General features: G+C 68.2%; 61 protein-coding genes and 5 pseudogenes (1 of these 66 only partly in view). 37 read left to right on the forward strand and 29 right to left on the reverse strand.

Annotated features, from left to right (window positions below):
* The 3 genes and pseudogenes from ACIA8E_RS32435 to ACIA8E_RS32445 form a co-directional block, all read right to left on the reverse strand.
* Positions 1-161: pseudogene (locus ACIA8E_RS32435) on the reverse strand (IS5/IS1182 family transposase); the annotation flags it as partial.
* Positions 134-418 carry an arylsulfotransferase family protein gene (locus ACIA8E_RS32440; RefSeq protein ID WP_399303453.1) on the reverse strand — a complete coding sequence of 95 codons (285 nt, stop codon included), beginning with the start codon at positions 416-418 and terminating at the stop codon, positions 134-136. The pseudogene ACIA8E_RS32435 and the gene ACIA8E_RS32440, both read right to left, overlap by 28 nt.
* Positions 384-869, reverse strand: a complete 486-nt coding sequence (locus ACIA8E_RS32445; RefSeq protein WP_399303455.1) for an arylsulfotransferase family protein — start codon at positions 867-869, stop codon at positions 384-386. Before ACIA8E_RS32445 ends, ACIA8E_RS32440 begins: the two co-directional genes overlap by 35 nt.
* Positions 870-1,343: 474 nt before the next feature.
* Here ACIA8E_RS32445 and ACIA8E_RS32450 point away from each other — a divergent pair, with 474 nt between their 5' ends.
* Together ACIA8E_RS32450 and ACIA8E_RS32455 are read left to right on the forward strand one after the other, a co-directional pair.
* Complete coding sequence (locus ACIA8E_RS32450; RefSeq protein WP_399303457.1) at positions 1,344-1,589, forward strand: hypothetical protein; 246 nt, start codon at positions 1,344-1,346, stop codon at positions 1,587-1,589.
* Positions 1,559-2,689, forward strand: a complete 1,131-nt coding sequence (locus tag ACIA8E_RS32455) for a PP2C family protein-serine/threonine phosphatase (protein WP_399303459.1) — start codon at positions 1,559-1,561, stop codon at positions 2,687-2,689. The genes ACIA8E_RS32450 and ACIA8E_RS32455 overlap by 31 nt, the downstream gene beginning before the upstream one ends.
* Before the next feature lie 734 nt (positions 2,690-3,423).
* On the opposite strand, the gene ACIA8E_RS32460 is transcribed toward ACIA8E_RS32455, so the two are convergent.
* From ACIA8E_RS32460 to ACIA8E_RS32470, 3 genes are all read right to left on the reverse strand, one after another.
* On the reverse strand, positions 3,424-4,029 hold the full coding sequence (locus ACIA8E_RS32460) for a hypothetical protein (protein ID WP_399303461.1): 606 nt from the start codon (positions 4,027-4,029) through the stop codon (positions 3,424-3,426).
* A 512-nt stretch (positions 4,030-4,541) separates the two neighbouring features.
* A complete protein-coding gene (locus tag ACIA8E_RS32465; RefSeq protein ID WP_399303462.1) occupies positions 4,542-4,778 on the reverse strand; it encodes a hypothetical protein in 237 nt (78 codons plus the stop codon).
* Between the two features lie 312 nt (positions 4,779-5,090).
* Positions 5,091-5,579, reverse strand: a complete 489-nt coding sequence (locus ACIA8E_RS32470; protein WP_399303630.1) for a hypothetical protein — start codon at positions 5,577-5,579, stop codon at positions 5,091-5,093.
* 70 nt (positions 5,580-5,649) lie between these two features.
* Between ACIA8E_RS32470 and ACIA8E_RS32475 the strand changes: the two genes are divergently transcribed.
* Together ACIA8E_RS32475 and ACIA8E_RS32480 are read left to right on the forward strand one after the other, a co-directional pair.
* On the forward strand, positions 5,650-6,012 hold the full coding sequence (locus ACIA8E_RS32475; protein WP_399303464.1) for a hypothetical protein: 363 nt from the start codon (positions 5,650-5,652) through the stop codon (positions 6,010-6,012).
* A 71-nt stretch (positions 6,013-6,083) separates the two neighbouring features.
* Complete coding sequence (locus ACIA8E_RS32480) at positions 6,084-6,536, forward strand: hypothetical protein (RefSeq protein ID WP_399303466.1); 453 nt, start codon at positions 6,084-6,086, stop codon at positions 6,534-6,536.
* A 139-nt stretch (positions 6,537-6,675) separates the two neighbouring features.
* Here the strand turns inward: ACIA8E_RS32480 and ACIA8E_RS32485 are convergent, their stop codons facing one another.
* Entirely contained in the window at positions 6,676-8,757 is a 2,082-nt protein-coding gene (locus ACIA8E_RS32485; protein WP_399303468.1) for an NPCBM/NEW2 domain-containing protein, read from the reverse strand.
* Between the two features lie 841 nt (positions 8,758-9,598).
* On the opposite strand from ACIA8E_RS32485, the gene ACIA8E_RS32490 reads away from it, so the two are divergent.
* Positions 9,599-10,366, forward strand: coding sequence for a tetratricopeptide repeat protein (locus ACIA8E_RS32490; protein WP_399303470.1), 768 nt, complete (start codon positions 9,599-9,601; stop codon positions 10,364-10,366).
* 91 nt (positions 10,367-10,457) lie between these two features.
* On the opposite strand, the gene ACIA8E_RS32495 is transcribed toward ACIA8E_RS32490, so the two are convergent.
* Positions 10,458-11,447 (reverse strand): hypothetical protein, encoded by a 990-nt coding sequence (locus tag ACIA8E_RS32495; protein WP_399303472.1) that lies wholly within the window; start codon positions 11,445-11,447, stop codon positions 10,458-10,460.
* Between the two features lie 3 nt (positions 11,448-11,450).
* Between ACIA8E_RS32495 and ACIA8E_RS32500 the strand changes: the two genes are divergently transcribed.
* The 5 genes from ACIA8E_RS32500 (at position 11,451) to ACIA8E_RS32520 (ending at position 15,172) form a co-directional block, all read left to right on the forward strand.
* Positions 11,451-11,816: a hypothetical protein gene (locus ACIA8E_RS32500; protein WP_399303474.1), complete on the forward strand. Its 366-nt coding sequence runs from the start codon at positions 11,451-11,453 to the stop codon at positions 11,814-11,816.
* A gap of 44 nt (positions 11,817-11,860) precedes the next feature.
* Positions 11,861-12,001: a hypothetical protein gene (locus ACIA8E_RS32505; RefSeq protein WP_399303476.1), complete on the forward strand. Its 141-nt coding sequence runs from the start codon at positions 11,861-11,863 to the stop codon at positions 11,999-12,001.
* Between the two features lie 87 nt (positions 12,002-12,088).
* Positions 12,089-12,817, forward strand: a complete 729-nt coding sequence (locus ACIA8E_RS32510; RefSeq protein ID WP_399303478.1) for a type 1 glutamine amidotransferase — start codon at positions 12,089-12,091, stop codon at positions 12,815-12,817.
* A 181-nt stretch (positions 12,818-12,998) separates the two neighbouring features.
* Positions 12,999-13,388 (forward strand): hypothetical protein, encoded by a 390-nt coding sequence (locus tag ACIA8E_RS32515; protein ID WP_399303480.1) that lies wholly within the window; start codon positions 12,999-13,001, stop codon positions 13,386-13,388.
* A gap of 878 nt (positions 13,389-14,266) precedes the next feature.
* The gene (locus ACIA8E_RS32520; protein WP_399303482.1) at positions 14,267-15,172 is read left to right on the forward strand and encodes a carbon-nitrogen hydrolase family protein; all 906 of its coding nucleotides are present in this window, start codon (positions 14,267-14,269) and stop codon (positions 15,170-15,172) included.
* 403 nt (positions 15,173-15,575) lie between these two features.
* On the opposite strand, the gene ACIA8E_RS32525 is transcribed toward ACIA8E_RS32520, so the two are convergent.
* The gene (locus tag ACIA8E_RS32525; protein WP_399303484.1) at positions 15,576-15,821 is read right to left on the reverse strand and encodes a hypothetical protein; all 246 of its coding nucleotides are present in this window, start codon (positions 15,819-15,821) and stop codon (positions 15,576-15,578) included.
* Positions 15,822-15,900: 79 nt separating this feature from the next.
* Between ACIA8E_RS32525 and ACIA8E_RS32530 the strand changes: the two are divergent.
* Positions 15,901-16,215, forward strand: a pseudogene (locus ACIA8E_RS32530) (hypothetical protein); the annotation flags it as partial.
* Between the two features lie 43 nt (positions 16,216-16,258).
* On the opposite strand, the gene ACIA8E_RS32535 reads toward ACIA8E_RS32530, so the two are convergent.
* The 5 genes from ACIA8E_RS32535 to ACIA8E_RS32555 form a co-directional block, all read right to left on the reverse strand.
* On the reverse strand, positions 16,259-16,930 hold the full coding sequence (locus ACIA8E_RS32535) for a DUF1963 domain-containing protein (protein ID WP_399303486.1): 672 nt from the start codon (positions 16,928-16,930) through the stop codon (positions 16,259-16,261).
* A gap of 52 nt (positions 16,931-16,982) precedes the next feature.
* On the reverse strand, positions 16,983-17,201 hold the full coding sequence (locus ACIA8E_RS32540; protein ID WP_399303488.1) for a hypothetical protein: 219 nt from the start codon (positions 17,199-17,201) through the stop codon (positions 16,983-16,985).
* Positions 17,137-17,457, reverse strand: a complete 321-nt coding sequence (locus ACIA8E_RS32545) for a hypothetical protein (protein ID WP_399303646.1) — start codon at positions 17,455-17,457, stop codon at positions 17,137-17,139. The genes ACIA8E_RS32540 and ACIA8E_RS32545 overlap by 65 nt, the downstream gene beginning before the upstream one ends.
* Before the next feature lie 3 nt (positions 17,458-17,460).
* The gene (locus ACIA8E_RS32550; protein WP_399303490.1) at positions 17,461-18,000 is read right to left on the reverse strand and encodes a hypothetical protein; all 540 of its coding nucleotides are present in this window, start codon (positions 17,998-18,000) and stop codon (positions 17,461-17,463) included.
* A gap of 134 nt (positions 18,001-18,134) precedes the next feature.
* Positions 18,135-19,079: an Ig-like domain-containing protein gene (locus ACIA8E_RS32555; RefSeq protein WP_399303632.1), complete on the reverse strand. Its 945-nt coding sequence runs from the start codon at positions 19,077-19,079 to the stop codon at positions 18,135-18,137.
* Positions 19,080-19,963: 884 nt separating this feature from the next.
* Between ACIA8E_RS32555 and ACIA8E_RS32560 the strand changes: the two genes are divergently transcribed.
* A complete protein-coding gene (locus ACIA8E_RS32560) occupies positions 19,964-20,374 on the forward strand; it encodes a hypothetical protein (RefSeq protein WP_399303492.1) in 411 nt (136 codons plus the stop codon).
* Positions 20,375-20,704: 330 nt separating this feature from the next.
* Here the strand turns inward: ACIA8E_RS32560 and ACIA8E_RS32565 are convergent, their stop codons facing one another.
* Entirely contained in the window at positions 20,705-21,640 is a 936-nt protein-coding gene (locus ACIA8E_RS32565) for a LysR family transcriptional regulator (RefSeq protein WP_399303494.1), read from the reverse strand.
* 134 nt (positions 21,641-21,774) lie between these two features.
* Here ACIA8E_RS32565 and ACIA8E_RS32570 point away from each other — a divergent pair, with 134 nt between their 5' ends.
* The 5 genes from ACIA8E_RS32570 to ACIA8E_RS32590 all read left to right on the forward strand — a co-directional run bounded on the left by ACIA8E_RS32570 (position 21,775) and on the right by ACIA8E_RS32590 (position 26,954).
* Positions 21,775-23,037, forward strand: a complete 1,263-nt coding sequence (locus tag ACIA8E_RS32570) for an MFS transporter (RefSeq protein ID WP_399303496.1) — start codon at positions 21,775-21,777, stop codon at positions 23,035-23,037.
* A gap of 467 nt (positions 23,038-23,504) precedes the next feature.
* Positions 23,505-24,125 (forward strand): hypothetical protein, encoded by a 621-nt coding sequence (locus ACIA8E_RS32575; protein ID WP_399303498.1) that lies wholly within the window; start codon positions 23,505-23,507, stop codon positions 24,123-24,125.
* 189 nt (positions 24,126-24,314) lie between these two features.
* Positions 24,315-25,799 (forward strand): PepSY-associated TM helix domain-containing protein, encoded by a 1,485-nt coding sequence (locus ACIA8E_RS32580; protein WP_399303500.1) that lies wholly within the window; start codon positions 24,315-24,317, stop codon positions 25,797-25,799.
* Between the two features lie 264 nt (positions 25,800-26,063).
* Positions 26,064-26,480, forward strand: coding sequence for a hypothetical protein (locus tag ACIA8E_RS32585; protein ID WP_399303634.1), 417 nt, complete (start codon positions 26,064-26,066; stop codon positions 26,478-26,480).
* Between the two features lie 45 nt (positions 26,481-26,525).
* A complete protein-coding gene (locus ACIA8E_RS32590; protein WP_399303502.1) occupies positions 26,526-26,954 on the forward strand; it encodes an SMI1/KNR4 family protein in 429 nt (142 codons plus the stop codon).
* A gap of 980 nt (positions 26,955-27,934) precedes the next feature.
* Here the strand turns inward: ACIA8E_RS32590 and ACIA8E_RS32595 are convergent.
* Positions 27,935-28,540, reverse strand: a complete 606-nt coding sequence (locus ACIA8E_RS32595) for a C40 family peptidase (RefSeq protein ID WP_399303504.1) — start codon at positions 28,538-28,540, stop codon at positions 27,935-27,937.
* Complete coding sequence (locus ACIA8E_RS32600; protein ID WP_399303506.1) at positions 28,479-29,405, reverse strand: LysR family transcriptional regulator; 927 nt, start codon at positions 29,403-29,405, stop codon at positions 28,479-28,481. The genes ACIA8E_RS32595 and ACIA8E_RS32600 overlap by 62 nt, the downstream gene beginning before the upstream one ends.
* Positions 29,406-29,543: 138 nt before the next feature.
* On the opposite strand from ACIA8E_RS32600, the gene ACIA8E_RS32605 reads away from it, so the two are divergent.
* The 3 genes and pseudogenes from ACIA8E_RS32605 to ACIA8E_RS32615 form a co-directional block, all read left to right on the forward strand.
* Positions 29,544-30,554 carry an aldo/keto reductase gene (locus ACIA8E_RS32605; RefSeq protein WP_399303508.1) on the forward strand — a complete coding sequence of 337 codons (1,011 nt, stop codon included), beginning with the start codon at positions 29,544-29,546 and terminating at the stop codon, positions 30,552-30,554.
* A 49-nt stretch (positions 30,555-30,603) separates the two neighbouring features.
* Positions 30,604-31,020, forward strand: coding sequence for an SRPBCC family protein (locus ACIA8E_RS32610; RefSeq protein ID WP_399303510.1), 417 nt, complete (start codon positions 30,604-30,606; stop codon positions 31,018-31,020).
* A 320-nt stretch (positions 31,021-31,340) separates the two neighbouring features.
* Positions 31,341-31,586: pseudogene (locus tag ACIA8E_RS32615) on the forward strand (oxidoreductase); the annotation flags it as partial.
* Between the two features lie 172 nt (positions 31,587-31,758).
* On the opposite strand, the gene ACIA8E_RS32620 reads toward ACIA8E_RS32615, so the two are convergent.
* From ACIA8E_RS32620 to ACIA8E_RS32630, 3 genes are all read right to left on the reverse strand, one after another.
* Entirely contained in the window at positions 31,759-32,403 is a 645-nt protein-coding gene (locus ACIA8E_RS32620) for a dihydrofolate reductase family protein (protein ID WP_399303512.1), read from the reverse strand.
* 484 nt (positions 32,404-32,887) lie between these two features.
* On the reverse strand, positions 32,888-33,022 hold the full coding sequence (locus ACIA8E_RS32625; RefSeq protein WP_399303514.1) for a hypothetical protein: 135 nt from the start codon (positions 33,020-33,022) through the stop codon (positions 32,888-32,890).
* 278 nt (positions 33,023-33,300) lie between these two features.
* Positions 33,301-33,489, reverse strand: coding sequence for a hypothetical protein (locus ACIA8E_RS32630; protein ID WP_399303515.1), 189 nt, complete (start codon positions 33,487-33,489; stop codon positions 33,301-33,303).
* A gap of 210 nt (positions 33,490-33,699) precedes the next feature.
* Between ACIA8E_RS32630 and ACIA8E_RS32635 the strand changes: the two are divergent.
* From ACIA8E_RS32635 to ACIA8E_RS32650, 4 genes and pseudogenes are all read left to right on the forward strand, one after another.
* Positions 33,700-33,813 (forward strand): annotated as a pseudogene (locus tag ACIA8E_RS32635) (IS5/IS1182 family transposase); the annotation flags it as partial.
* Positions 33,814-34,500: 687 nt separating this feature from the next.
* Positions 34,501-34,755, forward strand: coding sequence for a WhiB family transcriptional regulator (locus tag ACIA8E_RS32640; protein WP_399303517.1), 255 nt, complete (start codon positions 34,501-34,503; stop codon positions 34,753-34,755).
* Positions 34,756-34,772: 17 nt separating this feature from the next.
* Complete coding sequence (locus ACIA8E_RS32645; RefSeq protein WP_399303519.1) at positions 34,773-35,060, forward strand: YkvA family protein; 288 nt, start codon at positions 34,773-34,775, stop codon at positions 35,058-35,060.
* A 222-nt stretch (positions 35,061-35,282) separates the two neighbouring features.
* Positions 35,283-35,429 (forward strand): hypothetical protein, encoded by a 147-nt coding sequence (locus ACIA8E_RS32650; protein WP_399303521.1) that lies wholly within the window; start codon positions 35,283-35,285, stop codon positions 35,427-35,429.
* Between the two features lie 403 nt (positions 35,430-35,832).
* On the opposite strand, the gene ACIA8E_RS32655 is transcribed toward ACIA8E_RS32650, so the two are convergent.
* The gene (locus tag ACIA8E_RS32655) at positions 35,833-36,531 is read right to left on the reverse strand and encodes an aldo/keto reductase (RefSeq protein WP_399303523.1); all 699 of its coding nucleotides are present in this window, start codon (positions 36,529-36,531) and stop codon (positions 35,833-35,835) included.
* Positions 36,532-36,879: 348 nt separating this feature from the next.
* Here ACIA8E_RS32655 and ACIA8E_RS32660 point away from each other — a divergent pair, with 348 nt between their 5' ends.
* The 5 genes from ACIA8E_RS32660 (at position 36,880) to ACIA8E_RS32680 (ending at position 40,937) form a co-directional block, all read left to right on the forward strand.
* The gene (locus ACIA8E_RS32660) at positions 36,880-37,692 is read left to right on the forward strand and encodes a class I SAM-dependent methyltransferase (RefSeq protein WP_399303636.1); all 813 of its coding nucleotides are present in this window, start codon (positions 36,880-36,882) and stop codon (positions 37,690-37,692) included.
* 1,048 nt (positions 37,693-38,740) lie between these two features.
* A complete protein-coding gene (locus tag ACIA8E_RS32665) occupies positions 38,741-39,205 on the forward strand; it encodes an orotate phosphoribosyltransferase (protein WP_399303525.1) in 465 nt (154 codons plus the stop codon).
* Between the two features lie 417 nt (positions 39,206-39,622).
* Entirely contained in the window at positions 39,623-39,856 is a 234-nt protein-coding gene (locus tag ACIA8E_RS32670) for a winged helix-turn-helix domain-containing protein (protein WP_399303527.1), read from the forward strand.
* A 600-nt stretch (positions 39,857-40,456) separates the two neighbouring features.
* Positions 40,457-40,708, forward strand: coding sequence for a DUF6400 family protein (locus ACIA8E_RS32675; protein ID WP_399303529.1), 252 nt, complete (start codon positions 40,457-40,459; stop codon positions 40,706-40,708).
* Positions 40,692-40,937, forward strand: a complete 246-nt coding sequence (locus ACIA8E_RS32680) for a hypothetical protein (RefSeq protein ID WP_399303531.1) — start codon at positions 40,692-40,694, stop codon at positions 40,935-40,937. The genes ACIA8E_RS32675 and ACIA8E_RS32680 overlap by 17 nt, the downstream gene beginning before the upstream one ends.
* Before the next feature lie 258 nt (positions 40,938-41,195).
* On the opposite strand, the gene ACIA8E_RS32685 is transcribed toward ACIA8E_RS32680, so the two are convergent.
* A complete protein-coding gene (locus tag ACIA8E_RS32685; RefSeq protein WP_399303533.1) occupies positions 41,196-41,297 on the reverse strand; it encodes a molybdopterin-dependent oxidoreductase in 102 nt (33 codons plus the stop codon).
* A gap of 242 nt (positions 41,298-41,539) precedes the next feature.
* Here ACIA8E_RS32685 and ACIA8E_RS32690 point away from each other — a divergent pair, with 242 nt between their 5' ends.
* Complete coding sequence (locus ACIA8E_RS32690) at positions 41,540-42,157, forward strand: TOPRIM nucleotidyl transferase/hydrolase domain-containing protein (protein ID WP_399303535.1); 618 nt, start codon at positions 41,540-41,542, stop codon at positions 42,155-42,157.
* A gap of 297 nt (positions 42,158-42,454) precedes the next feature.
* The gene (locus ACIA8E_RS32695; RefSeq protein ID WP_399303537.1) at positions 42,455-42,673 is read left to right on the forward strand and encodes a hypothetical protein; all 219 of its coding nucleotides are present in this window, start codon (positions 42,455-42,457) and stop codon (positions 42,671-42,673) included.
* A gap of 66 nt (positions 42,674-42,739) precedes the next feature.
* On the opposite strand, the gene ACIA8E_RS32700 is transcribed toward ACIA8E_RS32695, so the two are convergent.
* Complete coding sequence (locus ACIA8E_RS32700) at positions 42,740-43,174, reverse strand: VOC family protein (protein ID WP_399303539.1); 435 nt, start codon at positions 43,172-43,174, stop codon at positions 42,740-42,742.
* A 744-nt stretch (positions 43,175-43,918) separates the two neighbouring features.
* Between ACIA8E_RS32700 and ACIA8E_RS32705 the strand changes: the two genes are divergently transcribed.
* The 5 genes and pseudogenes from ACIA8E_RS32705 to ACIA8E_RS32725 all read left to right on the forward strand — a co-directional run.
* Complete coding sequence (locus ACIA8E_RS32705; RefSeq protein ID WP_399303541.1) at positions 43,919-44,293, forward strand: VOC family protein; 375 nt, start codon at positions 43,919-43,921, stop codon at positions 44,291-44,293.
* 232 nt (positions 44,294-44,525) lie between these two features.
* The gene (locus ACIA8E_RS32710; protein ID WP_399303543.1) at positions 44,526-45,320 is read left to right on the forward strand and encodes an oxidoreductase; all 795 of its coding nucleotides are present in this window, start codon (positions 44,526-44,528) and stop codon (positions 45,318-45,320) included.
* 681 nt (positions 45,321-46,001) lie between these two features.
* A complete protein-coding gene (locus ACIA8E_RS32715) occupies positions 46,002-46,349 on the forward strand; it encodes a PRC-barrel domain containing protein (protein ID WP_313941119.1) in 348 nt (115 codons plus the stop codon).
* Between the two features lie 372 nt (positions 46,350-46,721).
* Positions 46,722-47,681 (forward strand): amidohydrolase family protein, encoded by a 960-nt coding sequence (locus ACIA8E_RS32720; RefSeq protein ID WP_399303545.1) that lies wholly within the window; start codon positions 46,722-46,724, stop codon positions 47,679-47,681.
* Between the two features lie 225 nt (positions 47,682-47,906).
* Positions 47,907-48,110 (forward strand): annotated as a pseudogene (locus ACIA8E_RS32725) (IS701 family transposase); the annotation flags it as partial.
* A gap of 29 nt (positions 48,111-48,139) precedes the next feature.
* On the opposite strand, the gene ACIA8E_RS32730 reads toward ACIA8E_RS32725, so the two are convergent.
* The 4 genes from ACIA8E_RS32730 to ACIA8E_RS32745 all read right to left on the reverse strand — a co-directional run bounded on the left by ACIA8E_RS32730 (position 48,140) and on the right by ACIA8E_RS32745 (position 52,444).
* Entirely contained in the window at positions 48,140-48,607 is a 468-nt protein-coding gene (locus ACIA8E_RS32730) for a Rieske (2Fe-2S) protein (protein ID WP_399303547.1), read from the reverse strand.
* 322 nt (positions 48,608-48,929) lie between these two features.
* Positions 48,930-49,385 carry an ALF repeat-containing protein gene (locus ACIA8E_RS32735; RefSeq protein WP_399303549.1) on the reverse strand — a complete coding sequence of 152 codons (456 nt, stop codon included), beginning with the start codon at positions 49,383-49,385 and terminating at the stop codon, positions 48,930-48,932.
* 870 nt (positions 49,386-50,255) lie between these two features.
* A complete protein-coding gene (locus ACIA8E_RS32740) occupies positions 50,256-51,422 on the reverse strand; it encodes an alanine--tRNA ligase-related protein (RefSeq protein WP_399303551.1) in 1,167 nt (388 codons plus the stop codon).
* 641 nt (positions 51,423-52,063) lie between these two features.
* A complete protein-coding gene (locus ACIA8E_RS32745) occupies positions 52,064-52,444 on the reverse strand; it encodes a VOC family protein (protein ID WP_385492771.1) in 381 nt (126 codons plus the stop codon).
* A 178-nt stretch (positions 52,445-52,622) separates the two neighbouring features.
* On the opposite strand from ACIA8E_RS32745, the gene ACIA8E_RS32750 reads away from it, so the two are divergent.
* Entirely contained in the window at positions 52,623-52,943 is a 321-nt protein-coding gene (locus ACIA8E_RS32750; protein WP_399303554.1) for a transposase, read from the forward strand.
* A gap of 102 nt (positions 52,944-53,045) precedes the next feature.
* On the opposite strand, the gene ACIA8E_RS32755 is transcribed toward ACIA8E_RS32750, so the two are convergent.
* The gene (locus tag ACIA8E_RS32755) at positions 53,046-53,657 is read right to left on the reverse strand and encodes a DinB family protein (RefSeq protein WP_399303556.1); all 612 of its coding nucleotides are present in this window, start codon (positions 53,655-53,657) and stop codon (positions 53,046-53,048) included.
* 163 nt (positions 53,658-53,820) lie between these two features.
* On the reverse strand, positions 53,821-54,183 hold the final stretch of the coding sequence (locus tag ACIA8E_RS32760; RefSeq protein ID WP_399303558.1) for a hypothetical protein. It continues 462 nt past the right edge of the window; only the last 363 of its 825 coding nucleotides appear in the window; its start codon lies off the right edge, out of view; its stop codon occupies positions 53,821-53,823.

Below are 54,183 nucleotides of genomic sequence, written 5' to 3' on the forward strand. Positions count from 1 at the left end.
ATGGTGTGCGCGATCCCGCGTTTGCGCAGGTAGGAGCGAATCTGACGGGAGGAGTACGCCCGGTCGGCAAGCACATGTCCGGGCCGGGTGCGGGGCCTTCGCGCCGAATAGAGCTTCACGTTGACCGCCGTCTTCACCCATGTGCGGCACGGGCTTTGACCCCATCCAATGAATTCGTTGCCAAGGGATGGGGCCTGAATGTTTCCCTGGGTGGGCGACTCCAGCGGTGGCGGTGGTAGTAGGTCCTGTCCACGGTCGCCTTCCGGCTGCGGAAGTCGAGGTCGATGATCAGGCCGTGCGACACCTGTTCAGGGGCGCCGTCGGGCAGGTCGCAGCAGCCGTCGTCGAACATGCTGATCCGGTTTCCCGGCCGGAATCGGGCATCATGCTGCCAGAAGAAGTCCACGTTCGGGCCCAAGGGGAAGTCGCTTTGCCATCCGCCGACTTGCCAGCGGATCCTCCCCCCTCTTGGTGACGTGGTAGATCGCCCACATGTTCCGGGCCGAGATCAGGGGCCGCCCGTCAGGACCCTCGTCGACCGAGTTGATGTGCAAGGCATCCCACACCCCGTCGGACGACGACGCGCTGGAGACCGGCTCTGCGGTGGCTGCCAGACTCTCCTTGAAGAAGCTGGCCATCTTGGTGACCACGGTCGGCACGCACGCGTCCTTGTCATAGAGGTCGATGTGCGTGGCTCCCTCGATCCAGAACAGTTCCTTGGGCTCGTTCGCCTTCTCGATCGCCTGGCGGCTGAAGTAGGCGGTATCCGCCTCCGTGCCCGCGATCATCAGCAGCGGGCGGGGCGAGATGAGGTGGATGAGGTCAAAGAGGAGTACTGGGCGATCTGGTCGACGCTGCGGGAGACCCACGCTGCTGGAGCAGCACGGCGAGGAGGTGGTGCTTGCCCGACGTGGCCGGCGGCTGCCGTCAGCTTGCCGCTGCCCTCCACTCAGCCCTGTACGGCGACCTGGAACCCCTGGAAGCGACCCTGCCCACGCAGACGTGAACGGGCACGCGCCATCGTCGCGGGCCGCCGCCCTGGTTTCCTCGGTCGCCCAGCTGCCGCCGCCATGGACCAGGTTCGCCCGCGCAGTCCCCGACGCTGCCCCGTCGCCCAGGGGCGCAGACGCAGTGGGGCCGTCGCCCCGGCGAGGACCCCGTCATCGGCAGCCCAATATTCCGCGTGAAGGAGTAGCGCCTCCAGGGGCAGGCGAAGCATGCACATGGACTCGAGTGATGACATATCGACTGAAGACGTGTCTTCACAGCAGGGCCAGATCCGTCCGTCAAAGCGGAGCTATCTCAGCGGGAACCCTCGGCCGGTTGCCGGACACGTATAGAGCATGGAACTGAACGACCGGCCGACCGCGTTCTTCGTCATCACCGCAGGCTGCAGTGAGCCGATCCAGGCCTGCACAGCAGGCCTGGAAACCTTGCCCGATCAGGGCAGCCTGCTCCTCCGCGTAGCCGGGGCTGTCAGCCTTACCGGACAGAGCCGCCAGAGCCGACCATCTGGCCGAGTCGTCATCCGCGCGCGAGTGGGTGCACTGTGGAAGACGTGGGCCTCACGCAACGCGTTACGGATCTGAGGGAGTCATGGCGGCCGGGCCATGCGCTGCTGGTGATTCCCGTCGTGCTCATTGCCGTGATCACGACGCTGGACATCTTGCTGCCCGAAGACATCTATCTGGGACCGCTTCTGATCATGGCGCCCGCGATCACTGCCTCATTCGAGGGCCCTGTGCTGACCGGGGTGATCGGGCTCCTGGCCGTTACGGCCCAGACAGACATCAGCCTGAACTCCGGCGTACTGACCACCCGGAACGCTCTGGTGCAGATCGGCGCCCTCGCGATGCTCTCGGCGCTGACCGTGTTCTTCTGCCTGATACGCGAGCAGCGCAGTCGGCAGCTCGCCCGGGTGCGGTCGGTGGCCGAAGCCACACAGAACGTACTGCTGCGCCCGCTCCCGGACCGGATCGGCCCGCTGCGGATCGCCTCCTTGTACCTGGCCGCCGAGGACGAGGCCCTGATCGGAGGCGACCTGTACGCGGCCGCCCGCATCGAAGGCGGAACCCGGGTGATGATCGGTGACGTGAGGGGCCAGGGTATGCCCGCCATCGGAGAAGCGGCCCTCTTGCTCGGCGCCTTCCGCGAGGCCGCCTACCAGCACGCCGACCTGCCCACACTGGCCGCGGCCCTCGACCAGAGCATCTCCCGCTACCACGCCGACGTCGAGCCGAACGATGAAAATGAAGCCAGGGAACGCTTCGTCACGGCCTTGCTGCTGGAGATTCCCGACGAGCACCACATCAGCCGAATGACCAGCTGCGGGCATCCCGCGCCCCTGCTGCTCAGCCGAGGACATGCGGTCACCGTCCCGAGTCTGCACCCCGCGCCCCCGCTGGGGATAGGCGACATGGGACCAGCGGGCTACACCAGCGATGTGTTCGCCTTCGAGGCCGAAGACGCCCTCCTCCTCTTCACCGACGGCGTCATCGAAGCACGCAACCGAGGCGGCGACTTCTACCCGCTCGCGGAACGCGCCGCCCAATGGACCGAGAGTCCTCCGGAGACACTCCTGCACCACCTGCGACGCGACCTCCTCGCCCACGTCGGCGGGCGCCTGGGCGACGACGCCGCCATCATCGCGATCCACCGCAAACCCATCCCCCAACCGGGACTCCCGTGAAGGTCAGCTGCCCTCACTGCTGGTCGTCCGCTGCGGCATCACCAGGGGCATGCGGTATCGGGGTCGACGACGGCCCAAAAGTGGACCAGGATCGACGCCTGAAAGTTGAGCCCCTCCAAGGGGCTGGCTCGTTGAGTCAGACCGGGAGAGATGAGTGATCAGTGTGGAGGACTGCGCGGAGATCCGCCGACTTCACCGGACTGAACAGATGACGGTGAGAGCGAGCGCGAGGAAGCTGCGGCAGAGCACCTGCGCCCGATCCTCTGGCGCCGGAAAGACGGATACTTGTTCAGAGATTCTCTGACTCAGGTCACTAGCGGGTCAGCGTCTCGAAGCCGACATCTCCGCAGTACTGCACGACGCGCCCCTCCGCCTCGGAGTCACTGTTGTTCATCGCCGCCACCGTCGCCTCCGCCAAGGTGCGCCCTCCGCCGACGGTCTCATCCCGGAGCGGTCGCATCGCGAGGAAGACGTCCTGAGCGACCGCCCCGACCTCCTCGTACCCTGACGACTTCGGCGTGTCCGTGCCCCGATCAATCGTCAGCTCCCCGCTCCGCCGCAGCCGTCCGCGTACTCAAATCGCGGATGCGTGACGTACTCAGAGCCGTGCCACCAGCGCCTCTTCAGACGCAGCGCCCATTTCGTCACCGTGGGGGACGATCACCGTTGCCCACGGGCGAGCTTGCCCTCGGAAGGGGGACGGCTCGGCCCGGGTCCCGCCCGCTGCTCACCCGTCAGGCGCGTAGACCCGCTTGCCGCAGGCCGATCGCCGCCAGGTCGGCGATGACCTGTTTGTCGCCGCGCCGCCAAGCCTCTGCGAGGCCGCCGGGTGGCGTGGGCAGCGCTGCGAGTTCGCGCTGCGAGCCGGTGAGGACGCGCAGCGCGAGGATGTCGGCGCCGCCCGGACCGGCGGCGAGGCGCCGGGTGACGGCGCTGCGGCGGATCCAGCGCAGGCGCGGGGGCAGCCACAGCAACAGCACGAACACCACCGGGATGACGATCAGGGCGACCATGGTCAGCGTCGCCACGTGGCCCACCGTGTCCTGGAGGGAACGACCTGCGTCGGCCAGCCCGGTGCCGGCCTCGGCGGCGGACCTGAGCGGCTTCTTCAACTGGCCTCCGACGAACGGCACCTTCGAGGCGGCGTCGCCCGCGTCGACGAGTCCGTCGGAGAGGCTGTTGCCGGCGCTTTCCGCCTTGCGGCCCGGATCGGCCAGTCGCCCGATCGCGTCGTGCACGGCCAAGGCCAGCTTCACCGCGGCGTAGATCAGGGCCGCCGCGATCAGGTCTGCGAGGACCTGTCGGCTCCGACGTGCCGGGGTCTGGGCGTAGAGGCGCATGGGCGTGCTCCTTTTCCGGTGGGGCATCGGCGGTCGTCGGCTGCCCGCACGGCTACCCCGTTCGGGAGGGCGGGACACCGGCCCACCGTCGGCCCATGGGCCTTCAGAGATAGACCAGGCCCCCGCTGCATTTTCGCGCGAAGGCGGTCGGCACCGCCAACCACACCCGTTCGCGAGCCTCATCTGATCCATGTGGGCCTCTCGGTGAGCCAGACCGCTCGACACCGCCACGGCCTCGGCGCCGCCCTGCGCCCCGGTGCCCGTCACCGCGACCACCCGGTTCGCGCACCCGAGCGGGACGATAGGAGAAAGCCACAGATCAGCGGCGTACTTGCGGCGCACTGTCGCGTACGGACTCCACGAAGAAATCCATGTCTGCTTCCCGGCCTGCTTCACCAACTTTCAGCCCCAAGAACAGCGGCACCATGCGCTCGGCGCAGGCGGCCACGTACAGACGGACCGGCTCGCCGCCCGCATCGCGCAGTGTCTCCGCAACAGCCTCCTCTACCAGGTCAGAGCACCTCGAAGCTCGGCGCGGCAGGCCCAATGTTGCCCGCTTCATCCATGAACTGCAGATTCTTGACGAAGTCCAGGACGAAGACGAAGTTGATGAATGGCCCGTCGAAGGTCACGCGGCCGGATCCGTGAACAGCGGTGACGATCTTCCACTGGTCGGGATCAAGGTTGCACGGCAGGAAGAAATGATCACCTCCTCCGTAGTCGCGGCCCCAGAGGATGAGACCGCCCACCTCGGGGTGGAAGGGGTGGGGCAAGTCCGTGGAAGTGCGGCGGGGGTGCCCCGCAGGCGAATGTGCTGGTGACATGGCTTCCGACCTCGACCAAGCCCGTCCTGGTGCGGGACCGGTGTGCCTGTCCGAAGGCCTCTTCTCTCACCCCGAGAGCCTGCGATCCGAAGCCATCACGGTACGTGTTGCATCCGCGAGCCTGCGGCCGACTTCAGCGCGAACACCGGCCGAGTAGGCCGCTAACCGGCCAACTGAACCGCTGAGTCACATGTGTGACTGAGCGTCATAGTTGGCCCGTCTGGCCGACTACGACGCTCAGTCGTCAGCGATTTGCAGGGCCAGCGCGAAGTGCTCACCCTGCATGCCCGCGAGCAGGCTGTCGAAGAGCGGGGTGAGCCCGTTGACGGCGCCGCATTCGGCATCGTGGTTAGTCCACCAGCTGGCTTCCGGTCCCAGTAGGGCCACCACCCGCTCTGCCATGCGCTCGGCGGCCTCGGCGGGCAGGTGCCGGTGACTCGGCCAGACGAGGTCGACGCCCGCGACCTGGGCAAGGAACGAGGCAGCCTCGTGTGTTTCCACCGGCTCCAGCGAGGCGCAGATCGCAGGAACGGACGGCGGGGTGTACCCGGGCAGGAAGCGCCGCCAGGCCTCGTCTGCCGCAACTACGGTCAGCAGCGCGCAGATCCGGGCTGCCAGCTCTGGCAGGTCGGGTTCCGGCTCGGTGAACCGCCCGGCCGCCACGTACACCCGCATCGGCGTGGCCAGCACTGACATGCCCGCTTGCAGCTCGGCCAGAACCTCCATCGACGTCACAGTGGGATTCTGCCGTACGCCCCGCACACTCCGTGTCGCACACCCGGGCCGACTACAGCGCATGACCCATCGGACCCGCCCGGGTCGCCGCGAATCCTGCATGTTCGATTCTTGTTTGAGTACGGTGAGGGTGGAGGCGTCCGCCATGGATGAGGAGTACGGCCAGGCCGTGGGGCCTGATTCGTCGATCCTGCATCTGCGCTGCCTGATGGACGTGGATCCGGGCCTGTACCGGATGCTGCTCGGCCTGACCGGCGACGTGACGCCGGTGGTGCAGGTCCTGCCGCCGGCCGCTCTGGTGGCGGACGTCTCCGGCAGCGTCCGGTTTTTCGACCGGGATCCTGCAGACGTTGCCCCCATGATCCGGACCCGGGCGCCGGCCCTGTACGGGCTGCCGGTGACGATCGGCGTAGGGCCGAACTGAACGATCGCCGCCATGGCGTCACGGGAGCCGGGACCGGGCGGGGTACGCGCGGTCGGCTCCAGTCCTCGGCCGTGGCGGCGTTCCTTCACCCGCGGCCGGTCGGCGAGTTGCACGGCATCGGCCGCGCCCAGGAACGGACGCTGATCACGTTCGGGGTGCACACGGTCGGGCTGCTGGCGAGTCTGCCGGAGGCAACGGTGCAGCGGGTACTGGGCGGGAAGTCCGGCCCGCTGCTGCGCGAGCGGGCCCGCGGTATCGATCGGCGGAAGGTCGTGCCGGCCGAGTTGCCGCACAATGCGGCCGCGCCGCGCCGCTTCCCGACCGACACCCTGGCCGCGGAGCTGGTGAGATCCGCGCTGGTGTCGCTGGCGGTCGAGCTCGGGGAGCGGCTGCGAAATCGCCGGCAGGCGGCAAGGGTCGTGACGCCCACCGTGACCTTCGCCGACCGCACCCAGATCCATCGAAGCCGCCAGCTGCCCGGTGGCCCGTCCGCGCACACCGACGATCTGCGGGACGCGGCGTGAGCCAGAACCCGATCTCGTGAACAAAGCCAGCCGGCCCAACATCACGACCCCGTGGCGCGTAGCCGCGCCACGGCGTCTCAAAGTCTTGGCGAATCGGCCGCACCCAGGTGACGTGTCACCTGGGTGCGGCAGAGCCGAATCAGCAGGTGGCGTTCAGACCGGCCCAGTTGGCGCGGTCGTTGTAGCCGCCGTCGCCGCCGTCGCCGACCACCAGGTCGAGCACGCGGACGCCGGTCAGGTCGATGTCGGCCTGGCGGGTGTCGTCGCGGGTCAGCACACCGCTGTCGAACAGCACCCGGCCGTCACCGATCACCTGGAAGATCGACGTGCCGCCGTCCGGGCCGACGTTGCGCACCGCATCGTCGATGCCGACGGTCGCGGTCAGCCGGCTGCACTTGTCGCCGAGGTAGTAGCGGACCGCGGAGGGTGAGGCGACCCCGATACCGGTCGGGTGGACCTGGCCGAGCATGCTGATCGGCGACGAGCCACCGACGCTCAGGTCGACCGCCGGGCTCATCCACCCGCTGGTGGCGCTGATCCACTTGTGGTGCGACAGTACGACGTCGCCGTCCGGCGCTGCCGGTGCGACAACTACCGCCGTGGCCGTCTCCTGCCGCAGGCGTCCCTTGCCGATCACCTTGTACGACGTCTTGCCGGTCAGCGCGGTGCTGCCCGGCGCGGCGGTGGCCGGCAGGGTCACCGTGAAGGCGAAGGTCGCGGAATGGTTGGAGCGGAGCAGCTTCGGCGCTTTGCCGAGCGGACGGGCCGTCCAGCCGGCGGGCACCGTCAGCTCAACCTGCGGCGCGAAGACCGGCTGCGCACCGTCGTTACGGACGGTGACCTCGACCCGGGCCTGGTCGCCGCCGGCGACCAGCGGGGCGGCCCCGTCCGGCACCGCGTCACCACCGACCTGCGTCACCTGCGGCAGGCCGGCGACGACGTGCGGAACACCGGGCTTGCCCGTGGCCGGGCCGACGCGGAACAGAGCCGCGCCGTGGGCCGGGACGGCGGCACTGATGGTGCCGGCGCTCTCGGTGACCTGGTTGGTCCAGGCGTTCTTCAGGGTGAACCGATCCCCGGACATCCCGACCGACGACGCCTTCGTGGTCAGGGTCGTTGGGCTGTCGCCCCGGTTCAGCAGCATCACGGCACGGTCACCGTTGGCCAGCCGCTTCACCCAGGTCTCCGTCGTACCGGCGGGGCCGACGCGGACGGCCTGGATGCCGGCGGTGTCCTGGTTGATCGCGAGTACATCGGGGTCCGCGAGAATGCCGAGCGAGGTCTGGCTGAGCTTACGGACGTCGCTGCCGATCAGCAGCGGCGCGGCCGCCACCGACCAGAGCGTCATCTGGGTACGGAACTCCTCGTCGGTCATCCCCAGCTCAGGTCCCAGGTAGTCCGGGTCGTTGAAGTGCCCCGGCCCAGCGGCCTCGGGGTGCCGCGCGTTCGCGTCGTAGTTCCGCAGCACGTCCTTGAACTTGATCTCGCCGACGAAACCCACATCCGTGTACGTCCGCCAGGACTGCGCGATCCCCGGCGCGTAGGTCCAGGAGTACGTCGACTGCTGCTCCTCCGGGTAGTTGCCCCAGTCCGGCGAGGTCACCGGGTTGCAGAGGTTGAAGATCATGGGGCGCCCGCTGGCATTGTTCCGCAACGCCTGCGCGAACTCGGTGTAGACGGTCTTCGGTTCGAGGTCCGCGGCGATCCCGCAGAGGTAGTCCACCTTGACCGCGTCGAACTCCCAGGCGGCGAACTGGTCCGCGTCGCGCTGATAGTAGCCGTGGCTGCCGAGTCCGCACTTGCCCGGGATGTACGGGCCCGCGTCGGTGTAGATGCCGGCCTTCAGGCCCTTGGCGTGGATGTAGTCGACCAGCGGCTTCAGCCCGTTCGGAAATTGGTCGGGGTTGGCCACCAGGTCGCCGGCCGAGCTGCGTGGGGTCGGCGCCGCCCAATTGCCGTCGATCCAGACGTACTGGTAGCCGGCGTCGCGCAGACCGCTGCTGACCAGGAAGTCGGCTATTGACTTGACCTCGGCCTCGGTCGGATCGCCACCCAGCGCGTAGTAGGTGTTCCAGCCCATATACGGCGTCGGGCTCAGCACCTGCTGAGGTGCTCGCGCCGTGACGGCGACAGTGCCGGCCGCCGGCCCGGCGTGGGCGGGTGCTGCCACGACCAGCAAGCCGGTCAGGAGGGCGAGGAGGACGGTGAGATGTCGTTTCACATCGGATCCTTCGATCAGGCGTGCCGACCCGTCCTGGTCGTGAGTCCGAGGTAACGCTCCCTCGTGGAGGGTGCGGCGGTCGGCCTTCGGACCAGTCAATGCCCGCGCGCCTGCGGTCGGTTTCCAGGATCTTGCAGCGGTTACCGGTGCGTGTCAATAATAATTCCTAAATTACGAGTTACTAGTAGAGCTTCGTCAGGAACCCCAACTGCCGTCTGCCGTCTGCCGTCTGCCGTCTGCCGGATAGCGTGTGATCTTGTATCAGGTGTGACACCTGAGGAGATGCGCGAGGTTTGTCCTCTCTTGAGCAAAAGCGACCGGTCCGAACAGAAAGAACCGCAGCTGACAGCAAGCAGCACCGACACATGCTGCTGCCCTGAGTGCGCCCCGTCCGGCTCGCACGCAGCACAGGCGAGCCGGTAACGGGCCTTCCGCCGCCCCCTCGGCCAGGCGCAGGACGCGCGGACCAACACGGCCTGCCTTCCCGGGTTCAGCTTGCGCCAGCGCGAGTCGATCGCCTTGCGGCGGACCCGGATCAGGCCCGCGACGTGGGTCACCACGGTGCTGGACAGGCGGAGTTCGACTCGGTAAATCAGTGTGGGTGCGCCCTCGGCCGGGCTGTTGTTGATCGTCACACAACGCCGACGCCCGCCAGGGGCCGCCCTGTTACGGCCAGATCCGGCAGCGGCCGGACCGAGGCGGGATCAGCCCGGCAGCGTGAACAGTCCCGGTGCCGTTTCGCACAGCCAGCCCCAATCGACCGGGCGTTTCATCCGCGCCCGCATCGCCTCGACCTTGCGCGGCGCCCGCCGATCCGGCCACCTTGCGAGGCTGCGGCACAATGACCCGCAAGGTGGCCGCCGAGGCAGGCCAAGACGAGATAGGCAGCGACGTGATGCAGTGGCAGGGGACCGACTTCACCGTCGACGGACACGAGCCAACCAGCGCCGAGGAGTACTACCGGATCGGTCTGCACTGCTGGAACAGCGCGCAGTACCGCGGTGCGGCCGCCTTCTTTCTGGAAGCCGCCGCGGCCACAGGTCACAGCGCCGCCGTCGAGCTCTTGGGGCACGTCGAGTACGTGCAGGGGCAATATGCGAGCGCGGTGCCGCGGCTGCGACAGAGCACTGGTTCGCCGCGAGCGGCCTACTACCTTGCTTCGCTTTACCACCGAGGCTGCCCCGAGGCAGGCATCGTGCAGTCGTTCGACGAAGCAGCCAGCTGGTACCACGCTGCGGCCGAACTGGGCGAGCCCGAAGCGATGCTCGCCCTGGGTGACCTGTACCTGGAGAGGCTGCTGCCCCTGACCCGCGCCCCTGCGGAGCACGCCCTGGAGCACTTCCTGGCGGCTTCCGCACGCGACCATCCCTACGCCCAGTACCGTGCCGCCGAGCTCTACCGCACCCTCTACCAGGATGTCGAACGCGCCGCCGCGCTGTACCAGTCCTGCGTGGACAATCCGATGACCGCGCGTCACAGTCTGGGGTCGATGATGATCCTGCAGAGTCAAGCGCAGCTGCGGGAGATATCAGCGATCAGGACAGCCCGGCTACAGCAGCACCGACGTGACGCCGTCAACCCTGAGCGCCGTCGAGGCGACTTTTACTGAGCCCCACGGCCCCGGGGAGAAGTTGCGGACCGCATCCTTGGTCCTGGGGGCGGCCGCACCCGACCAGTCCGTCGCGGCGTGCTGCTGCTGGTCAGCTGTACGCCAGGACCCACAGGAAGACGGCGGCCGCCCGTACCAGGTGTCCCGTCTCCTCGGTCTGGGTGCGCAGCGCGGCGGGTACGTAGGACAGTTCCCAGGAGGTGGGGTCCTCAGGCTCGTGCGGCTCGGCCGCCCACATACGCTCGACCTCCTCGGCGCTGGTCCGCAGCGCGGCGCACGCACGGGCCGTGGTGCCGAGGGCCTGCGCCAACGGGCCGGGGTTCCCCCGGCCGTCGCACGGCAGCGTGTCGGCGGCGGTGGACAGGGTGGCAGCGAGGTCGACCATGCGCGATGCCCGCACCAGCCAGCTCCGTACCAAGCCCCCTGACGCGGCGGGCTCGTCAACCGCTTCCCAGTCCAGGCCGATCCGCGCGCCGGCGGACCGTTCCTGGGCGGTCGGCTGCCATGTCCCCTGCTCCCGTAGGTCGTCCGCCCGCTGCATGGCCTCGCGAGCCAGGGCAATGGCCGTCGGCCAGTCGCCGCGCCCCCAATCGGGCGTCGCCCGCAGCTCCCGGACGCGGTAGCCGAGCGTCGGCTGCACCCCGGCGGGGGGAGGCTGCGGGAGATCGGCCGCAACGTGGGCCTGCAGGACGTGCCTGATCCTGGCCACCGATTCGGCGCTGCCGATTCCGATCCCACCGTTGCGGGCAGCGTCAGGCAAGGGACCGGCCACCAGGGAGTCGGTCTCGGGGTCGCAGTAGCGCATGGTGTCGGCCAGGGGGACCTGGTCGACCAGGATTCCGGCCTCGTAGGCGGCCCGCCACAGCAGCAGGCCCACGGTGTGCCGGCCGCTCGCCCACGGCCACTTGACACGCGGGCCGGGAAGTCCGCGTAGAGCCGCCGGAGCGCCGAAGCCGAGGACCTGCTCCTCGTACCAGGCGACCAGGATGCCTGCCTGATGACAGGCCCGCTCCCATGCCCCGCAGCCGTAGGCGGCCCAGTGCTCCGACTCCCACCCGTCCACGTCCACGTCCACGTCCACGGGATGAACCGTACCGGCCACCACCAGCCCCAGGCACCGATCGCGGATCCGCAGCATGACCAGGTTGAGAAGGCGCAGAATGATGTCGCGCTGATCGCGGCCAAGGACCCGAAGCCCTGGCTCATCAGGAGCCGGGAAGCCACGACCGCGCAGTACAAACTGGTCAGCGACAATTTCCAGTGCTTCGACAAGGGCAGGGTGCGGTATGCCCGTGACTGGCTGGACGTAATTGAGGGCAACGACGACGCTCAGCTGACTTGCTCCTACGATGGCGTCGCTCTCAGGGCTCAACGCCTTCCGGTCGCAGCTGGGTCAGACCGCCAATGCACGTGGGAGCAGCTCTGGCAGGCAGGTGCGTACTCCGGGTGATGTCGACGGGCAGTCAGTGCTGGTTGCCCGTACGGTCGGTATGGGTGCCTGACAGGACGGTACTCGTGGGCCCCCGCGGGTTCGCCGAGGTGGTCACGGTCAAAGCCCTCGGACTCGTCCTCGGCGGGCAGGCCGCTGCGAGGTGGGACATGACCCTCAAAGAAGGGCGGCCGTCGGACCGTTGACGTCGCGTGTCGCACCCTGATCTGCTGCCTTGATCAACGTAGAGATCAACGCAGCGAACGCAGATACCGAGCAGGGGAGCTGAGGCGATGACGCCCTCGCACGCACCGGGCCCGCTGACCGCCGTGGTCGTACAGAACACCAGGAGTGGCGGTCCCGGCCGGGTCGGGGCCTGGCTGCGCGAGGCGGGAATCGGCCTCGAGGTGCTGCGTCCCTACGAGGGGGAGGCCCTGCCCCAGGTGCTCGACGGCAGGCCGCTCCTCGTGCTCGGCGGCGGCTTCCTGCCGGACGACGACAAGCGCGCACCCTGGCTCCCGGCCACCCGCAGCCTCGTCGCGCAGGCGCTGGACGACGGCACGCCCGTCCTCGGCATCTGCCTCGGTGGCCAGTTGCTCGCACAGATCGCGGGCGGCAGCGTACGGGCGCGTCACGGGCAGCCCGAGTTCGGCAGCACACAGATCCGGCTGCGCCCCGAAGCCGCCGACGATCCGCTGCTGTACGGGCTCGGCACGACGGTTCCCGCGATCGAGCGGCACATCGACGCGATCACCGAACTCCCGTCGGGTGCCTCCTGGTTGGCGTCCAGCGCGGCCTGCCCCCACCAGGCGTTCCGGGTCGGGTCGCGGGCCTGGGGTGTGCAGTTCCACCCGGAGGCCGAGGCCGAGCGGATCGCCGGTTGGGACCGGGAGCGGCTGGCCCGGCAGGGCTTCGACAGGGACCAGCTGCACACCGAGGCCATGGCCGACGAGAGCGCGGCGGTCTCGGCGTGGTCGGTGTTCACACGGAGGTTCGCTCAGGTGTGCGCGAGGCTGCCGTGACCGACTGCGGGGCGGGCGCGGGCGCGGTTTGGATCTACGATCAGCGGCTCGTCATTGTTGAGACGATCAACACCGAGATGTGACTCGACGACGAGGAGAACACCGCCTTGTACCGCCGGTCGTGGGACTGCCGGCGCAATCGCCAAGCGATGCCGCAACCGTCGCTCCTACGGTGCTGGTCTTGGCCTCACGAACACGCAATCCGGGCACGGACTGGCTGGCTACCTGCGCCCTGAACCCTGTGCTGGTACAACGAAAATGGGCAGCCGGCGAGCTCGTTGACATCCCGAGCGGTCGACTGTGGCTCGCTGTGGAGGCCAACATCCTGCCGTCGGTCGCCGCGATACAACGCATCGGCCCCGAACGGCTCGGCCCGGTCCTGGAGCTTCTCGCCTACCTGTCGCGGCTGACGGTCCACCCTGAGGCACGCTCGCTGCTCCGCCCGCCGGCCGACCGGTTACTAGACGGACTCGGATGGTTGGAGAAGCCGGACCGTACTGCGACCACGCTCGGCGCGGCGTTCGACCCCGACGGCAGTGGCCTGAGACCTCCCGCAGGGGCGTTCTGTTGACCGCCGCGCATGGTCCTCGGAAGCCGCCCCCGCTCGCGCCACTGTCTGACGCGCAGCAGCGCGGCGTGTGCTGCGTGTGGTACGGCGTCACGTCATCCGCCGGAACAGCGGTCGACCTCGGGTCACACCTGGTCGACGTGTTCGGCCTCTCCGTTCGCTGCTTCCCCCGCTCCTGCCGGAACACCCCGTGATCGCACTGACCAAGCCACGCACCGCGCGGAGGCCGCGTGCCGTTCACTCCTCGGCCACACCGTGACGTGCACCTCCGAAGTCGTTCAACGTGTCGAAGCGGCGCCTGAGAGCCACACCAGGTAGCCCAGGAAAAGGTGATTGCCCCGACCATGCGTGGCCAGCGGTCCATACAAGTTCCTGCACCGGGCGGGGCTCGAAGTCCGCCAACAACTCGTACGGCTCCTCCGGCACGTAGCACGCTCGCCGGCACATGCCCGCCTCGCAGGTCCTCTCACTCGATGCTCTGCGCGGTGCAGTCAGTGACAATTTCTCTGTCAAGTTCAGCGTGTTGAACTGACCTGTTCTCTCCAGCGGCCGGCCATTCGACGGGCGCCGGCCAGGTTGAAGGATGTTGACGGAGCCAGCGGGCGACGGCATGATGAGCGACTGCGTGGCCTACGCCGAACCTCCCGCGACCGTCCCCAGCACGGTCTCCCTTCGGAGGCAAAGGGACCAGCGTCTCAGGTCGTTGTTGCAGCCCGATCGCCTCGGGCGAGGTTGCTGGGGAACCGTCGCTCAAGGCGTGGAAGGCCGCGATGACAGCCCGTAGGAACTTCAAGCGCCAGGTGCGTGCCCGCGCCGCCAAGACCGGCGAGTCCTACACGTCCGCCCTCCGGCACTTCCGTCCGACTCCATCAGGAGACGTCATGTCGGAAGCAAGGAATCCCAAGAGCGTGCGGCTCGCCGTAGCGCAGACCTCCGTACGCGATGACCCCCGAGACGCTGAAGCGCTGCGCGAAAGTGGCCGTGAGGTCCGTGCTCTGATGCGCAAGGCCAGTACTCAGGGAGCGAGGATCGTGCACTTTCCGGAAGGCGCGATCTGCTTTCCCAACAAGCTTGTCATGTCCGTCGACGGCCCGGACGCGGTCGGCCCGGCGGACTGGGACCGGTGCCAGTGGCCGGTGCTCCATTCGGAGTTGGCTGCGGTCGCCGAGTTGGCCCGCGATTTGCGGCTGTGGACGGTGATCGCCTCGGTGCACCGCTTGACCGGGCCGAACCGCCCGCACAACAGCCTCTACGTAATTTCCGATCGCGGTGAGGTCGTCACGCGCTACGACGAGCGCCTGCTGTCGAAGACGAAAGTCTCGTACATGTACTCGCCGGGCATCCAACCGGTGACCTTCGACGTTGACGGTGTGCGCTTCGGCTGCCTGCTCGGCATGGAGATCCACTACCCGGAGTTGTTCACCGAATACGAGAAGCTGAATGTCGACTGCGTCCTGTTCTCCACGACCGGCGTCTCCCCGGGTGCCGTCGCCGCGCAAGCCCAAGGCCACGCCGCGGTCAACAGCTACTGGGTCAGCTTCTCGGTGCCCACACAGCACAGCGCCACCGCACCGTCCGGAGTCATCGCGCCCAATGGCGACTGGCTTGAGCGGTGCGCCGCGGACGGCTCGCCATCCGTAGCCGTCGTGAACCTTGACGACAGTTCCGAGGCCGCCGCCGAATCAGTGACCTACGCGCGTCCCTGGCGCCGTGAGTCGCGCGCGGGCGTCTACGCCGAGCACCAGGTGACCGACCCGCGCAGCGAAGACCGAACTGCGCCCTTCTAACGCAGAAGCAGAATCCGAGGGTTCGCGGGTACGGGATGGCTCCCGCGCCGCGAACCCTCGGATTCTGACTTGTTGGGGTAGCCGGATCATTGTCGGCGGCCGGGCCCCGCATCAGTCACGGGTTCTCGCGGGGCGCACCCGCCGAACTGCCCCGGCGGCTGCCGCGGATCCGGACAAGTCATCGAGCCGGTCATCTGGCGGAACGACGGCGTCCCCCGTCGACGCCGAACCCGTCGCCTGTCTGCACGGTGAGGACGACGACCCGCACGCCGCCGACTGCACCCGCTGCCCCGGCACCGGCACCGGCACCGGCACCGGCACCGGCACCGGCACCGGCAGAATAACGGGCGACTCGACCTGACGCACCAGAAGCACCCGCGCGACCAGCACGCCGCCGCTCTCATCACACACCGACCGCATCGCCGACGGCCCCACCGCGGCGGCCGTCCTTCACTCCCTGCCGCAAACCACTGCCGGCCCGGACCGTCCCGAAGTCGTCTGCCTGTGTGCGGTGCAGACGCGGGTGGTGCGAAAATGCGGGCGTCATCTCGGCTTCCTTCGGGGTTGTTTGATCGGCATGGGGCGAGGAGTTGCTAGGAAGCTGGTACGGGTGCTGGTCGGTGGGGTCGCGGTCACGCTGCTTGTGCATTTCGGCAGGGGTGACTCGTGGCTCGACACGCTCGTGGTGTTGATCGGGTGGTTGGTGATCATGCCGTTGTGGTTGTTCGGTGCGGAGTGGTGCAAGCGGCGGATCGAAGCCCGGTAGAGGGCGCGCCCTGCCCGGCGAGCTCGCCGAGGCCAACCTGCGCGAGACCGTAGCTGGCCGCATCGTCCTCGCTCCCGGATGCGACATGAAGTAACCGCATCCGTTGTGGGCCGCCCAGCAGCGTGCCGAAGCAGCGGCTCGAGAGCTGCACTGATGGAAGATCCGCACCAGTGACGAGGCCCTGGTCGTCAATCCCGGCGGATACATCGGCGACTCCACCCGCGCTGAGATCGCCTACGCGCACAGCCTCGGCCGTCCCGTTCGCCACACCGTCCCGCTCGGCCACGCCGTCGTCCTGACGCGCCCCGTCTCTCCCCGATTCAGCACTGCCACAGGAACTTCCCCCGGCCACACGGTTCGCAGGCGAACGCATAGGCGCCGCCGCCGCCGCCGAAATTCATGGCGGTGCTGTGGTCCGGACCTTCCTCAAGCTGGACGATCAGTGGCATAGGAGTGGCGCATGACGTGCAGGACGGGGTCTCGTCGCCCTGAATCCAGGCGGGGCTACCCCCTAGCTGGCCGAGCACCGATGACGCGGGGCGGTCGTTTCCCGCTGCCCACTCTTCGCCGGCCTGGTCGTAGTCGGGCTCGTCCACATGCACCAAACTGACCGCCCGAACGGAACCGAGCAGAAGCAGTGCCTCATCGACACCGCCTTCGGGTTGGGGCAGTGGCTCAAGGCCATCCGTGGGGAAGAGCAAGGCCTGGTTCCCGCCGGAGTCCGGCTCCCAGTCACCGCACATACCCGGGTCGTTCTGGCATGCGAACAAGACGAGGACTCCCCGGTCCTCAATCCCATCCCCGAGGTCATCCAAGGCCACCTGGGCGAGGAACTGCATCGGGCCATTGCACGAAGTGCAGCAAGGCCACGAAGTGCCGGCCGGCCCCAGAGGCACTCCACCGGTCCGGGTCCCCTGAGCAGCCGGCGCAACTGGACCTGCATCGATCATGAGAGTCGTCACGGTCAGGACTCTAGGACAGTCCGGTGACATCGCCCGGAAAAGTCGAGCCCGGCCCCCCCGCCATCACCGTGACCAACGCGCCTCACGACCACGCAAGCGCTTGACCAGCCAGAACAGTGCTCTCACCCGAGATGACGACGGAGAACACAGCGTCACTGGAGACATGTACCAGATGGCTGCCGGACCTCGCCGCAGCCGTCGCCAGACGGACAGGACCCTCGGCCGTGACCGCCCAGTCAGCCCCGCCGCTCGATGCGTTGACGACGACACGAGGGCTGACCTCGGCCAAGGCCGCGTCCACACCTCCGGGATCCCGCAGGTCGAGGGTTGTGCCCGGGCGCGCTGAGCAGCACCTCCGTGGCCTCGGCGGTGAAGACGGCATCGAAGTCGTCGGTGTACTTGCTGTCGCGGTCGCGTAGCAGGAACCGTGGCCCGGCGCCCCACTCGCCGAGGTCGGCAGCGATGTTCCGGGCCTGCTGTACCGCCCACTGCGCGGTGGGGTGTGCGGTCACCCCGGTGATGGGCAGTCTCCGGGTGCCGTGCTCGATGAACGCCATCGCTCACAGACGCTTGCCCCAGGCCGTGTCGACAGGACAGAAGTCCGCGGCAAGGATCCCCTGAGCCTGTGCCGTGAGGAAGCCGCGCCAGGTGGGGCCGGAGCAGCGCGGGGCCGGGTCGACGCCTGCTGCGTGCAGGATCTCCCAGAGCGCGGAGGCCGCGATGGGATGCCCGAGTCGGGCCAGTTCGCCCTGGACGCGGCGGTGGCCCCAGCGCGGATTTTCATCAGCCAGGCGCAGCACGAGACTCTTGAGCGCGACCGCCGTCGGCGGCCGTCCGGTGCGGGAGCTGCGGGCGGAGTAGTCCCACTTCCTGACGATCAGTTTGCGGTACCAGGCCAGCAAAGTGCCGGGGGGCTGGGAAGGCGGCGGCCCAGCGGCCACGCGGTAACTGCTGAGGGCGGCGAGCCAGAATCGGCCCGCCGGCTCATGACGCACCCCGCCCTTCACATGCCTACGCAGGATGGCGTTCTCGTGCCGCAGCACCAGGAGTTCGGCATCCTTGGCGGTCTCTCGGCGCAGTAGGACGGCGGGGACGGACAACAGCGCGCGGGCAGGGTCACGATCATCGGGGCAGCACCACAAGTCCCCACCGACGAGCCTGGAGGCGGGTGCTGACCAGCAGCGATGGCTTGACGAGCCCCACAGGGGTGCCGGAGCGCCGCCACAGCAGCGTGTCACAGCGTCGCGGTCGTCTCCTCCCCGGAGGCGCTGCCCGCAATCCACTGGTCCCATCCCAGGTTGAAGTCGGCGTAGCCGTTGTCGGCCGGCGCCTTGGCACGGGGCGAGCCGGTGATGGTGACGGGGTCGCCCTGCTTCACCTGGCCGTAGAACCACTTGGCGTCCGACAAGGACAGGTGGACGCAGCCGTGCGAGCCGCGAGCACTGCCGCTGCCCGGATTCGGGTCGCCGGTCGAGTAGTGCACGTATGTGCCGGACTGGGTGAGGTGGACGTCCCAGGGCAGCGTCAGGTCGTAGTAGTTGGGGCTGCCCTTGTCGCAGCTGATACCGACGCTGCAGGAGGTCATGTGGACCTTCTCCTGCTTGTCGATGACGGCCATCGTGCCGTTCCACGTCGGATACTGGGCGCTGCCCGCATTGATCGACAGGGTGCGCACCTTCTTGCCTTTCCGGGTCACCTTCATGGTGTGGCCCGTCACCGAGACATCCGCGCGCACGTCGTCACCGATCTTGAACGTGTGCGTGTAACTGTGCACGCCGTAGCGTCCGTTGCCATTGCTGACGCCCTTCATGTCGGCGTCGATCTTCACCGTCGTACCGGAGGGCCAGTACGTCTTCGGCCGCCAGTCGGCGCGCTTGTCGCCGAACCAGTGCCAGGCCCCGGACACCGGCTGCGAGGCGCTCACCTTCATGTGCTTCTCCACCGTGGCCCGCGCCTTGGCCGCCACCGGGTTCGTGAAGATCACCGAGATCGGCATGACCACACCGACCGTGGTTCCCGTCTGTGGCGTGATCGTCTCCAGCAGCATCGGCGGACCCGCGGGCTGCGTCGGTGACGGTGACGGCGAGACACTCGCGCTCGGCTTACCAGACGGCTTTGCGTCGTCCCCGCTCGCCTTGTCGCTGCCGCCCCCGCCGCAGGCACTCGCGCCCACCACCATCACACCCGTGATGAGCGCGATCCCTATGCCACCCTTGCGCCGTCCCACGACCAGCCCCGCTCTCTCGCTCCACAGCCCTGGCGGGCCCGACTCACTGTCAGACGGCAACCGCGCGGCCTGCGGTTGCGTGCGTCGCATAAAACGTGTCTCAAGACTCGTTGCGCACCACCGTATCGGAGACGGTGAGGGGCGGGCGTCACCGGCTGCTGCACCGCAGCCGAGACCTCCGTCGACTCCGTCCTGACCGTCACCGAGACCAAGACCAGAACTGACACGACGCGCTCGGGGCCTTCCACGCGGAGGACCCCAAGTGCGTTCAGCCCTGGACAACGGACAGCCTCGAACCCTGTCCAAAACTTCGGCTCGTACCACCAGCCCGGCCCGGACGGCAGCTTCGGCACGGCCTGGGCCAGAGCCACCCGCCCCGGAAACTCCACACCCACGAGCCTGCGCCGGCGCGCCGGACTACTTCGTACATCCAGCACTCGGGGTCGGTCATTACCCGGGCCGCCATCACACTCATGACCAGGCGCATCCCGAGCTGAGGCCGCGCTCCCCGGCGCAGGCGGTGGAGGTGGTCCGGGCCCCCGAAGGCCTGCCCGCCGCACCGGTCACGGCCTCCCGCCAGAACGACCAAGACTGACGATCGGTCCGATCGCAACGATCTCTACGGCAGGCCGGCCTCGGTCGCCCGGCCGATCCGGGATGCAGACCGTGTGCCGGTCATCTCTGGTGCTCCCCCCGGTTGGCCAACTACGAATCGGCACTGACCCACGGTCTGGAACGACGAACCGCCCGGTGGCCAACTATCGGACGGAGTCACAGTATGCGGAGCGGCCGAAGCCACAGCCCGCGTAGCATCGGCGCCACGTACCCTCGGCTCCGTGCCCCGCAAACCGAAGAAGCCTCGCCGGCTGGTCGTCGACGGGCGCGTGTACCTATGGACGTTGCGCCACAGTCACCGAGTGCGGGACGACGGCCGGTCCGCGGACTGCCGCGAGACCCTCACGCTGTATCCGCAGCCGACGGGCACCGGCGGCCCGCTGCGTATCGTCTTCGCCGAGGGACCGGGCCGGTACGTCCCAGGCGGGTTCCCCATGGGCTCCGGGGACGTGGGGTACGTCCGGGGCGGCTCCCTGAACCTGCACGAACCGGGCGCCGTCCGGGCTCTGTTCGACGCGGCGTCGGCCCGCGGGTGGCAGCCGCGGGAGCGGCGGGCGGTGTCGGTCGACGGCTGGCTCCTGCTGCAGGCGGCCGCCGCGCGAGCTGGGAACGCCGACCCCACGGGCCCGTAGAAGATCGCTCCGACCTCCACTCGGAACCTGGCCGCGATCAAACTTCGGTGAGACTGGTCGAACGCCGTTGAATCGGGACACCCACAACAGCCCCCGCGGCGAGTGCGATCACCGTAGGCCTGCAGTCAGGCTGGATACCCTTGCCGTACCCGCCTGCCGCATCGTCGCTCGGCGGCTCAGTGGACAGGCGGACCGACCTCTGCTGACGATCGAGAGCGAGGGTCATCCGGGTGAGGCGTACGCGGGGTGATAGGCGGAGTGTGCTGGTGGCTACGCCTGCCCCGACACCGTCCGTCGATCCGACCACGATGCTCGAAGATGCGGCGGCGTTCAGCGCGGAATCACCCAGCTCGGCGCCCAGGTTCCGGCGTCGTCGTGGCCGGCTGCAGTGGCGGCGAGATGGGCGCGGAGGGTGGCCAGCGCTGGGTGGGGGTTGTCGCGGTGCCAGAGAAGCGAGTGCGGGTAGACGGGCGTCGGGTCGGTCACCGGGATGCGGCGCAGGCCGTGGTCGGCGGGCCAGACGAGGCGGGTGTGCTCGCCCATGAAGGTGGCCAGAGCCGGGGTGTCGGCGATGGTGTCGAGGAGCGCGTCGGAGCCGAAGTTGGGGCCGGTCGCCTCGATGGTGAGGCCGAACTCGGCGACGAGGTCGTCGTAGTAGGCGGCCCACTCGGTACCGGGGACGATGCCGGGCATCCAGATCCGGTGCCCGGCGAGCTGAGCGAGGGGCACCGACCGGGCGCCCGCCAGCGCGTGGGCGGGGCCGGTGAGGAGCTGGAGCGGCTCGTCGAGCACCCGGACGGACTCGATGTCCTCGGGAAGGGGCCGCCCGGGCACGGCTACGGCGCGGAAGGACGCGTCGATCGCACCGGACCGGATGGCGGCGACGGCCGTCTCGACGTCGAACAGCATCACCACGTCGAGGTCGATCTCGGGGTGTGCGCGGTGGAAGCCGCGCAGCAGGCCCGCCGCCGCGCCGCGCGAGGCGATCACGTCGACGCGCAGCGGACGGCGGCCGGTGCGCACGGACGCGACCGCGCGCTCGGCGACGCGCAGCAGCGCGCGCGCGTGGGGCAGGAACGCCTGCCCGTCGATGGTCAGCTCGGCGCCACGCGGGGTGCGGGTGAACAGTCGCACGCCGAGGGTGCGCTCCAGCGCGGCGATGCGCTTGGAGACGGCCTGCTGGGTGATCGCCAGCTCGGCGGCGGCCTCCTGGAACTGCCCCGCGTCGGCGGCGGCGACGAACGTCCGGACGGTGTCGAGGTCCATGTAGATACCCTATGGACACAACCGTTGGTTGTGGCCGATGGCTCTGTGGTTGTTTGATTCCTGGTTGTGGTGCTCGCTTTGATGCTTCCGAACGCGGATCGGTTGTGCAGGGTGAGTGGCGAGGGGCGTCGGGCATGAGGAGCGGGCACCGGCTGGGAGATCTGCTCGGACATCGGCTGGGGCGACGGTTCGGGTGGCTCTGGGGAGCGTACGGGACCAGCGCCCTCGGCACGTGGCTCGCCTTCGGCGCGTTCCCGCTGATCGCCATCCAGGTACTGCACGCCGGACCGGCCGAGGTCGCCGCGCTCTCGTCCGTGGGGGCTGCGGTGGGCGCGGCCGTGGCGGTGCCGCTCGGCCCGTGGGTGGAGTTCCGCCGCAAGCGGCCGGTGCTGATCTCGATGGACCTGGTGCGGTTCGCGTCGCTGCTGACGATCCCCGCCGCATTCGCGCTCGGCGTCCTCTCGTTCCTTCAGCTCCTGCTGGTCTCGGTCGTCGTCGCGGCGGCCGACATCACCTTCCGCGCCGCCTCCGGCGCGTACCTGAAGACAATGCTGCCGGCCGAGGACCTGCTCGTCGCCAACGCCCGGTTCGAGTCCACGGCCTGGACGACCACGATCATCGGACCGCCGCTGGGCGGCGCGGCGATCGGGCTCCTCGGTCCGGTGGCGACGGTGGTGGCCGACGCGGTCAGCTACCTCTTCTCGGCCCTGGGTATCCGCGCAATGGGCGGGCACGAGCCGCCGACCGTGCGCCGGGAGGCCGCGCGCATGCGGGCCGGGGACCTGCTCGACGGTTGGCGGTACATCCTCGCCGACTCGACGCTGCGTCCGCTGTTCTTCAACACCGCCTTGTTCAACGGCTTGGTGATGGCCGCCGAGCCGCTGCTGGCCGTCCTGATGCTCGGCCGACTCGGGTTCACACCGTGGCAGTACGGCCTCGCCTTCGCCGCGCCCTCGATCGGCGGGCTGCTCGGTTCGCGCCTGGCCCGGCCCCTCGTCACCCGGTTCGGGCAGCACCAGGTCCTGGTCGTGGCCGGGGCGCTGCGCGCGCTCTGGCCCGTCGGCCTGACCTTCCTGGGGCCGGGCACCGGCGGGCTGCTGCTGGTGATGGGCGTCGAGCTCGGGCTCATCTTCTGCTGCGGGGTCTTCAACCCCGTCTACACCACTTACCGCCTCGAACGCACCGCGACCGACCGGGTCACCCGCACACTGTCAGCCTGGGCGGTGACGACCAAAGCCACGACCGCACTCCTGACGGCCACCTGGGGTGTGCTGGGCGTACTGCTCGGCCCGCGCACAGCCATCGGCCTGGCCGGCGTGCTCCTGCTGGCAACCCCGCTGCTACTCCCCCACCACACGGCAGCACCTCTCTCCGAACCGACACCGAACCACACCTGACAGGCCGACACGGCCGTCACACCGCGATGGGGCTGCGCCGCCCTTCTTCGGATCGGTCTGTCCCTCGACGTACAACTCGGACATCAACACGACGGCCTCCACCGTGGCCGGTGCGGCCCGGCAAATCCCACACCCCACAACCACCATCACCAACGCCGCTAGTTCGTAGGCTCCATGCACCGCGACGTGGCCCACCTCAGCTCCGACCCCCAAGCGACCGATGAACTCGCTCAGGACACATTGAAGATGCGTGACTTTCCGGCGGCCAGGGAGCCCGCTTGCAGGCGCAGTTGGGCGCGGGCTGTGGCCCCGGATGCGGGAACAGCATCCGGCACCGTGCAGGCGCTTGAGCCCGTCGAGGGGTGACGACCACGTCGGTGACTGTGTGCGGGACCCTTGTCGGTCACGGTGAGGGGCGCTTCGGCGCACTGTCGCCATTCAGGTGATGAATGGCACCATTGCTGCTCATGACGTCCGGGCCCGCCTTCCGCCTCGCGCGTGCCGCGGTGTTCGCGGCCGTGTGTGTGGCAGCGACGGGCCTTGGTCACGCCCTGATGTTACGGACGGTGCCGGGTTGGGCAGTGGGCTATGCGTTCGCCGCCACGACCGCCGGAGCCTGGTGGGTGGCCGGACGCGGTGAGCGCAGTGCCCTACCGGTGACAGGCGCCACGGTAGTGGCGCAGTTCGCCCTGCACGGCTGGTTCAACCTTGCCCAGGCCTTCGCCACCGCCCCCACCAGTACCGGCGACATGACTTTCGGCGATCAGGCCATGGATGCGATGCCCATGAACTCCGCAGCCATGGGTGGCTGGTCCACCGGCATGGTCTTCGCCCACGCCCTCGCCGCAGTTCTGAGCGGGCTATGGCTCTGGCGCGGCGAGGCCGCGGCTTTCCAACTCGCCCGCTCCCTGGCCCTGTTCGTCTTCGCTCCCCTCCACAGGGCCTGGCGCGTCCACGTAGCCGTCAGTACACCCCCCGCCCCCGCAAGCCCCACGTCCTTCCACACCCCCTCGCGTCTGCCCCATCAGCCGGCCCTGGGCCACAGCGTCACGCGGCGGGGCCCACCGAAGTTGGCGATCTGCTCCTGACCGTCCGTCCCGCTCTGTCGCGGTGACGGGCGCAGTCCGGCGTGCCCGCACGCACCGCCTGCCCGGCGCCCTTCGGGCGCTTCGGCTGCGGCAGCCGTGTCACGCCGTACCGCCTTTGTGGCGGACCGAATCGTTGACTTCGCGGGCGCCCGCCCCCCTGCGGGCCGGGTGCCGATTGGGGATGCACGCATGTCTTCAACACAGGAACAAGCACCGAGAGACGACCGCGATGAGGCCGTGATGGCGGTGGCGGAAGACGCCGGCCCAACCGAGCCGTCACCCGCCGCGGGAGCCGACCCTTCGCAGCCAGGTCCTTCGTGGAGGGGCGTACGAGCGCTGCTCGTCCGACTGCACTTCTACGCCGGGGTATTCGTCGCCCCCTTCCTGCTCGTGGCCGCGCTGACCGGGCTGGCCTACACCTTCACGCCCCAGCTCGACCAGCTCGTCTACGGCGACCAGCTCCGGGTGGAGCAGGTCGGCACCAGGCCGCTCCCGCTCACGGAACAAATCAAAGCGGTCCGGGACGCCCACCCGGAAGGCACGCTGGCTTCGGTGATCACCCCTCCCGGCCCGCAGGACACCACACGGGTGGTGCTGTCGCTGCCGGAGCTGGGCGACAATCAGCGCACCGTCTTCGTCGACCCCTACACCGCCAAGGTCCAAGGCGAACTGACGACCTGGTACGGCTCGACGCCTCTCACCACATGGCTGGACGACCTGCACCGCAATCTGCACCTCGGCGAGACCGGCCGCCTGTACTCGGAGGTCGCCGCGAGCTGGCTCTGGGTGATCGTCGCAGGAGGGCTTGCCCTGTGGCTGGGACGCGCCCGGGGACAGCGCGCCAAGTCGGCGCGCGGAGTTCTGCTGCCCGATCACTCCGCCCGGGGCGTACGGCGTACTCGCAGCTGGCACGCGGCCACCGGCGTGTGGCTCGCTATCGGCCTGTTCTTCCTCAGCGCCACCGGACTGACCTGGTCCCACTACGCCGGCGACCACTTCGGGAAGTTGCTGGACGCAGCCAAGGGCCACGCGCCCGAGCTGGTCACCACGCTGCCTGGCGGGGCCGAAAAGAACGAGGGCAAGCACGCCGGACACGGCACGGGCCACGTCTCGGCGTCGACGGACCCCGCCGATTTCGACGCAGTCCTCGCTGTGGCCCGCGACGCCGGTCTGGGCGGCCGGGTGGAACTGACGCCGCCTGCGGACGCGGTGAGCGCCTGGAGCGTGGCTCAGGCCGATAACCGCTGGCCGGTGCACTACGACCAGGTCGCCGTCGACCCCGCCAAGGGCGAGGTCACCGCCGAGAGCCGGTGGACCGACTATCCCGCCCTGGCCAAGCTCAGCAAGCTCGGAGTCCAAGGCCACATGGGCCTCCTCTTCGGCCTCGCCAACCAGATCCTGCTGGCACTGATCGCGCTCGGCCTGATCTTCGTCATCGTGTGGGGTTACCGCATGTGGTGGCAGCGCCGCCCCATGCGTGACGACCGCACGGCGGTCTTCGGCAAGGCCCCGGCACGGGGTACGTGGCGGCAGCTGCCCCTGCCGGTGCTGACCATCGGCATCCCGGCCGTCGCCGCCCTCGGCTGGGCACTGCCCGTTCTGGGGATCACGCTGATCGGCTTCCTCGTCCTGGACGCGGCAGCCGGACTCGTCCGGCGAGGCCGCCCCGCGTAACGCCGAAGCCGGGAAGGCACCATCTGTCTCCGGCCCGGCACACACCATGCCGGGCCGGAGACAGATGCCGACCAACCGCTGGAGTACCTGGACCTGCGCGGCACCCCGGAGGTGACCGTCGCGCACCGGCGGCGGGCCGGGGTAGTGCAGCGCGGTGTCATTGGAGGCGGAGCCGGAGGAGGTGTTCCCTCTGGCCCACGCGGCGGTTGCCCGAGGCCCTCCAGTGGGACGCTGATTTGGATCGTTGGCGAGTTGCGGGGCGGGATGCGGTCATCTTCGATACGGCTCCCGCGCAGGCAGGGACTGACCGGTCGACGCCGGATCACGGCCGGAGCAGCGGCCCGCCACGACGTCAGCCCACGGGGCGCCGGTGCCTCACAGATAGACCATCCGCAGGTGCGGCGGCTGGAGCTGCGTTACAAACGACTCCTGCTCGCCGGTACCGACGGCCAACTCCTCGTCTTACCACGCCGATCGCGGCAGCCCATCCGCCGAGAAACTGGCCTAACTCGCCTGCTGGTCAAACATGAGCCGGGGTCGGCGGCCGTCATCCAGTATCCGCTGCTGCCCGAAGGCACCTCCCAGCCCGGCTACGCCATGACGACTGGGTCGATGCCCATCGTGGAGACTCGACCAGGTCCACAAGGCACGGCCGCTCGGAGCGCGCTGAGGGCTGCCTGATCATCTGGCAGCCAGCAGGGATCGAGGCCGGTCTAAGCTGCGCCTATGTGGAAAGAAGCCGCCGCTGGAGCCTCACCCGACGTCGAGTTCCGGGCACCCGTCGCCGCGACGGCGCCGGCCGAGGCGGAGCGGCGTCTGGGCCGAAGCTTGCCGGCGCAGCTGACTGCTCTGCTGATGGAGACCGACGGAATAGTCGGTGAGTACGGGACTGGCGTCGTGTGGTCCCTGGATCGGATTGTGGAGCAGAACCTGCTGTTCTGGGCCCCCGATACGTTCCCGGGCCTGTACATGCCCTTTGATCCGCTGCTGTTCTTCGGTGACAACTGCGGGGGCGACCAGTTCGCCTTCGTGTTGACGCCCGAGCGTCCGGATATCTTCGTCTGGGACCACGAGACCGACAGTCGACTGTGGGCTGCACGAGAGCTGGAGGACTACCTGCACCGCTCCCTCGCCGGTGATGGCGACTGGTGGTAGCCGAGGTGTCCGGCCAACAAGCTTGACCAGGCGGCCTCATCCCTATCAGGTCGATCACGAGGACTCCTGGACCTCGTCCAACGCACTACGTGCCCCTGTTGGCCTGCTACTGACGTTCAGTGTCGATCGGCGGGATTCACGCTCGTTGGTGTGAGCTGCTGATGTCAGGAATCCGGGCGCTCCTGACGAGTCGGCTCACCGGACTCTCGCGCCCAGGCGTAGGGCATCGGCTCGTTCACGTCCAGCACCCACGGGTCGGGGTACCTGGCGTGACATCCGGTGCACCGGGCGACGAATGTCCCGATCTCAGGGTTCGTCATGATGCTGTAGTTCGATGACGGCACCGCACGGATCACATAGTCATTGGCCGTGGTCTCCAGCGCCGGCCACCTCGGTGAGCACTCACAAGGTGCGTTCGCTGCAAATGTTTCGTCGTCGGGTGCGTGGTGGGTGCTCCCGAGCGTCTTGAAGAGCTTCCTCAGCGCCCGCACGGCGCTCCCCCTTCTGTGATCACCCGCCGTGTTGATCACGCAGGCCCCATGAGGTGAACAGGCTATCCCGAGGTCGGAGAAGCGGTTGGGCTGGAGCCGTTACGGGTCACTGGCCCACCTGGCCTTGACGGCAGCGACGACGCGCAACTGAAGTACTGGAACTGCTCGTACGACGGCGTCGCTCTCAGGGCTGAGCGCCTTCCGGTCGCAGCTGGGTCGGACCGCCAATGCACGTGGGAGCAGCTCTGGCAGGTGTGTACTCCGGGTGTTTGTCGACGGGCAGTCAGTGCTGGTTGCCCGTACGGTCGGTATGGGTGCCCTGACAGGACGGTACTGGTGGGCCCCGCGGGTCCGTCGCACGTACCGCGGGGCCCCTTCGCGTGGTTCTAGGGTGCATCAAGCAGACGGCCGGCCTGCCCAGGTGGCCTGACTGGCGCGAAACCAAGTGTTTCCCACCGCCCGCAGACCGCGACCGCGACCGCCTGAGATTCAGGGTGCGACACGTCGGGCAACCAGGATCATTCCGTGGGTCGCGAGCTCAGCGACTTCTACGACGCGTCCTGGTCGGGGGGCGTGCACGACGAGGCCGTCGCCGATGAACATGGCGACGTGTTCGGGCCGGGATGCGGTCCCGTTGGTGAAGACCAGGTCGCCCGGTTGCAGCGCTTTGACGGGTACCGCCCACCCGTCATGGAGCTGGGTGCAGGTGGTGCGGGTGATTTCGATGCCGGCCACTCCGTACGCGTGCTGCATCAGGGAAGAGCAGTCGCACCGGTCACGGGCGTTGTTGCCGTGGGGGTTGGTGCAGGTGCCGCCCCACTGGTACGGGTGCCGAGCCGGCCGAGCCGAACGGATCGCGTTGCCGGCCTGAATGGGGGCGGTGATCTGCCCTCGGGCAGTGTGCCTGAGGGGATGTCGCCGTAGTCGGTGCCGGCCCGGGTGACACAGCCGGCCCCGAATCCGGCCACCGCACCCGTCCCATCGACAGGACGGGCACGGGGCGCAGAAACCCGCCGTGCACAGGTCGCCGTCCTCACGTTGCCGAGATGGCCACCGGTTCCTCGCTCCTCGTCTCGTGCGACAGCACCGTCTCACGGAACGAGGAGACGACCGGGCGCAGGTCGATGTGGTGCCAGACGGCCCACAGATGAACGGACGCCTCTTGCCAAGGCAGTTCACGTACCACCACGGCATCCGTCACACCTCGCACCATGCTCTTCTGCACCAGAGCCAGACCGAGGCCGGAGGCGACAAGGCCCAGTGCTGTCAGGGGCTCCGGAGCGTCGAGCCGGATGTCGGGGGCAAAGCCCGAGGCAACACATGAAGCGACGAACGCGTCCCGCCATCCGGGATCGCCCTCTTCCTCGATGGCGATCCATGGCAGGCCGTCCAGGTCCTGAGCCGTGACCACGTCCTGTGCGGCCAGCGGATGGCCGGCCGGAAGGACGAGCAGCAGGGGGTCCTCCAGCAAGGGCGCTGCACGCAGCACAGGATCGTCGCGGTCCGGTGGTTCCCGTACCAGGGCGATGTCAAGGCTGCGCTGGCGCAGCCCTTCGAACTGCTCCGAGGCGGACATGTTGTACAGAGCGACGTGAATACCGGGACGCTCCTCCTGCAGGCGGCGCAGCGCACCGGGAAGCACACCCGTGTGCATGGCGTCGGGCGCGTAGCCGATGCACAGTCCTCCCTCTTCCCCGCGGCCCAGTCGGCGGCCGAGGTTCTCCAGGCGGTCGGCGTGGCGCAGGAGCGCTCTGGCCTCGCTCAGGAACACTGCGCCGTCACGGGTCAGGCGGATGCGCTGCTGGGTGCGCTCGAACAGGGTGAGGCCGAGCTTCTTCTCGAGCTGGGCGATCTGTCGGCTGAGCGGGGACTGTGAGATGTGGAGCTGTTCTGCGGCGCGGCCGACGTGTTCGGTCTCGGCCACGGCGATGAAATAGCGAAGTTGCCGCAGGTCAAGCATGTAAGACCTCAGGGGACTCAAGTGTGCCCAAGGAAGTCTTGGACAGTCTGATATCCCCATCCTAATGTCGAAGAGGAAAGAACGACGGACCGGCTGAAGGGCCGGAAATCCGGTTTCCCCTCTGTACAAGGACCTGCCATGACCATCACATCCCTCCTTCCCGACCGTATTGGTTTCGGGACTGCGCCCTTGGGCAACATGTTCCGCGCGATCCCGGATGAGGAGGCCGACGCGACTGTCCAGGCCGCGTGGGACCAGGGCATCCGCTACTTCGACACGGCCCCGTTCTACGGCGCGGGTCTGTCCGAGGAACGTCTCGGTGCTGCTCTCACCGGAAAGGACCGGGACCAGTACGTCCTGTCCACGAAGGTGGGCCGCGTGATCCTGGACGAGCTCGAGACGGGTTCTCGTGACCTTGGCGAGAAGGGCGGCCTGTTCGAGCACGGGAACCCCAACAAGATCGTGCACGAGTGGACCGCCGAGGCCACCGAGCGTTCGATCGAGGACAGCCTGAAGCGGCTGGGCGTGGACCGCCTCGACATCGTCTGGGTGCACGACATCGCCCAGGACTTCCACGGCGACCTGTGGCTGCAGAAGTTCGAGGAGGCCCGCACCGGCGCCTTCCGCGTGCTGTCCCGGCTGCGGGATGAGGGCGTCATCAAGGCGTGGGGGCTGGGTGTCAACCGCACCGAGCCCGTCGAGCTGGCCCTTGCCCTGGATGAGCCGCAGCCCGACGGGTTCCTCCTCGCCGGTCGCTACACGCTGCTGGACCACGACCACGCCCTCCAGCGGCTGCTGCCCATGGCCGCGGAGCACGGCGTCGGCATGGTCGTCGGCGGCCCCTACAGCTCCGGCATCCTGGCCGGCGGCACCCACTTCGAGTACCAGGACGCATCCCCGGAGATCGTCGAAAACGTCCGGCGCATCAAGGACATCGCCGACCGGCACGGGGTGAGCATCAAGGCCGCAGCCCTGCAGTTCGCCCTCGCCCACCCGGTCACCGCCGCCGTCATCCCGGGCGCCACCAAGCCCAGCCGCATCGCCGAAGACCTCTCCGCCCTGCACGAGAACGTCCCGGCCGACTTCTGGGCCGAACTCCGCAAGGCCGGCCTGGTCAGCCCTCAGGCGCCACTCCCGGGCAACGCCTGAGTCTTACGCGACCACCGCTCCTGAAACAAACGAGTCCTGGAGAAAGATCATGGCATCGACATCAGTGAGCCGGGTTGTACCGGCCTCCCCTGAGCGCGTGTGGCAGCTGATCGGCGGCTTCGATTCCCTGCCCGACTGGCTCCCCTACATCGCCGAGAGCACTGCTCTGGAGGGCGGCCGCGTCCGCCGGCTCGCCAACCCGGACGGAGAGGTCATCGTCGAGCGCCTCGTGGATTTCAACGAAACGGAACGTCACTACAGCTACGCCATCCTCGAAGCGCCCTTCCCGGTCGTCGGCTACATCTCCACCCTGCGCGTGCATGAAGTGCCCGGTCAGAAAGACGTAGCCGAGGCCCAGTGGTCCGGACGGTTCACCCCCCAAGGGGCAAGCGAGGACGAGGTGGTCGCCCTGTTCACCGGGATCTACCGCGACGGCCTCGATGCCCTCCACAAAACACTCAACTGAAACCGCGCCCCTAGGTCCCTCGAGGCCCAGGGGCTGCGGCCACGCCTTACCCGGCTAGCACGGCGTGTTCACTGCAGCAGGGAAGAGACCTGACCGGAGTGAAACCCCTGCATGAAGCGCTCGGAGCCACCAACCGGGTCACCCCCGCGCTCTCGCCGTCAGACGCGGCTGGGTCTGATCCGGCGTCGCGAGCGGCAACGGAGCTCTGGCCGGACGAAGGACTCGGCCAGGTTCCTTCGGACAGGTGCCAGTCGCCGATGGCACTGCGCCGTAGTTGGCGGACCTCAATCCAGCGTTCGTGGACTCCTGCGAACGCGCGCATCTCCGAGGGACTGCGCCAGGAAGTCGGCGGCGACATCCGCGTCACCACCATCTCGCCGGGCGTCACGAAATCCGAACTGGCAGATTCCATCTCCGACCCGGTGGGCCGCGAGGAGATGCGCACCTACCGCCAGGTGTCCATCCCCGCCTCCGCGGTCGCTGAAGCCTTCGCCCACGCGATCGGCCAACCGTCGGAGGTCGACGTCAGCGAGATCATCGTCAGGCCGACCGCAAGCGCAGCCTGACGCCGCCGGTGGCCAAGCCTTCCGGCGTCGCCACCGACGCCTACCGGCTCGCCTACATCGGGTACGAGCTGAAGAAACCGGCAAGGCCGGCCGACCGCCCGAGGCGCGACGGCCCGCCTCAGGGCAGCCCCGGGAGGCAGAACAGCCCGCCGGGGCCAACCCTGAGGACCTGTCACTTTCGCCAGAACAGGTGGTGCGTCACCCCACTCGGGCTGGGAACGACCTCCAGGTGGAACCGGTCGAGCAACTCATCGGGGGACTCCCAGAGTCGTACTCCGGATCCGAACTTCACCGGCGAGACCGCCACATGCATGGTGTCGACTAGGTCGGCGTCGAGAAACTGCCTGATGGTGGTAGCCCCGCCGCCGAGTCGGACGTCCTTGCCCTGCGCCGCCTCCCGGGCCTGCTCGAGGACCGTGGCAGGGTCGCCGTCGACGAAGTGGAACGTGGTGTCGGAAAGCGTGAGCGAAGGACGCTTGTGGTGGGTCAGGACGAATACCGGGGTGCGGAACGGGGGCTCGTCACCCCACCAGCCCTGCCACTCATGGTCGTTCCAGGGCCCGCGCTGGGGCCCGAACTTGTTGCGGCCCATGATCTCGGCGCCGATGTTGCGCGCGTAATCCCGCGTGAGGTAGTCGTCCAGGCCTCGGCTCCCCCCGGGTTCGGTGCGCATGGGCCAGCTCGCCGTGGCACCGGCCCAGGCGAACAGCCTCTCAGGCTCGACGTGACCGAACGGCCTCTCGAGGGACTGGTCCTCACCGGCGCCGATCCCGTCACTCGAGACGTTGAAGTTCTGGACTCTCAGTAGCTGGACCACGTGCTCCTCCTATGTTGTCGACAATGGTGGTGAGACTTGCCGGGCCGGGAAAACTCATCGCTGCGTCCGTGACCGGTCAAGAACTGGGCTGCCCGACCTGTGCGGTTTACGCGGTTGGGGCAGGCTCCTGCGGTGAGGGGCCTCCGCCCCCACGGAGCCTTTCTCCATCTGCTCGGTCATCTGGGAGGCTTGAAGGATCGGTCACGCCCGAACCGATGGACAAGCGCTGCCGCTTGAAGTGAACGATGCCACAGTCGCCCTTCCTCGCATCCTTTACACTTTCAGGCGTCGCGAGTTGATGATATTTGTCCAGAATCTGGGTGCGCTGGACCGATCAACCGACCCCACGTCCGGCAAGGACTGCGGTATGAAGATCAAATGAGTCCGTATGTTGTCTGCGGCCCCGAGGGGCCCATCCGTGCCACGTCCGTCTCGCGAGCACCAGCAGCCGTGCGAGTCACGGGCCCTGCCGTGCGGTGAAGGGTTACTCGTCCTCTTCGAGGCAGTCGAGGCAGTCACACTCGTCGGCGTGGCCGCAGTCGCAGCCGCACGAGTGGGCGGCGCTGAAGCAGTAACAGATGCAACCGCTGTCGCCGCAGGGCTTGGTGTGCCTGGTCATAGGGTCATCCTCTCGCCAGCGGCAGCGCGGCGGGCAGCGGCGGCCACAGTTGGGCCCCGGGCCATGCGGTCCGGGACCCGGTCGTGCGGTGAGGTCTAGCCGAGCGTGGCGGCGAGCTTGCCGTCCTCGGCTTCCATGCCGCCGAGCCGGGCCTTCCCCCGGTGTGGCACCTCGACCTGATAGAACTTCTCGCTCTTCGGGACGTCGTCGACGGCAACCTTGAAGACGCAGTGCCCCTCCGCGTACTTGGAGGAGCCAAGGTTGCCGATGACCGCTACTCAACCGGCGTCGTCGTAAACGGTGACGGAGGTTCCCACCGCGACGTCGTCGTAGCCCCCGGTTCCCTGGCAGCCGGTGTCGGCGGTGCGAACGACTTCGTCAGTGAGGGCGAATGCGCCGGTGAGTGAGAACGTGACCGGTTTGTCGTCGCCACTACCGGCCATGATGGCCGAGGCAGCCCCGACCATGCCTGTCCCCTGCGACCAGGCCTACGAGACCTGTGATTTCGGGGTTCACCTGCCGCTCGGTGGGCACTGCTGCGGGCGCGGGCGGCATGGCGGGTACGGCGGGCATTTCAACGGTGGTGGCAGCACTTCGGTAGTCATGGTCCCCCCCGGGATTCGTTCGAGATCGGGATGCTATCCCGAATCGGCGCAGGTGGGACCGGGGTTTACGGACTGATTCTGCAGCTGGTGATCACTGACGCGATGTGGGACCGGATCGAGCCGTCGATGCCGGCCGATCAGGTTGGTGGACGACGGTGGGCGGCTCGACATCCTGCTGTTCGCGCTCGGCCGCTGAAACTCCTCGCGCGCCCTTCGCGGATGCTCCTCGGCCGCGGTCACTTGCCGCCGGGCCCGGTCGTGCCGGTCGCGTGTCCGTGGCAGCACTGCGTCAGCGTCGCCTTGTTCGGCCGTGCTGCCATCGAACGCGCTGATCGGCCCCCATGGCAGCCTTGCGGCCCTGGGCCAACTGTTTCTGACTGTGGCGACGCCGCTCGGCGAGTTCGTCCTTCGCCGACGTCCGCAAGACCGCGGCGCAGCAGCCGTGCCGGCCTCCGCGATGCGTCGGCTGTCGCGGCGGTTACGGACGGAAGAGCTGCCGGTGGGGTGAAGGCCCTCTCCAGCCGGCCGGCGGCCCACCCGGTCTGTCGCGTCCTGAGGCATCGACCGTGCCGCGGCAACAGCCGGACCCTGCACCGGTTTGACCGCAGGATCGCATGAAGGGCCCCAGCCGTGGGATGCGGGGATACGGGGTTTCAGGTTCCAAGGTACGAAGTGCGGGTTCGCCCTGCGGGACGCGATCCCCGCCGATCTCGTGCACCTCCTCGGCGACGATTGGCCTGGTCGCAGGATGCGCGGTGCACGTGTACGAGGGTCGGCATTGCGGTGAGCGGAAGCCAATGGGGTTTCAGGGGCCTGTTGTAGGTCACCCGCAACGTACCAACCGAACGAGGACAATCATCGGGAGTGAGGCACATGGAGAACTGGCGTATGCAGGCGGCCTGCCGTGACGAGGACCCCGAACTGTTCTTCCCCATCGGAAGCACCGGCCCGGCGCTCGCGCAGACGGAAGAAGCGAAGGCGGTGTGCGGCGAATGCCCAGTTCGGGAGATGTGTCTGGAGTGGGCCATGGAGCACGGTCAGGACTCCGGCGTATGGGGTGGCCTGGGTGAGGCCGAACGGCGTGCGCTGAAGCGCCGCACCCGCAGGCGGGCTCAGGAATCCGGATAAAGGTGGACGATGAACCCATGGACCTCACGGCTTGGCTTCTCGTCGGCGCGGTCGCCACACTGCTCACCATGGGGGTCGCCGGCGTCCTCCTGATCCGGCTGATCCGGGCAAGGAAGCTGCTGATCGACGCAGGGGTCCCGCTGCGGAACAAGGCGTTGGTGTGGGCGGCGGCGATCTACACCGTGTGTCCCGTCGACCTGATCCCCGACCCCGTCTATCTCGACGACATCGGGTTCCTGCTGCTGGCGCTGCGCTCGCTCTCATCCCACGGCCGCGGGCTACTCGATCGCCGCCCTCACCCATAAGGGCGGCCCGCCCCGCGCCCAACCGGATCGCAGCCGACGGGTGGCATACGGTACTTGTCCAGCCGCCGCGTACAGGAGTGCACGCATGCCGGTCGCACTTGGTCTCGGACTTCCGCCCTCAGATGAGGCGTTCGTTCCGGGTGGCGCATCAAGGGTGTGACGGCCGTGTCGAGTTGGGCCACGGGCCGCCCTTGCAGTGCGGCCAGGGCGAAGCTTGCGCGCGTGGACTTCGCGGCTGAGGAGCTGGGCCGCCCCGCCGAGGCCGGAGGCGTAGCCCCAGCCGTCGGCACGGTCCCATCCGTCGAAGAAGCCGAGTCCGACAATGGCCGCGGTGCGCTGCGGTGGCTGGGGACGCCGCGGGCACTGTGACCGTGGGCGATTCCGCCGCGGTCGAGCAGCGAGCGGGCCTCAGCCGCCTGCAGCACGTTCACTGCATCTGCCACCGCGCGCAGGCCGCGGGCGGCACGAGCCGGTTCGCACCAGCCGGGATGTCCCCGTACGGCGCCCCAGTTCACCGCGTCGATCGCATCCCACACGACAGCATCCTCGCACCCGGCCGCAACCCACCTCCCCTGTGCCCAGCGCGAGGTCTTTGGAGTCAGTCCGTCAGGAGTTGTGAGCGGTCGGCCCGGAAGTTCTTCGGGGTTACTCATGCTGCCGACGCGACGGAGGATTCCTCCTGGTGATCGGTGGCGTGCCGGTCGAGCCTCGCCAGCAGATCGTCCAGGTCGAAGCGGGCATGGCAGGCAAGCTGACCTCGGGAGCCGACTCGTCAGCCTCGCAGGTCAGAGAGGTCCTCGTCACTGAGACCGAGATCGTTCGCCGCGAGGTTCTCCTCAAGGTGATCGAGAGAACCGGTGCCCGGAATCGCCAGCACCGACGGCGAGGTCACGAGCAGCGAGGCGATCGCGACCTGCGCGGTGGTCGCGCCCAGGTGTGCTGCGACCTTGCCGAGCCGTTCGGTGTCGAGTGGGCTGCCCCCACCGCCGAGCGGGAAGTACGGCACGTAGGCGATGCCCGCTTCCTCGCATTCCGCGAGCAGCCCCATGTCACCGGTGTGCTGGTTCTGCACCGCCGTGACGGGTGCGATCGCCCGGGCCTCGGCGAACTGGGCGGCGTCGACGTTACTCACTCCCAGATGCCGGATCAGCCCCTCCGCGCGGAGGTCGGCCAGTACCGCGAACCGTTCGGCGATCGACTCGCCGCCCGGTCCGGTCATCCCGCCCACCCGCAGATAGACCAGGTCGAGCCGGTCCAGTCCGAGGGAGCGCAGATCTGCCTCGACCAGGCCGCGCAGCTGACCAGGCGTCGCCTGCTCGCTCGGTACACCGCTCGGCCCGGGCAGCGGCCCGACCTTGCCTTGATGCCCTGGTAGGCGCCTCGCCAGGTGGGGGTGGTCTGGGCTTGATCCGCTTTGCAGGAAGTCTCCGGCCCGAAGCCGGGCATCTCTGCAGCACGTTCGCGACGCCATGCCCGAAGCGCAGCAGGTCCGGCCCTGCTGCGCTTGCACAAACTCTCCTGACCGATGAAGTACCTGAGGCACTGCTCGCGTTGGCCGAAGACCGCAGTCGGCGAGCAGTGAAGTACCTGAACGATGGCTCTATTCACCAGTAGTGGCTCTGGCCCACTTCGTGTGGTCGCGTACAGAGGGTGACTGTTGATCTTCGCCTAACGGTTGGGTTTTAGTGGTCGTAGGCGTTCAGTGCGCGCATGACTGGCCGGCCGCGCATAAAGCTGGCTCCCCTCATCAGGCCCCTTGGAATCGATCATCTAGGCTGGCGCGGTGACTGATGAGCAGGAGCAGGTGCAGCCGTCGGGAGTGTGGGCCACGGCGGTGGGGGTGGCCAGGGTGCGGGCGCTGGAGACCGAGCGGGAGAACGCGCTGTTCCGCGACCCACTGGCACAGGCCTTCGCCACCGCCGGTGGCCTGTGGCCCTCCTCGCCGCCGCCCGATGACGAGGCCGCGCGACGCCGCCGGCTGGCCGTGTCGTTCTCCATCGTCATCAGGACGAAGTTCCTCGACGACCTGTTGCAGCAGGCCTCCGCGTCCGGGGTCCGGCAGGTCGTGCTGCTCGGCGCCGGCATGGACAGCCGGGCCTTCCGGATGGACTGGCCCGCGGGCACCCGGCTGTTCGAGGTCGACACTGCCGCGCCACTGGACTTCAAGGCTTCGGTGCTGCGCCAGGAGCGGGCCGTCGCACGCTGCGAGCGGATCACCGTCGCGGTGGATCTGCGTGAGGACTGGCCAGGCGCGCTGGCCGCCGCAGGGCACGACCCGGCCATGCCGACCGCGTGGATCGCCGAAGGACTACTGATCTATCTGCCCGAGGAGGCGGTGGAGCTACTGCTGGCCCGGATCAGCACGCAGTCGGCGGCAGGCAGTCGGATGGGGCTGACATTGGGCTCGCGCGGCGTGATCGAGCGCTTCGGCGCGGACGCCGCGCAGGGATCGGCGGCGTCCATGTGGATCTCGGAGATGCCCGACGACCCGGTGGGCTGGCTGGCCGGGCACGGCTGGGAGGCCGACAGCCACACCCTGCGCGAGCGCGCTGCCGCCTACGGCCGCCCGATCAGCACCCCGCCGCAGCGCGAGGAGCGGCCCGGCGGACTGATCTCGGCGGTCCGCCGGTAGAGCGCCTCCCGGTTCCCTAGATGATCGATTCCAAGGGGGCCTGATGAGTGGAGCCAGGTTCATGCGCGGCCAGCGAGTCATGCGCGCACTGACCGTCTACGACCACTGAAGTCCGCCCGAAAATCGCCTGGCTGGACGGTGGTGTGGTCGAGAGTCCTTCGCCGTGAACGAACTGCTGCCGCAGTTGAACGAGCTGCTGTTCTCCTCGGTCGAGGGCGTGTTGGTGAATCGGTCGAGGTGATCGACACGGTCGTCCGGGTCGAGGCCCGCACGACCGCAGGGCAGGCGGCCTGTCCGGGGTGCGGGAGCTGGTCGGGGCGAATACACGGCTCCTACCTGCGATTTCCTCGTGGTCTGCCGACGTGCGGAGATTCGTCTGCGAGGAGGAATCCTGCGAGCGCATGACCTTCGCCGAGCAAGTACCCGGTCTCACCGGCAGGTTCGGGCGACGGACCGAGCGGCTGCGGTCGACGCTGGTGTCGGTCGGTCTTACGCTCGCGGGCCGGGCCGGCGCCCGGATGAGGGACGCCCTCAAGGTTCCGGTCAGCCGGATCACCCTGTTGAGGCTGATCGCCTCGCTTCCGGACCCCGCCCCCGCAGTACCCCGCGTGGTCGGCGTGGACGAGTACGCCCAGCGCAAGGGCCGTGTCTACGGAACCGTGCTCGTCGACGTCGAGACACGTCGCCCGGTCGGCCTCGCGCCGCTTGGCGCTGTGCGCGCTCACCGACGCCCTCGCCCACAACTACCTGCTGGTCGGGACCCTCGCTGCGCGCCGACAGGAGGGCGTCGACGACCTCATTCGCCCATACCTGCGATCGCTCGACCTTGGCCGGTACGTCGCCCAGTGGAGTGCCCGGACTTGCGTGAGAGGCGGCAAGGGCAAGCGTCTCGACGATCTCCGGACACCCTGCGGTCGGCTTCGTTGCCTCAGTGACGTTTCGCCCTGGTCCCCGGGGTGGTTCCGCTCGGCTGAGAGACTTCGGACTTGTGAATTCTTCGAGCCTTGCACACCAGATCCATGCCGCTTCCCACCTCACCGGCAACTTCGTGCTCCGGTCCGGCCTCACGGCCACCGAGTACTTCGACAAGTACCGCTTCGAAGGTGATCCCGTTCTCCTGGACGCCATCGCCAGGGAGATGGCCCAGCTCGTGCCGGAAGGCACGGAGGTGTTGGCCGGCCTTGAGATGGGTGGGATTCCGGTGGTGACCGCCCTCGGCCGACACACTGGGCTGCCGTGCGCCTTTGTCCGCAAACAGGCCAAAGCTTATGGGACGCGCCGCCTCGCGGAAGGTGCTGACATCGTGGGCCGACGAGTCCTGATCGTGGAGGATGTGGTCACCAGCGGCGGACAGATCGTGTTGTCCGCCGCCGAGTTGCGTGCTCTCGGCGCGGACGTCCGCGAAGCCTTGTGCGTCATTGACCGTCAGCAGGGTGGCGCCGAGGCGCTGGTCGGCGCAGGGATCGGACTGGTTTCGTTGTTGACTGCGGACGATCTCCGGGCAGCGGCCTGACCCATCCCGATCACCGTGCAAGCTCTTGTCCTGCGGGCTCCGCTCGCAGCTGCGCGAGTTCTGACGGGCGATCCTGGCCGCTTTCGCAGCATCGGTTCGGCCTGTGCTCCGTTCCGGGCCCTGCGCAACTTCACACGTGCGCAGGACCAACCGTTCCCCTGGCACCGGGCGACACCTGATCCTGACTCGAGGCCCTCGACCTGGGTTCGGGACTGGAGGGCTTCATGGTGCGCCTGGCCGAAGATGGCGAGATGGCGCTGGGGGAGGTCGCCGCCCGGCCGCCCTCGGTGATCGTTCTGGGCGTGCCGATGCCGGGCTCGTCAGGCGTCGAGGTGGTGCGCCGGCTGCGAGGCCGGCGCGGACGACTACGTCGTCAAATCGTTCTACATCGGCGAGCTCGCCGCGCGCCTCCACGCCGTGGTCCGCCTGCACGAGTCCACGGCGCAGCCTCCCCTGGTCATCGGCGACATCACGATCGAACCGGCCCGCCGTACCGCCTCATGCGCCGGACGGGACCTGGGATTGACCGCCCGTGAGTTCGATCTACTGCTCGCGCTCACGCACCGGCCCGGCCGGGTCCTCTCCTGGACCCAGCTCCTGGAACAGGTCTGGGGCTGCATCTGGGACATCGACCCCCACTACGGCAAGTGAGCACGGGCCCCACGAGCCGGGCTGAGGCGGCCCTCCATCGGTTTGATCAGCGCGCATCTCGCGGTGCGTTCGGGGGCCGGCGCTGCGCACCAGGGGCGAGGCTGCAACCAGCGTGACAGGAGCGCTCCGCCGTTGTGCCGCCGGCAGCGAGGCCGGGGACTGCCGGCAGCCCGGGGCGCCCGTCACGAGAAACTGTGGCCGTTCACCGCTCGTGTCATTTCGCTGACGAAGGCGGGCCCCGGCCTACCGCACCACGCACCCGCAGCACACGGGCCTGTTCCTCGGCCACCTGCACTTGACGGCCGTGCCGGACGCTGCCAGGTCTGTGGCCGAGCGCACCGGTCCTGCACCGCCTGCTCGCGCGTCACCGCGCCCAGGTCCATGCAGCAACCCCATGAAGTACGTCACATTGCCCTGTGCGGGACCGTGTTCGCTGTGGGTTCCCGGTGCCGGCAACGGCCCAGCGTTGTCTGCCGATCTGAGGGTTCCCCGTCGACGCGCCGGACACTGCGCCGCTCCGGGTCGACTTAGCCCACCCTTCCCTGTCGCTGCAGTCGCCTGATAGATGTGGAATTCCGACAGCTCATCGAAAGTCACACAATGAACAAGGAAAATCGCACCGGGCACATACCCTTCACCATCGATCTGACCTTCGAAGAAGCTCGACGACGGGCGGAGGTCGTGACCGCACTCGGGCCCGACTGGAACCCGGTCGCCGCTCTCCAGAGCGAGGACGAGGCCTACACGCTCCTTTACTCGAACCTCGACGCCGAGCAGCAGCGCACCTACGACCTGCTCGTGGCAGCCGGAGTCCTACCAGGAGGGGAGCCGGGCCGTGCGGCTGCCCATTGATCCACAGGCAGACATTGCCCGCCGCGCCTGGCTCGCCTGCCCCGTCTGCGACGACGCCCGCCACTGCGAGCCCTGCGCAGACCGCCGCAACTGCGGTGAGCACTGGCGCTATCTGATATCCAGCAACGGACCCGTCGTTCACCTTCAGTGTCCGCGGTGCACACACATGTGGTCAGTGAACACGCGGCCCGGCGTCACCCGTAGCGACGACAACACCTCCGGTTGGTGACCGACGGCCGGCCCAGGACGTGGCCTGTTGGGCACAGGACTTCGCACTGACCGGTCCGCCTTGGCATTCATGCAGGTCAGAGCCATTTTGCGGGGGCGCAGGTCAGCAAGTCGTCAGCATCGGTCCCGATCCTGTCCTGCGGTTGTTGACCTTGGACACGGCAGGAGGCGGTCCCGGTGCCCTCGGACGCAGCGGACGGACGTTTTGGGCACCTCGCCGTCCGCGGCGGTCTTCCGTCAAGTACCTTATGCCGCCTCGTCACTTGGAGCTGGTGTAGCCGTAGAGGTGCGGGACGATGAGGCTCAGGGGGAATCCGTGCTCGGCGGTGGGCGGCTCTCCTTGATGGTGCGTGGCCGGCACGGTTCGGCCGGTGGCCGGCTCGCATCCGTGGGCTCCACTCACGAGCCGGTGAGCAGCGGCTTCCGGCCGCGTTGTGAGAGATGGCGGGCCACTCCGGCACTGGCATCCCGAGCCTCCGCGGGCTCAGTGCCACAAGTGATGGGGTGGGGCATCAGGCCCACATGACGAGGGTGCCGGGGGGTGTCGAGCGGGGCCGTCGAATATTCCATGCAATGCCGGTCGGTGGAGTGCAGACTCGCTCCATGGCGGACATGCAGGCATTTCGGGACGCGGTCAGCCGCTGGGCGGCCGGCGGTGCCGGCGAACCGGCGAGTGATCTGGCCGTGCAGCTGGGGCTGCGGACGGCGGTGCTGCTGGAAGGACCGAGTGACCTCGAAGCCGTCGAGGCGCTGGCCGCACGGCGTGGCAGGGACCTGGCCGCCGAAGGGGTGTGCGTCGTACCGATGGGCGGGGCGATGAGTGTCGGCCGCTACGCCGGTCTTCTCGGGCCACCCGGTCTTGGCCTGCGTCTGACAGGACTGTGCGACGAGCGCGAGCAGCGCTTCTACGCCCGCGGCCTGGAGCGGGCCCGGGCACCTCACCGCGGTTTCTTCGTGTGCGTGGCGGACCTGGAGGACGAACTCATCCGTGCGCTGGGCACGTCGCGGGTAGAGGAGATCATCCGGGCCGAGGGCGACCTGCGGGCCTGGCAGACCTTCCTGCGCCAGCCGGCACAACACGGTCGGCCCCGGCAGCAACAGTTGCGGCGCTTCCTCGGCACGAAGAAGGGCCGCAAGATCCGCTACGGCCGTCTCCTGGCGGAGACCCTCGACCTCGGACAAGTACCGGCCCCGCTCGACGACCTCGTCACGAGTCTGTGACCGAGGCACGGAAACGCGGTCGCAGCCACGTCGGGCACTCTGTCCCGCCGTCCGCCCGACGTGGTCGGCTGAAGGGCTCAGTGGCCAACTGAAGCGGAGCGCTGAGTGACCGTGGGGCCTGCGATTTGGCTACAGGCCCCACGCCATGATCAGCTTCGAGCGCCGGAAGCTCGCCCTCGGCGAGTGTGGACGAGCCTGCGGAACGGATTGCGCGCACGAGCATGCGTGTGTTCGCTGCCCCGTCCTCATCGTGAGCCCAAAGAGCGTCCACGCCTGCTGGAGATCCGCCAGAACCTCATGGACCGCATCGCCGAAGCCGAGCACGAAGACCGGCTCGGCGAAGCCCAGGGACTCTCGGTGAGCCTCGCTGGCGCCGAGGAGAAGATCGCCCACCTTGACGCACGGGAGAAGCGTCAAGCAACGCCGATCTTCCCCGGAACCCCCACCTTCGATCAGATCGTCGTCCGCACAAGCGGGACCGAAAGGCCATCGGGCTCATCGGTCCGGGCGGGCTGACAGGAGGAGTTCGAACATCTCCCTGTCTCCGACAGAGCCTTTGGCTTCAAAGCCGGCACCCTGCCCTCAATCCAGGCAGAATTCGTTTCCCTCCGGGTCGGTCATCACGATGATCCCCTCGTCCAGGCCATTGGGCTCGAGCCGGTACAGCCGCTTCGCTCCCAGCCCCTCCAGCCTGGTGGCCTCCTCCTCCAGCGTGGCCATCCGCTCGTCCCCGGTCAGGCCGGGTGCTGCGCGCACATCCAGATGCAAGCGGTTCTTCGCCGTCTTTCCCTCCGGGACCTTCTGGAAGAACACCCGCGGCCCCTTGCCGTCCGGATCCGTGATGGCCGACCGGTCGTTGTGGCGCTCAGACGGCACGCCCCACGCCGTCAGCGCAGCCGGCCAGTCGGGGAAGCCCTCGGGCGGCGGCTGGATGCGATAGCCCAGCGCCTGAGCCCAGAACGCCGCCTGCGCGCCCGGATCGGCGCAGTCGTAAGTCACCTGGAATTCCTTGGTCATGCCGCCTCCGACCGCTCGAAACCTGCCCACGTCCTCGCCCCGGTCGCTTCCCGGAACACAACGCCATCCTCGCACCGCCCTCTGACAATCCGCTCGCCGACCTCGGCGTCAGTCACCCACCCTCGCGAAGCCTTCGCCCGCCGCCTTCAGCACCCCCTCCGCCGCAGTGAGCTCGGCCTGCACCCGCTCGGCCTCCTCCCGCAACCGTGCTACCTCTTCCCGGACTACTTCTCCCGAGCCTCCAACAGACCGAGCATTGACGGCGCCGGCCACCTCCTCAAGCACGACGCGAGCAGTCGAACGACCCCATCTCTCCCGCCGCCGAGCAGAGTTCATGCCCACGCGGCCGCATCAAACGATCACGTTCGGAAAGCGGATGGCTTCCTGGTTGAGAGAAGGGTTCTGCCGTACACGCGCCGTCGTGTTCGCAGTCTCTGCCCTCCGATGAGCCTGACTGAAAGCCCACCGTCCGGCCGCGCCAGCTGCGTGGCTGCTGGAGCACGACCCGGGCATGTGGCCCCAGTTGTTTCCGCAGACACTGTGTCCCGCGCAGGTCGTGTCTCGTTCCGCGAAACCACGTCGAGTGGTGTGTCTCCCCGATCCAGCAGATGGTGTCGCGTTGCGGAAGCGTGCTTCGGGGCCTCGAGGAGGACCGGTGGGCTTGCCCACGGCCAGCAGGTCGGCAAGAGGCAGAGCGCCTCTAGGGTGTGCATCGAGAAGGTCACCGATCGACCCGGAGATGCCATGCCTCTGCAGATGAAGTTGGGTGCGATAACGCTCGATTGCCCTGATCCGCTGGCTCTGGCGGCGTTCTATCAGCAGGCCACGGGCCTCGAACCTCACCCGAAGTCGGATGCCGACTTCGCCGGTCTCAACGGAGAGGACGGACTTCTCATCGGCTTTCAAAGAGTCGACGACTACCGAGCTCCGAGCTGGCCGGACCAAACCGTTCCCCAGCAGCTTCACGTCTGCTTCAACGTCGGGGACGACCTGGACGACGCCGAGACCCAGCTGCTGGAGCTGGGTGCGGGCAAGCCGGATCACCAGCCGCATGATGAGGCCAGGGCGCGGGTCCTCACCGATCCGGCTGGGCATCCCTTCTGTCTGGTCAAACGCTGACTGCTCGTGCTCGTTGTGCCAGCCAGCGCTCTGCTTCCTCATTCGCTCTGAACTCACTTTGCGAAGGGTGCCCTTGCCCGTCCTCAGCTGCAGGAACGCGCTGGTACGCAGCAGTCCTCAGCGGTTGCCGCGTGGCGATGGGCAACTGCGCCGAACCTAGGACCGATACTCAGCCAAAGAACCCAGTTCGAGTTGCTTTATAGTGCCGATGTTTGCCGCGAAGGAGAATCCGGTGGAGCTGAATCTCACGGACAAGGTCGCCGTCGTCACTGGAGGAAGCAAGGGCATCGGCCTGGCTGTCGCCGAGGCATTCGGCCGTGAAGGCGCGCGCGTCGTTGTCGGCAGCCGCACGGAAACACCTGAGCTGGCTGCCTTGCGCGAGCGGTTCGACGTCGCCTTTCATCCGGTCGATCTGGCCGATGCGGACGCTGCGGACGCGCTGATCCAGGAGGCGGCGGCCCGACACGGCAGGATCGACGTGCTGGTCAACAACGTCGGTGCCACCAGCCCACGCTCCAGCTTCCTCGATGTCGATGACGCCGCATGGGTACGTGCCCTCAATATGACGTTCTTGAGTGCGGTGCGCGCCAGCCGCGCGTCGTTGCCGCACTTGTTGGCCCACGGCGAAGGGGCGATCGTCAACATCAGCTCCATCAACGCCCGACTGCCCTTTCCCATGGTCGTGGACTACTCGGCAGCCAAAGCCGCCCTGAGCAATCTCACCAAGGCCCTCTCCGAGGAGTTCGCCCCCCGCGGTGTCCGAGTCAACGCCATCGCTCCCGGCCCCGTACGCACTCCGTTCTGGACCGCCCCCGGCGCCTTCGCCGACACGGTCGCGGCCGGCACGGGCGGTACGGCGCAGGAGGCCTTGGACGACGTCGTGCCCCAGCAGATGGGCATCTCCACCGGACGGATCACCGAACCTCAGGAGGTGGCCGACCTTGCTGTCTTCCTGGCCTCCCCGTGTGCCGGCAACATCACCGGTGCCGAATTCGTCATTGACGGAGGTCAGATCAAGACCACCTGACACGGGCTCGGGCGAAGCGGGGGCAGCTCACGCCCTCGACTGCCGAAGCAGGCCCGGCGATCCGGTCGCCACGGTGCTCCGCCGCCGTGGCGGGCGCGGCCACTGTCCGCCGGTGCCGCAGGCGACTGGGAGGGCATCGTTCAGCAGGTGCTGTCCCGCCCGGAACGTCACGTCCCATGGCTTGCCGGATGGCAGCAACAACTCGGCCTCCGGCGACTCGTTCCCCTCCCCGCGGTGCGCGTCGGCCTTCCGAACGGTGCATTCCCGCTGCCACAGGCACCCCGACGCCTTCACCGGGACAGAGGCGCACGCCGGCGCGGTACGGAACTCCCGCTCCAGCGCTCCGCGGATCCAGAAGGCCGTCGCCACCCCCAAGACGAGAGCCACGACAGCGATCAGCAGCCATGACACCGTCCGTATCGCCATGTTCCCCGCCGACCCCACCGTGCCCCCCTCACCCTTCCCACATGTCCCCCGCACTCGTATTCGAGCACGTCGGCCGATGCCGCCCATGCCCGCTGCCGGCAGCACAGGCCCGAAGGTGCGTGCCTGTGGGCGGGTGGATCCGACCGTGTGAGATCACCGAGGGCGGGCACGCGAATGATCGAGAGGGAAACGCCGGCTCTGATCGACGGCGAAATACAGATTTCTCTCAACCCGCACCAAATGAAGGAGCTAGGCATGAGCGACATCTGGGGATACCAGCCGACCACGGGCTACACCGCCGGCACGAACCTGACCGGGTACAAGGTCGAGGCGACCGACGGAAGCATCGGCAAGGTCGACAAGCACTCCGATGAGGTCGGCTCCTCCTGCATCGTGGTCGACACCGGCGTCTGGATCTTCGGTAAGCACGTACTGCTGCCTGCCGGAACCATCACCCTCATCGACGCCTCGGAGAAGAAGATCCACGTCTCGCGCACCAAGGCCGAGATCAAGGATTCACCCGAGTTCGACAAGGACAGGCACCTCGGCGACCCGAGCTATCACGACGCGGTCGGTGAATATTACGACGCCCCTCGCGTCTGACACGAGCCCATGAAGCGAGAGGTCGGGGTGGGCCAGGGATTCCTGGCCCACCCCGGCATATCCGCAGCGGGCCGGGGCCGGGGGAACGGAACAGCGGCGGGCGGGGTCCGTTCGGCTCCCGTCAGGGCGCCGACACCGCGGCCAAGCCGCCCCCCTGAGACCACGGAGCAAGCGACCAACGCTTCGCCTGTCACGCTGCTCGATGGGCGGGCCCAGCCATATCCGATTGCTCAAGGCTTGGGTGCCGTGGCCACCCATGGCGCACGTTCGCATGAGGGAGTTGCGACGCCGGGTCGCGGACTGCGCCGCCTTACGCGTGTCCGCTCGGGCCGCCGACTGGCCCGCACCGCGCGGGGGGCGTTTCATCGAAGAGTGACCCATCTGCGTATCGATGTGCACGCTCACCTGTGGACCACGGAGTACCTGGACCACCTCGAACGACTGGGGAAGACCGATACCGACACCCAGCGCGGGATCGGCGCCGACGCGACCGAAGCCGATCTGGACCGCCGTTTCGCGCTGATGGACCAGGCAGGCATCGACCTTCAGGTGCTCTCCGTGGCACCGCAGTCCCCACACCTGATGGAGGAGCCCGACGCCGTGGCGCTGGCGGCCTCGGCGAACGAGTCGTACGCAGAGCTGGTGGCCCGCTTCCCCCGGCGCTTCCGGGCCTTCGCCGCGCTGCCCCTCCCCCATGTCGACGCGGCCCTGCGTGAGGTCGTCCACGCCCTGGACGACCTCGGTGCAGTCGGTATCGGCGTGACCACGACCGTACTCGGCCGCACACTCGCCGACCCGATTTTCGACCCCCTCTACGAGGAGCTCGATCGGCGCGGTGCCGTCCTGTATGTCCACCCGGCCGGCGAAGGGGCCGCCAGCCCGCTGATCACCGGGCACGGCATGACGTGGATGGTCGGAGCTCCGGTCGAGGACACGGTGGCGGTCATGCACCTGATCCTCGCGGGCATCCCCGTGCGCTATCCGCGGATGCGTATTCTGGCCTCGCATCTGGGCGGGGCACTGCCATTGTTGCCGCGCCGGCTTGACGACCATCTGGCGTTCGAGTCCCCTGAGACGCCCGAGCTGCCATCGGTGGCCGTCGGCCGCCTCTGGTACGACACGGTCAGCCACGTGCATTCGCCGGCGCTGGTCGCCGCCGCGGCGTCATTCGGGGCGGACCGCCTCGTACTCGGCACGGATTTTCCGTACGAGGACGGAGAGGTATTCCTGCGGGCCGTGGACTACATCGCTGACTCGGGGCTCGCCCCGGAGGAGGCCACGATGATCCTCGACACCAATGCGGCAAACCTGCTCGGCCTGTCCGGTCCGTGATCCTTCGGCCATCAGAAGGTGAGCGGTGTTCCAGCCGGTTGCCGTGTCAGAGACACCCTCGATCTTCCGAAGCAGATCGGCGCGCTGCTTGTCGAGAAAGCCACAGAGGGCTTCCGGTATATAGCGTTCGGCTGCAAGTCCCGATCTTGCCAGGGAGCCGGTGACGACACGCATGCGGCCACCGTTGATCATCCGCGTGACAAGACTGGAGAAAGTGCGGCGCAGCAAGTCCCCCGCTACGCGTCCTGGTCCCACTGGGTTACCCTCGCGATGCTCGCTCACGCCTCCCTCCCTGTCATCAGAGCCGATGAGTATGCCCGCCAACCGGTACCGAACGGCCTCATGCCGCTCACCTGCAACGAGATCCAGCGCCTGTTCATCACTCCCATCGTCCGGCCCGTCCACGATGCCGCCCATCGGCTCGGCTGATCCGACCGGCAATGCCCCCAGCGAGCGCGTCATCCGAGCCGAATGGTGTCACCGGTGACGGTGATCCGTTCGGCAGCCAGCGGCTGCGGCGCGGGACCGGCCACGACCGCAGCGTCCGTGATGCGGTACCGACTGCCGTGGCAGGGGCAGTTGATGGTGCCATCGCTGACCGCGACGACGGTGCACCCCTTATGGGTGCAGATGGCGGAGAAGCCTTTGAACTCGCCTTCCTTGGGCTGGGTCACCACGACCTCCTGCTCCTCGAAGACCTTGCCGCCTCCGACCGGAATGTCCGAGGTCTTGGCGAGAACCTCTCCTCCCTGTACGGAACCCTCGGCACTCGCCGCGCCTGCCCCGGTGCTCGGCGTCGCGCCCCGGGAGGTCGCCGGAGCGGATGCCGTGCTCCCGCCCCCGTCCCCGGACGAGCCGCAAGCGGTCACCAGCTCGGCGGCGCCCGCCGCACCTGCCGTGAGTACCGTCCTTCGCCCTGCATACATGGCGTGCTCCCCTGCGTGGTGGCCACGACACCGTGAACCGTGCGCTCCCGGCACAGGCATCGTGACCCCGCGGGCCCGGAGGTCCTAGCAACCTGGCGGCAAGCTCGCCCGAGTGGCACAAGGCTCAGGACGCGACTACGCACTGATGTCCTCCTACTGGCGTCGCCGCCACCAAGCACGCGCCCGCCGTTGCCACTACAAGCAGCGCGGCCACACGTTCGTGCAACGGCCCGCCGAAGACCGTCCCACCCCCATTCCAGACCGCTAAACCCTCCACGCCCAAGCCGTTGACCAGTGCTGATGAAGAAGGCCTGCTGGAGTACTAAACGGTTATCTCGTACTGACCGTGCTCCAGGAAGTACCACATCTCCTCCGGCGTACCGTCGACTGTGTCCTCTGCCGCTGCGCGGAGCGCGCTGCTGATGTTCTCGTCGGCGAGAATGCGGAAGATGGCGACACGGTCATCCTCGGCCTGCGCAAGACGATAGCCGGACTCCAGGAAGTACCGCATGTCCTCCGCGGTGCCGTTGAGGGCGTCATTGGCCTCACGGATGACTCTCGTGCCACTGTCCTCGTCCGCCAGGATACGGAGAATCGCAACGCGAAGGTCCTCCTCGGACATCTCGTCCACCGGCGTGGTGGAGCCGTCCGTTGCCGGTGTCGCCGAGTCGGTGGCAGCCACGGGCGCCGACGAGGCAGCAACAGCCGGGGTGGCGAGCAGGAGTGCCGGAGTCAGAGCGGTGGCCGCGAGAGTAAGCGCCGTACGGGTCATTCTCATGTGTGGACCTGCCTTCGGAACGCAATGGTTTCAGGAACCCGGTAGTCGCATGACGCCTACCAGCGCAGAAATGATGGCGCCCGTCAATACCTGCGATCACTGCTACGTTCCGGCAGCCGTGATGGTCCTTTTGTTGCCGTGCGCCGACCGCGCCCGCTTGTCGCGGCCGCAGCCATCGCCGGCTCGTCCCACCCATGAGCCGGCGCATGATGGGCAGTAGCCTGCCCACCGACTCGGTATTCGGCCCCGCCGACTCGCGCGCTCATCCACCAGCTGGAATCCTCAGTCACAACACGTGTGACTCAGCACGATAGTTGGCCGATCTGGCGCGTTCGTTGGCCACTCTCTCCGGGCGCGCGCTGTTCGACAGAGGTCATCGACGCATTCGAGGCAGCCCACGATGACATCGCGCCAGGGATACGGCCACAAGTCACCTGCCTCGGTGGCGAGTTCGTTGAGTCTGGCGTCCGGCACTTCGGTGTCGGCGAGGGTGTGGTGGACGCCGTCGTCGACACAGTCCGCCTCGCGTGGAATGCGTTGCGGCCGAAGTCGTACCAGGCGAGGCCGATCTGTCGGACGCCGTGGAGCGAAAGAGCCGTCCGGCTTGGCGGCGGGTAGCCGATGAGGTAGTCGATGCCCCGGTACGGATGTCGACGTCGCGCGGCCAGCGGTGTCGTCCTGCGATCACGGCATCGTCGGACAGGCCACGCCAGACGAGGTACCCGACCAACGAGGCGTCCGCTTGGCCGGGGGTGAGGGCGCGGCGCACGACACACCGGTGGCCGTACGCCGCCGATGACGACTCGGCTTCGAAGGTGCGGCCGCCGGTCGTCGCTGCCCGCGCGGCGAAGCGCCTCGCCCCCGCAGGCCTCACTCCTGCCGCAGACTCGTGACCAGCTCACGTGGCAGACCATGGGTGTCGTGGAGGTAGTGGAAGTCCTCCTCGGTCAGCCGGCCTTGGAACCGAGGTCGGGCGAGCACCTGCCGACCGCGCTCCAGCAGCCGACGGAACCGGCACTCCTCCTCGAGCAACACCCGGAGCACGTCGCGTGGGCGCATGTCCTGCCGGAAGTGGTCCAGAGTGTGCTGGACCAGTTCTTCCGGCAAGTCTTCGACACCCCGCGAGGGATCGTCCCGCCAGAGCACGGTGAGCACCCGTCGTACCAGGCGGCGCAGCACGTAACCCCGTCCCGTATTGGCCGGGCACACGCCGTCGCCGAGCACCACGATGGCCGAGCGCAGGTGGTCGCAGACCAGACGCAGCGAAGGCTCTTCCAGGGGCCACAGGGGCGGCACGAGGCGGCGCCACGGGTCGAAGACGTCGCATTCGAAGACGGACGACTTGCCCTGGAGCAGTGAGGCCAGCCGCTCCAGGCCGAGACCGGTGTCGACGTTCCGCTGGGGAAGAGGCACGAGGGAGCCGTCGTCGAGCCGGCGGTGGGTCATCATCACGTGGTTCCACACCTCCACCCAGCGGTCGTCGCGGGTGGGTGTTGACCGGGGTGGGCAGTCACCTCTCCACAGGAAGATCTCCGAGTCCGGACCGCACGGTCCGACAGATCCGTTGGACCACCAGTTGTCCTCCACGGTGAGTTCGACGGGGACGCCGCGGTCCTGCCACAGCTGAAGGGAAGCGGTGTCCGGCCCGGCCTGGCTGCCACCGGCATAGACGGTGGCATGCAGCAGGCCGGGATCGATACCCAGTCCCTCGGTGAGCAGCCCGTATCCCCAGTCGAGACTGAGCGGGCCTTCGTAGTCGCCCAGCGACCAGGTGCCGAGCATCTCGAAGACCGTCAGGTGAGTGGCGTCGCCGACCTCCTCCAGGTCCGTGGTGCGCAGACAGCGCTGCACGTTGACCAGCCGCCTGCCGAGCGGATGGGAGCGACCCTCCAGATGTGGAGTGAGCGGGTGCATGCCGGAGGTGGTGAAGAGCACGGGGTCACCGGGTGGTGGCAGTAGCGTCGAGCCTACGATCCGGCGATGGGCGCGCTCTTCGAAGTACTCGATGAACGTACTGACCAGCTGTTCTGTATTCATGGGATGACTCCTTCGCGTCACAGCGGGGGAGGCACCGGAGAACGGGACCGTTCAGTCGTCCGGCCGGGGCCAAGGGCGCCACGGCACTACCGACGGACCGTTTCCGGTCGCCGGGGAGAGGGGAAGTCAGGCGGCGGCAACCGGCGAGCTGGTCGCTCGCGCGGTCGCGATGGTGCTTGGGCCGGTGACGTTCATGCGGATGACCATAACGCGTCCCTGCCACCGAAGCATTCAATTTCTCTTCCGCCAGAACGTCCCAAGCGACCGTGGGGATGCTGGACCAGAACGTGACAGGCGCTGGAATCCGCATTCAGAAGCAACGACTCCAGCTCCTCTCAGTGGCCGGTTATGCCGCAGGGCTGCGGGAGGCGAGCGGCGAAGCGGGCGGGAACGGGTGTGGAGTGCGGCCCATGGCCCGTATCGCTCGGGAACGCCGTCCCGGTCCGGAACTTCCACACCATCCCATTGAGGACGCTCCGGTCGTCCAACCGCTTCCGCCCGCGCAACGGGGCGGGCAGCAGCGGCTGGAATTCCCACTCAGCATCAGACAGTTCAAGGCGGTATATCAACCGACCATGATCCACCACTCAAGATCACCATTTGCTGACAGGCCCTGGGGCCGCACCGGGGACACAGAGCCGTCAGAGCGGGTTGAGTCGGGCCTTGAGCAGGCAGAACTCATTGCCCTCGGGGTCGGCAAGAACGTGCCACTGCTCCTCGCCGGTCTGGCCGATGTCAGCCGGACGCGCCCCGAGCTTCAGGAGGCGTTCGAGCTCGGCGTCCTGATCGCGGTCGGTGGCGTTGACGTCGATGTGCAGCCGGGGCTTCCCCGGCTCCGGCTCGTCCCTGCGGCTGAGGATGATCGTCGGCTGCGGGCCACCGAACCCTTCGCGCGGCCCGATCTCGAAGCAGTCGTCCCCTTCGCGATCGAGCACTACGAAGTCCAGGACCTCGCACCAGAACCGCGCCAGCACCTCGGGGTCGCGGCAACCGAGCACGAGCTCACTGATACGACATGCCATCGACGAAACCTACTCTCAACGTGGGAACTGCCGGGGCGACCGTGCGCGGAACTCTTGGGCTCCCCGCAGTGGGAACATGATCGAGACCGTACCGGGTGAGGCGAGCAGGTGAGAAGGGTTTTGTGGGGGGCGCCGCCTCGCCCGGCCGGGCCGCCGGGCACGGACCGTAGGCCGCCCAGTGGGGCAGACGGGAATTGCCATCACCACTGGGGCGAACGTCAACGACATCACCCAGACCCTCGTCCTGGTCGACGGCGCCCCGCCCACCGCCGGACGGGTGGGGCGTCCACGCCGCCGCCCCGACTCCCTGCTGGGCGACAAAGCCTACGACTCCAGGGCCGTGCGCCAAGAGCTGCGGCATCGCAAGATCATGCCGGTGATCTCCCGCAAGGGCGCCCCGAACATCAAGGGCCTGGGCAAGCTCCGACGTGGTGGAGCAGGCCTTCGCCCTACTCCACCAGTTCGAGCGCCTCGCCGTGTGCTGGGAACGGCGCCTTGAACTCCACGACGCCCTCCTCTCGTTGGCCGGCAGCCTCATCTGCTGGAGGCGCCTCAAGAAGGCCGGATCGTGATCGTGTCACGAGCTCTACAGAGCCCCGTGCTACGAGCTCTTGGTAGAACTAGCGTGATCCGGCTTGGCGACGGCTGCTTTGGCAGCTCGCTCGATCTTCGCTCGGTGGGCATCCCAGAAGGCTGCGTCGTGCTGCTGAGTCGCGTATGCGGCTGTCGTCCCTGTCGAGTTGTCGAGCTGTTCGCGCAGGATGTCGGCGTGCCCGGCGTGCCGGCTGGTCTCGGTGAGCACGTGGACCAGGATGTTGAACAGCTTCACGTTGGGGCGTGGCCACCAGGGCACGTAGCCGAGGGAGTCGATGGCGAGGGCGGTGATGGTCGCGTCTGAGTGCTCCCACACACGACGGTAGCGGTCAGTGATCTCATTCCTCGTCTCCTGTTCGGTCGCCCACATGTCGGCGCCACGTTCTCCGGTGTTGTCCCACCGGGGCAGAGGTTCGGGGAACGGTCGGCCGAAGACCTCGCCGAAGTACCTGGACTCCCAGATCGACAAGTGCTTGACCAGGCCGAGAAGATTGGTTCCAGTCGAGGTCAGGGGGCGTCGGATGGCGTACTCAACGAGCCCATCGAGCTTCCAGAGGACCGCCTCGCGCATCTCTCGCAGATCGCTGTGCAGGTACTCTTTCGCGAAATTATCGATCATGCGAGACGACTCTGCCATCACGGGCGACGGACCGGTGCCGGAACCCCTCACCCGCCCAACGGGCCACCCCTACAAGATCTTGTTACGAACTCGTAGGGTTACTGAACTTGATTGGGTGCTGTCGGGTTCGGTTGACGTGCCACCTCCCGCCCGTCCTGATCTTTCAGCGGCGGGTCGGTTGCAGGCGCTCGATGCGGTCGAGGTCGCCGGTGAGCAGGTCGCGGTGACTGATGGTGAAGTCTCCGTTGGGCAGAGTCTGCCCGCGGCCGTAGTGCCGGCCGACGACGGCGGTGGGGAGGAAGGTGCGCAGGCGGTGGCGCATGTCCCCGGGGTACACGACGGGTGCGCCCCAGTCGGAGGGGGCTTGGTCGGTGGAGAACAGGACCCAGTGGTCCACGGGCACGGTGGCGTCGAGGTCCGGCGCCGTACCGGTGTGGCTGTCCAGGGCCGGCACGGTCAACTGGTCGGGGTCGAGGGGCGGGTACCACAGCAGCAAGGGCTTGGCGCGTTGCGCGTCGGCGTTGTC

The sequence above is a fragment of the Streptomyces sp. NPDC051664 genome, assembly GCF_044453545.1.
GTDB lineage: Bacteria > Actinomycetota > Actinomycetes > Streptomycetales > Streptomycetaceae > Streptomyces.

Coding starts and splice junctions, on each gene's coding strand:
- ACIA8E_RS32450 (WP_399303457.1), top strand. CDS start 1,344: ATGGAACTGAACGACCGGCCGACCGCGTTCTTCGTCATCACCGCAGGC.
- ACIA8E_RS32460 (WP_399303461.1), bottom strand. CDS start 4,029: ATGCGCCTCTACGCCCAGACCCCGGCACGTCGGAGCCGACAGGTCCTC.
- ACIA8E_RS32470 (WP_399303630.1), bottom strand. CDS start 5,579: ATGGAGGTTCTGGCCGAGCTGCAAGCGGGCATGTCAGTGCTGGCCACG.
- ACIA8E_RS32475 (WP_399303464.1), top strand. CDS start 5,650: ATGACCCATCGGACCCGCCCGGGTCGCCGCGAATCCTGCATGTTCGAT.
- ACIA8E_RS32490 (WP_399303470.1), top strand. CDS start 9,599: ATGACCCGCAAGGTGGCCGCCGAGGCAGGCCAAGACGAGATAGGCAGC.
- ACIA8E_RS32500 (WP_399303474.1), top strand. CDS start 11,451: ATGAACCGTACCGGCCACCACCAGCCCCAGGCACCGATCGCGGATCCG.
- ACIA8E_RS32510 (WP_399303478.1), top strand. CDS start 12,089: ATGACGCCCTCGCACGCACCGGGCCCGCTGACCGCCGTGGTCGTACAG.
- ACIA8E_RS32520 (WP_399303482.1), top strand. CDS start 14,267: ATGTCGGAAGCAAGGAATCCCAAGAGCGTGCGGCTCGCCGTAGCGCAG.
- ACIA8E_RS32525 (WP_399303484.1), bottom strand. CDS start 15,821: ATGCACAAGCAGCGTGACCGCGACCCCACCGACCAGCACCCGTACCAG.
- ACIA8E_RS32535 (WP_399303486.1), bottom strand. CDS start 16,930: ATGTCACCGGACTGTCCTAGAGTCCTGACCGTGACGACTCTCATGATC.
- ACIA8E_RS32545 (WP_399303646.1), bottom strand. CDS start 17,457: ATGGCGTTCATCGAGCACGGCACCCGGAGACTGCCCATCACCGGGGTG.
- ACIA8E_RS32555 (WP_399303632.1), bottom strand. CDS start 19,079: ATGGTGGTGGGCGCGAGTGCCTGCGGCGGGGGCGGCAGCGACAAGGCG.
- ACIA8E_RS32565 (WP_399303494.1), bottom strand. CDS start 21,640: ATGGACCTCGACACCGTCCGGACGTTCGTCGCCGCCGCCGACGCGGGG.
- ACIA8E_RS32570 (WP_399303496.1), top strand. CDS start 21,775: ATGAGGAGCGGGCACCGGCTGGGAGATCTGCTCGGACATCGGCTGGGG.
- ACIA8E_RS32575 (WP_399303498.1), top strand. CDS start 23,505: ATGACGTCCGGGCCCGCCTTCCGCCTCGCGCGTGCCGCGGTGTTCGCG.
- ACIA8E_RS32580 (WP_399303500.1), top strand. CDS start 24,315: ATGTCTTCAACACAGGAACAAGCACCGAGAGACGACCGCGATGAGGCC.
- ACIA8E_RS32585 (WP_399303634.1), top strand. CDS start 26,064: ATGCGGTCATCTTCGATACGGCTCCCGCGCAGGCAGGGACTGACCGGT.
- ACIA8E_RS32590 (WP_399303502.1), top strand. CDS start 26,526: ATGTGGAAAGAAGCCGCCGCTGGAGCCTCACCCGACGTCGAGTTCCGG.
- ACIA8E_RS32600 (WP_399303506.1), bottom strand. CDS start 29,405: ATGCTTGACCTGCGGCAACTTCGCTATTTCATCGCCGTGGCCGAGACC.
- ACIA8E_RS32605 (WP_399303508.1), top strand. CDS start 29,544: ATGACCATCACATCCCTCCTTCCCGACCGTATTGGTTTCGGGACTGCG.
- ACIA8E_RS32610 (WP_399303510.1), top strand. CDS start 30,604: ATGGCATCGACATCAGTGAGCCGGGTTGTACCGGCCTCCCCTGAGCGC.
- ACIA8E_RS32625 (WP_399303514.1), bottom strand. CDS start 33,022: ATGACCAGGCACACCAAGCCCTGCGGCGACAGCGGTTGCATCTGTTAC.
- ACIA8E_RS32630 (WP_399303515.1), bottom strand. CDS start 33,489: ATGGTCGGGGCTGCCTCGGCCATCATGGCCGGTAGTGGCGACGACAAA.
- ACIA8E_RS32640 (WP_399303517.1), top strand. CDS start 34,501: ATGGAGAACTGGCGTATGCAGGCGGCCTGCCGTGACGAGGACCCCGAA.
- ACIA8E_RS32645 (WP_399303519.1), top strand. CDS start 34,773: ATGGACCTCACGGCTTGGCTTCTCGTCGGCGCGGTCGCCACACTGCTC.
- ACIA8E_RS32655 (WP_399303523.1), bottom strand. CDS start 36,531: ATGGCGTCGCGAACGTGCTGCAGAGATGCCCGGCTTCGGGCCGGAGAC.
- ACIA8E_RS32675 (WP_399303529.1), top strand. CDS start 40,457: ATGAACAAGGAAAATCGCACCGGGCACATACCCTTCACCATCGATCTG.
- ACIA8E_RS32690 (WP_399303535.1), top strand. CDS start 41,540: ATGGCGGACATGCAGGCATTTCGGGACGCGGTCAGCCGCTGGGCGGCC.
- ACIA8E_RS32695 (WP_399303537.1), top strand. CDS start 42,455: ATGGACCGCATCGCCGAAGCCGAGCACGAAGACCGGCTCGGCGAAGCC.
- ACIA8E_RS32700 (WP_399303539.1), bottom strand. CDS start 43,174: ATGACCAAGGAATTCCAGGTGACTTACGACTGCGCCGATCCGGGCGCG.
- ACIA8E_RS32705 (WP_399303541.1), top strand. CDS start 43,919: ATGCCTCTGCAGATGAAGTTGGGTGCGATAACGCTCGATTGCCCTGAT.
- ACIA8E_RS32715 (WP_313941119.1), top strand. CDS start 46,002: ATGAGCGACATCTGGGGATACCAGCCGACCACGGGCTACACCGCCGGC.
- ACIA8E_RS32730 (WP_399303547.1), bottom strand. CDS start 48,607: ATGTATGCAGGGCGAAGGACGGTACTCACGGCAGGTGCGGCGGGCGCC.
- ACIA8E_RS32735 (WP_399303549.1), bottom strand. CDS start 49,385: ATGAGAATGACCCGTACGGCGCTTACTCTCGCGGCCACCGCTCTGACT.
- ACIA8E_RS32740 (WP_399303551.1), bottom strand. CDS start 51,422: ATGAATACAGAACAGCTGGTCAGTACGTTCATCGAGTACTTCGAAGAG.
- ACIA8E_RS32745 (WP_385492771.1), bottom strand. CDS start 52,444: ATGGCATGTCGTATCAGTGAGCTCGTGCTCGGTTGCCGCGACCCCGAG.
- ACIA8E_RS32755 (WP_399303556.1), bottom strand. CDS start 53,657: ATGATCGATAATTTCGCGAAAGAGTACCTGCACAGCGATCTGCGAGAG.